This is a genomic window from Mesorhizobium sp. B2-5-4, from assembly GCF_006441095.1.
Lineage (GTDB): Bacteria > Pseudomonadota > Alphaproteobacteria > Rhizobiales > Rhizobiaceae > Mesorhizobium > Mesorhizobium salmacidum.
Map to the genome: position 1 here is coordinate 55994 of NZ_VFUR01000006.1, position 54935 is coordinate 110928.

59 protein-coding genes, 1 pseudogene and 1 riboswitch (2 of these 61 running past the window's edge) are annotated in these 54935 nt (G+C 63.3%); of the genes and pseudogenes, 30 read left to right on the top strand and 30 right to left on the bottom strand.

Going from position 1 to position 54935, the window contains the following annotated elements:
- From FJ492_RS09245 to FJ492_RS09255, 3 genes are all read right to left on the bottom strand, one after another.
- A protein-coding gene (locus FJ492_RS09245) for a PAS domain S-box protein (RefSeq protein ID WP_140769622.1) crosses the window boundary here: on the bottom strand, positions 1-800 show its start. 1180 nt of this gene lie to the left of the window's left edge; only the first 800 of its 1980 coding nucleotides appear in the window; it begins with the start codon at positions 798-800; its stop codon lies off the left edge, out of view.
- 164 nt (positions 801-964) lie between these two features.
- A complete protein-coding gene (locus FJ492_RS09250; RefSeq protein ID WP_140503252.1) occupies positions 965-1603 on the bottom strand; it encodes an NrsF family protein in 639 nt (212 codons plus the stop codon).
- A 1-nt stretch (position 1604) separates the two neighbouring features.
- Entirely contained in the window at positions 1605-2171 is a 567-nt protein-coding gene (locus FJ492_RS09255) for a sigma-70 family RNA polymerase sigma factor (RefSeq protein ID WP_140769624.1), read from the bottom strand.
- A 229-nt stretch (positions 2172-2400) separates the two neighbouring features.
- Between FJ492_RS09255 and FJ492_RS28685 the strand changes: the two genes are divergently transcribed.
- From FJ492_RS28685 to FJ492_RS09280, 6 genes are all read left to right on the top strand, one after another.
- Positions 2401-2538: a hypothetical protein gene (locus FJ492_RS28685; RefSeq protein WP_181165921.1), complete on the top strand. Its 138-nt coding sequence runs from the start codon at positions 2401-2403 to the stop codon at positions 2536-2538.
- A gap of 72 nt (positions 2539-2610) precedes the next feature.
- Positions 2611-3660: a hypothetical protein gene (locus tag FJ492_RS09260; protein WP_140769626.1), complete on the top strand. Its 1050-nt coding sequence runs from the start codon at positions 2611-2613 to the stop codon at positions 3658-3660.
- A gap of 9 nt (positions 3661-3669) precedes the next feature.
- Complete coding sequence (locus FJ492_RS09265; RefSeq protein ID WP_140769628.1) at positions 3670-5022, top strand: hypothetical protein; 1353 nt, start codon at positions 3670-3672, stop codon at positions 5020-5022.
- A gap of 120 nt (positions 5023-5142) precedes the next feature.
- Positions 5143-6150 (top strand): iron ABC transporter substrate-binding protein, encoded by a 1008-nt coding sequence (locus tag FJ492_RS09270; RefSeq protein WP_140503260.1) that lies wholly within the window; start codon positions 5143-5145, stop codon positions 6148-6150.
- A 171-nt stretch (positions 6151-6321) separates the two neighbouring features.
- Positions 6322-7902 carry an iron ABC transporter permease gene (locus FJ492_RS09275; protein WP_181165930.1) on the top strand — a complete coding sequence of 527 codons (1581 nt, stop codon included), beginning with the start codon at positions 6322-6324 and terminating at the stop codon, positions 7900-7902.
- Positions 7899-8981, top strand: a complete 1083-nt coding sequence (locus tag FJ492_RS09280; protein ID WP_140503263.1) for an ABC transporter ATP-binding protein — start codon at positions 7899-7901, stop codon at positions 8979-8981. The genes FJ492_RS09275 and FJ492_RS09280 overlap by 4 nt, the downstream gene beginning before the upstream one ends.
- Positions 8982-9017: 36 nt before the next feature.
- Here FJ492_RS09280 and FJ492_RS09285 read toward each other — a convergent pair whose 3' ends face one another.
- From FJ492_RS09285 to FJ492_RS09310, 6 genes are all read right to left on the bottom strand, one after another.
- Positions 9018-9827 (bottom strand): phosphodiesterase, encoded by an 810-nt coding sequence (locus FJ492_RS09285; protein ID WP_140769630.1) that lies wholly within the window; start codon positions 9825-9827, stop codon positions 9018-9020.
- Between the two features lie 30 nt (positions 9828-9857).
- Positions 9858-10958: a sn-glycerol-3-phosphate import ATP-binding protein UgpC gene (locus FJ492_RS09290; protein ID WP_140769632.1), complete on the bottom strand. Its 1101-nt coding sequence runs from the start codon at positions 10956-10958 to the stop codon at positions 9858-9860.
- A 13-nt stretch (positions 10959-10971) separates the two neighbouring features.
- On the bottom strand, positions 10972-11886 hold the full coding sequence (locus FJ492_RS09295) for an ABC transporter permease subunit (RefSeq protein WP_140769634.1): 915 nt from the start codon (positions 11884-11886) through the stop codon (positions 10972-10974).
- 6 nt (positions 11887-11892) lie between these two features.
- Positions 11893-12777, bottom strand: coding sequence for an ABC transporter permease subunit (locus FJ492_RS09300; RefSeq protein WP_140769636.1), 885 nt, complete (start codon positions 12775-12777; stop codon positions 11893-11895).
- A 103-nt stretch (positions 12778-12880) separates the two neighbouring features.
- Entirely contained in the window at positions 12881-14233 is a 1353-nt protein-coding gene (locus tag FJ492_RS09305; RefSeq protein ID WP_140503271.1) for an extracellular solute-binding protein, read from the bottom strand.
- Positions 14234-14590: 357 nt separating this feature from the next.
- Positions 14591-15271 carry a TlpA disulfide reductase family protein gene (locus tag FJ492_RS09310; RefSeq protein WP_140769638.1) on the bottom strand — a complete coding sequence of 227 codons (681 nt, stop codon included), beginning with the start codon at positions 15269-15271 and terminating at the stop codon, positions 14591-14593.
- A gap of 37 nt (positions 15272-15308) precedes the next feature.
- Between FJ492_RS09310 and argH the strand changes: the two genes are divergently transcribed.
- The 3 genes from argH to lysA all read left to right on the top strand — a co-directional run bounded on the left by argH (position 15309) and on the right by lysA (position 18393).
- A complete protein-coding gene (gene argH, locus FJ492_RS09315) occupies positions 15309-16709 on the top strand; it encodes an argininosuccinate lyase (RefSeq protein ID WP_140769640.1) in 1401 nt (466 codons plus the stop codon).
- A 139-nt stretch (positions 16710-16848) separates the two neighbouring features.
- Entirely contained in the window at positions 16849-17055 is a 207-nt protein-coding gene (locus FJ492_RS09320; protein ID WP_023770782.1) for a lipoprotein, read from the top strand.
- A gap of 69 nt (positions 17056-17124) precedes the next feature.
- Positions 17125-18393, top strand: a complete 1269-nt coding sequence (lysA, locus tag FJ492_RS09325) for a diaminopimelate decarboxylase (protein WP_140712258.1) — start codon at positions 17125-17127, stop codon at positions 18391-18393.
- Positions 18394-18412: 19 nt separating this feature from the next.
- On the opposite strand, the gene FJ492_RS09330 is transcribed toward lysA, so the two are convergent.
- On the bottom strand, positions 18413-18715 hold the full coding sequence (locus FJ492_RS09330; RefSeq protein WP_140503280.1) for a metalloregulator ArsR/SmtB family transcription factor: 303 nt from the start codon (positions 18713-18715) through the stop codon (positions 18413-18415).
- A gap of 50 nt (positions 18716-18765) precedes the next feature.
- On the opposite strand from FJ492_RS09330, the gene FJ492_RS09335 reads away from it, so the two are divergent.
- The 3 genes from FJ492_RS09335 (at position 18766) to FJ492_RS09345 (ending at position 22943) form a co-directional block, all read left to right on the top strand.
- Positions 18766-19707 (top strand): threonine/serine dehydratase, encoded by a 942-nt coding sequence (locus FJ492_RS09335; protein ID WP_140769642.1) that lies wholly within the window; start codon positions 18766-18768, stop codon positions 19705-19707.
- A 210-nt stretch (positions 19708-19917) separates the two neighbouring features.
- Entirely contained in the window at positions 19918-22515 is a 2598-nt protein-coding gene (locus FJ492_RS09340; RefSeq protein ID WP_140769644.1) for a TIGR02302 family protein, read from the top strand.
- Between the two features lie 56 nt (positions 22516-22571).
- Entirely contained in the window at positions 22572-22943 is a 372-nt protein-coding gene (locus tag FJ492_RS09345; RefSeq protein WP_140747895.1) for a glyoxalase superfamily protein, read from the top strand.
- Here FJ492_RS09345 and FJ492_RS09350 read toward each other — a convergent pair.
- Positions 22922-23803 (bottom strand): LysR family transcriptional regulator, encoded by an 882-nt coding sequence (locus tag FJ492_RS09350; protein ID WP_140769646.1) that lies wholly within the window; start codon positions 23801-23803, stop codon positions 22922-22924. The genes FJ492_RS09345 and FJ492_RS09350 overlap by 22 nt on opposite strands.
- Positions 23804-24025: 222 nt before the next feature.
- Here FJ492_RS09350 and FJ492_RS09355 point away from each other — a divergent pair, with 222 nt between their 5' ends.
- The gene (locus FJ492_RS09355; RefSeq protein WP_140769648.1) at positions 24026-24973 is read left to right on the top strand and encodes a DMT family transporter; all 948 of its coding nucleotides are present in this window, start codon (positions 24026-24028) and stop codon (positions 24971-24973) included.
- Here FJ492_RS09355 and FJ492_RS09360 read toward each other — a convergent pair whose 3' ends face one another.
- From FJ492_RS09360 to FJ492_RS09370, 3 genes are all read right to left on the bottom strand, one after another.
- On the bottom strand, positions 24974-25345 hold the full coding sequence (locus FJ492_RS09360; protein WP_181166619.1) for a response regulator: 372 nt from the start codon (positions 25343-25345) through the stop codon (positions 24974-24976).
- A 75-nt stretch (positions 25346-25420) separates the two neighbouring features.
- On the bottom strand, positions 25421-25963 hold the full coding sequence (gene hpt, locus FJ492_RS09365; RefSeq protein WP_027143486.1) for a hypoxanthine phosphoribosyltransferase: 543 nt from the start codon (positions 25961-25963) through the stop codon (positions 25421-25423).
- Between the two features lie 23 nt (positions 25964-25986).
- Positions 25987-26631: a hypothetical protein gene (locus FJ492_RS09370; RefSeq protein WP_140769836.1), complete on the bottom strand. Its 645-nt coding sequence runs from the start codon at positions 26629-26631 to the stop codon at positions 25987-25989.
- 188 nt (positions 26632-26819) lie between these two features.
- Between FJ492_RS09370 and ftsE the strand changes: the two genes are divergently transcribed.
- The 3 genes from ftsE to FJ492_RS09385 all read left to right on the top strand — a co-directional run bounded on the left by ftsE (position 26820) and on the right by FJ492_RS09385 (position 29323).
- The gene (ftsE, locus tag FJ492_RS09375; RefSeq protein ID WP_010911739.1) at positions 26820-27479 is read left to right on the top strand and encodes a cell division ATP-binding protein FtsE; all 660 of its coding nucleotides are present in this window, start codon (positions 26820-26822) and stop codon (positions 27477-27479) included.
- On the top strand, positions 27472-28458 hold the full coding sequence (locus FJ492_RS09380; protein WP_140769652.1) for an ABC transporter permease: 987 nt from the start codon (positions 27472-27474) through the stop codon (positions 28456-28458). The genes ftsE and FJ492_RS09380 overlap by 8 nt, the downstream gene beginning before the upstream one ends.
- A gap of 109 nt (positions 28459-28567) precedes the next feature.
- Complete coding sequence (locus FJ492_RS09385; RefSeq protein WP_140769654.1) at positions 28568-29323, top strand: YdcF family protein; 756 nt, start codon at positions 28568-28570, stop codon at positions 29321-29323.
- Here FJ492_RS09385 and FJ492_RS09390 read toward each other — a convergent pair.
- The 3 genes from FJ492_RS09390 to FJ492_RS09400 form a co-directional block, all read right to left on the bottom strand.
- Complete coding sequence (locus tag FJ492_RS09390) at positions 29300-29932, bottom strand: pyridoxamine 5'-phosphate oxidase family protein (RefSeq protein ID WP_140769656.1); 633 nt, start codon at positions 29930-29932, stop codon at positions 29300-29302. The two genes, FJ492_RS09385 and FJ492_RS09390, sit on opposite strands and share 24 nt — an antisense overlap.
- Positions 29933-29957: 25 nt before the next feature.
- The gene (locus FJ492_RS09395) at positions 29958-30428 is read right to left on the bottom strand and encodes a DUF1348 family protein (RefSeq protein ID WP_140503302.1); all 471 of its coding nucleotides are present in this window, start codon (positions 30426-30428) and stop codon (positions 29958-29960) included.
- Positions 30429-30490: 62 nt separating this feature from the next.
- Positions 30491-30925, bottom strand: a complete 435-nt coding sequence (locus tag FJ492_RS09400; protein WP_140769658.1) for a carboxymuconolactone decarboxylase family protein — start codon at positions 30923-30925, stop codon at positions 30491-30493.
- A gap of 101 nt (positions 30926-31026) precedes the next feature.
- Between FJ492_RS09400 and FJ492_RS09405 the strand changes: the two genes are divergently transcribed.
- Positions 31027-31932: a LysR family transcriptional regulator gene (locus tag FJ492_RS09405; RefSeq protein WP_140769660.1), complete on the top strand. Its 906-nt coding sequence runs from the start codon at positions 31027-31029 to the stop codon at positions 31930-31932.
- Positions 31933-32009: 77 nt separating this feature from the next.
- The gene (locus tag FJ492_RS09410; RefSeq protein WP_140503306.1) at positions 32010-32798 is read left to right on the top strand and encodes a 1-acyl-sn-glycerol-3-phosphate acyltransferase; all 789 of its coding nucleotides are present in this window, start codon (positions 32010-32012) and stop codon (positions 32796-32798) included.
- 19 nt (positions 32799-32817) lie between these two features.
- On the opposite strand, the gene FJ492_RS09415 is transcribed toward FJ492_RS09410, so the two are convergent.
- The 3 genes from FJ492_RS09415 to FJ492_RS09425 all read right to left on the bottom strand — a co-directional run bounded on the left by FJ492_RS09415 (position 32818) and on the right by FJ492_RS09425 (position 35128).
- A complete protein-coding gene (locus FJ492_RS09415; protein ID WP_140769662.1) occupies positions 32818-33444 on the bottom strand; it encodes a LysE family translocator in 627 nt (208 codons plus the stop codon).
- Positions 33445-33536: 92 nt separating this feature from the next.
- On the bottom strand, positions 33537-34484 hold the full coding sequence (locus tag FJ492_RS09420; protein ID WP_140503309.1) for an aldo/keto reductase: 948 nt from the start codon (positions 34482-34484) through the stop codon (positions 33537-33539).
- 122 nt (positions 34485-34606) lie between these two features.
- Positions 34607-35128 (bottom strand): gamma-glutamylcyclotransferase, encoded by a 522-nt coding sequence (locus FJ492_RS09425; protein WP_140503310.1) that lies wholly within the window; start codon positions 35126-35128, stop codon positions 34607-34609.
- 153 nt (positions 35129-35281) lie between these two features.
- Here FJ492_RS09425 and FJ492_RS09430 point away from each other — a divergent pair, with 153 nt between their 5' ends.
- Positions 35282-36280: a DUF2125 domain-containing protein gene (locus FJ492_RS09430; RefSeq protein ID WP_140769664.1), complete on the top strand. Its 999-nt coding sequence runs from the start codon at positions 35282-35284 to the stop codon at positions 36278-36280.
- A gap of 7 nt (positions 36281-36287) precedes the next feature.
- Positions 36288-37217 (top strand): sugar kinase, encoded by a 930-nt coding sequence (locus tag FJ492_RS09435; protein ID WP_140769666.1) that lies wholly within the window; start codon positions 36288-36290, stop codon positions 37215-37217.
- On the opposite strand, the gene FJ492_RS09440 is transcribed toward FJ492_RS09435, so the two are convergent.
- Together FJ492_RS09440 and hisC are read right to left on the bottom strand one after the other, a co-directional pair.
- A complete protein-coding gene (locus tag FJ492_RS09440) occupies positions 37214-38149 on the bottom strand; it encodes a prephenate/arogenate dehydrogenase family protein (RefSeq protein ID WP_181166620.1) in 936 nt (311 codons plus the stop codon). The two genes, FJ492_RS09435 and FJ492_RS09440, sit on opposite strands and share 4 nt — an antisense overlap.
- 5 nt (positions 38150-38154) lie before the next feature.
- Complete coding sequence (gene hisC / locus FJ492_RS09445) at positions 38155-39264, bottom strand: histidinol-phosphate transaminase (RefSeq protein WP_140503316.1); 1110 nt, start codon at positions 39262-39264, stop codon at positions 38155-38157.
- Between the two features lie 136 nt (positions 39265-39400).
- Positions 39401-39478, top strand: a riboswitch (SAM riboswitch).
- A 119-nt stretch (positions 39479-39597) separates the two neighbouring features.
- On the opposite strand from hisC, the gene FJ492_RS09450 reads away from it, so the two are divergent.
- The 5 genes from FJ492_RS09450 to FJ492_RS09470 all read left to right on the top strand — a co-directional run bounded on the left by FJ492_RS09450 (position 39598) and on the right by FJ492_RS09470 (position 44622).
- Positions 39598-40830 (top strand): homoserine O-acetyltransferase, encoded by a 1233-nt coding sequence (locus FJ492_RS09450; RefSeq protein ID WP_140769668.1) that lies wholly within the window; start codon positions 39598-39600, stop codon positions 40828-40830.
- A 58-nt stretch (positions 40831-40888) separates the two neighbouring features.
- A complete protein-coding gene (gene metW, locus FJ492_RS09455; protein WP_140769671.1) occupies positions 40889-41503 on the top strand; it encodes a methionine biosynthesis protein MetW in 615 nt (204 codons plus the stop codon).
- Entirely contained in the window at positions 41449-42297 is an 849-nt protein-coding gene (locus FJ492_RS09460) for a Stf0 family sulfotransferase (RefSeq protein ID WP_140712292.1), read from the top strand. The genes metW and FJ492_RS09460 overlap by 55 nt, the downstream gene beginning before the upstream one ends.
- A 78-nt stretch (positions 42298-42375) precedes the next feature.
- Positions 42376-43398, top strand: coding sequence for a glycosyltransferase (locus FJ492_RS09465; RefSeq protein ID WP_246672619.1), 1023 nt, complete (start codon positions 42376-42378; stop codon positions 43396-43398).
- Between the two features lie 288 nt (positions 43399-43686).
- Entirely contained in the window at positions 43687-44622 is a 936-nt protein-coding gene (locus FJ492_RS09470) for a glycosyltransferase family A protein (protein WP_140503323.1), read from the top strand.
- Between the two features lie 13 nt (positions 44623-44635).
- Here FJ492_RS09470 and FJ492_RS09475 read toward each other — a convergent pair whose 3' ends face one another.
- From FJ492_RS09475 to FJ492_RS09485, 3 genes are all read right to left on the bottom strand, one after another.
- Positions 44636-45439, bottom strand: a complete 804-nt coding sequence (locus tag FJ492_RS09475) for a DUF1194 domain-containing protein (protein ID WP_181166621.1) — start codon at positions 45437-45439, stop codon at positions 44636-44638.
- A gap of 100 nt (positions 45440-45539) precedes the next feature.
- A complete protein-coding gene (locus tag FJ492_RS09480; protein ID WP_140769678.1) occupies positions 45540-47357 on the bottom strand; it encodes an ABC transporter ATP-binding protein/permease in 1818 nt (605 codons plus the stop codon).
- A 141-nt stretch (positions 47358-47498) separates the two neighbouring features.
- Positions 47499-48287 (bottom strand): methyltransferase domain-containing protein, encoded by a 789-nt coding sequence (locus FJ492_RS09485; RefSeq protein WP_140769680.1) that lies wholly within the window; start codon positions 48285-48287, stop codon positions 47499-47501.
- 197 nt (positions 48288-48484) lie between these two features.
- On the opposite strand from FJ492_RS09485, the gene gloB reads away from it, so the two are divergent.
- Both gloB and FJ492_RS09495 read left to right on the top strand, forming a co-directional pair.
- A complete protein-coding gene (gene gloB, locus FJ492_RS09490; protein WP_140769682.1) occupies positions 48485-49252 on the top strand; it encodes a hydroxyacylglutathione hydrolase in 768 nt (255 codons plus the stop codon).
- A gap of 22 nt (positions 49253-49274) precedes the next feature.
- Positions 49275-49694, top strand: coding sequence for a cupin domain-containing protein (locus tag FJ492_RS09495; RefSeq protein ID WP_140503331.1), 420 nt, complete (start codon positions 49275-49277; stop codon positions 49692-49694).
- Here the strand turns inward: FJ492_RS09495 and FJ492_RS09500 are convergent.
- From FJ492_RS09500 to FJ492_RS09510, 3 genes are read right to left on the bottom strand one after another with little or no spacing between them, the layout of a single operon-like run.
- Complete coding sequence (locus tag FJ492_RS09500) at positions 49691-50365, bottom strand: lysoplasmalogenase family protein (protein WP_140769683.1); 675 nt, start codon at positions 50363-50365, stop codon at positions 49691-49693. The genes FJ492_RS09495 and FJ492_RS09500 overlap by 4 nt on opposite strands.
- On the bottom strand, positions 50362-51297 hold the full coding sequence (locus FJ492_RS09505) for a DMT family transporter (RefSeq protein ID WP_140769685.1): 936 nt from the start codon (positions 51295-51297) through the stop codon (positions 50362-50364). Before FJ492_RS09505 ends, FJ492_RS09500 begins: the two co-directional genes overlap by 4 nt.
- Before the next feature lie 44 nt (positions 51298-51341).
- The gene (locus FJ492_RS09510) at positions 51342-52130 is read right to left on the bottom strand and encodes a DUF3108 domain-containing protein (RefSeq protein ID WP_140769687.1); all 789 of its coding nucleotides are present in this window, start codon (positions 52128-52130) and stop codon (positions 51342-51344) included.
- Positions 52131-52388: 258 nt separating this feature from the next.
- Between FJ492_RS09510 and rpmB the strand changes: the two genes are divergently transcribed.
- The 3 genes from rpmB to FJ492_RS09525 all read left to right on the top strand — a co-directional run bounded on the left by rpmB (position 52389) and on the right by FJ492_RS09525 (position 54209).
- The gene (rpmB, locus tag FJ492_RS09515; protein WP_027143515.1) at positions 52389-52685 is read left to right on the top strand and encodes a 50S ribosomal protein L28; all 297 of its coding nucleotides are present in this window, start codon (positions 52389-52391) and stop codon (positions 52683-52685) included.
- Between the two features lie 162 nt (positions 52686-52847).
- Positions 52848-53531 carry a queuosine precursor transporter gene (locus FJ492_RS09520; RefSeq protein ID WP_140712302.1) on the top strand — a complete coding sequence of 228 codons (684 nt, stop codon included), beginning with the start codon at positions 52848-52850 and terminating at the stop codon, positions 53529-53531.
- A gap of 3 nt (positions 53532-53534) precedes the next feature.
- A complete protein-coding gene (locus FJ492_RS09525; RefSeq protein ID WP_140712304.1) occupies positions 53535-54209 on the top strand; it encodes a hypothetical protein in 675 nt (224 codons plus the stop codon).
- A gap of 28 nt (positions 54210-54237) precedes the next feature.
- Here the strand turns inward: FJ492_RS09525 and FJ492_RS09530 are convergent, their stop codons facing one another.
- Positions 54238-54624, bottom strand: coding sequence for an SRPBCC family protein (locus FJ492_RS09530; RefSeq protein WP_246675954.1), 387 nt, complete (start codon positions 54622-54624; stop codon positions 54238-54240).
- Between the two features lie 134 nt (positions 54625-54758).
- A pseudogene (locus tag FJ492_RS09535) lies at positions 54759-54935 on the bottom strand (esterase-like activity of phytase family protein) (it continues 851 nt past the right edge of the window).

A 54935-nucleotide genomic window follows, 5' to 3' on the forward strand; every position in this document is an offset into this window, starting at 1 on the left:
ACCGCGGCGCGGTCGTCGGGATGGATCATCGTCAGCCAGCGATCGGGGTCGCCATCAAGCTCGCCATCCCCATAACCCAGCATCTTGACCCAGGTGGGGGAATAGGTGGTGCCCCCCTTGCGCATGTCGAAATCCCAGACACCTTGACCGGCGCCAGCCAGCGCGAAATTCCAGCGCGTTTCCGCCTCCGTGATGCGCGCCTCGGCCTGCTTGCGCGCGTCGATGTCCTCGATCTGCGAAACGAGATAGAGCGGCCGGCCGCTTTTCTCGTCTCGGATGACGGAGCCGGCAAGATTGGCCCAAATGGGCGCGCCATCCTTTTTGAGGTAACGCTTCTCGAATTGGAAGGCGGTGACCGTGCCAGCTCTCATGCTTTCCATGGTTTCCCACCCGAGATGCAAATCGTCGGGATGCGTGATCTGGAAGAAGGTCAGCGCCTCGATTTCCTCTCGGCTATAGCCAAGCATGGCGGCGAAAGCTGGGTTGGTCTGGAGAATACGCCCATCGAGGCTGACGATGGCGATGCCGATGGCCGAATCTTCCATGGCTCGGCGGAACCGCTGCTCGCTCTCCGCAATCTGCCGCCGGTCATCAGAGATGCGCGTGATGAACAGATAGGCCAGGAAAAGCGCGCAGACCGTAACCGCGACCGATATTTGAAGGCAAAGTCTGAATGCTTCCGCGCCAAGGTCCAGCCTTGACGGCACAAGCGAGGCGGCCACCACGGCAAAGCCGGCCACAAGCAGCGCCAGAGCTGCATGCTTGTACTGTCCCGGCCCGATGATACTTCGCAATGTCACGATTTATGCCACCCCCGTGTGCAATCGCTTTTTTCCGTTAAGACCCTCAAGGATCGGTTTTAAGGAAAGGTTGCGACCGGGGCATCGGCGACATGGGAAACCGGCAAACAATTGCCGGCATGATTAAGGACCGGTATTGACGGGGTGTGGGCGCGGGTATCCTGTTACCATCGCACGAAAAACCGCCCGCCGAGCGCGCCGAGCAAAGCGAGGGCCGCGATGGCGATCGTGTACCAGGTGGCAACGAAAAGCGGCGAATCGTCGAAGCAGTGCGCTGCATAGAAGGTCGCCGCCAGCCCGCCGGCAAGCAGCCCCGCGACGGTGCCGGCAAGCACCGGCCGGGTAGGCGCACCATAGCGCAGCATCCACAGGAAGATGGCCAGCGGGCCGATGCCGATCAGCGGGATGAAGCTCATGCAGATCATCATGTTCGATCCGATCATGCGCGTGCCCCATAGCGCCTGCGGCACCATGAAGAGTTCCAGCACCACGGCCACCGCGACCAGCAGCGGCGCGGCGATCATCGCCGCCATTGCCCGGCCTGTCGCCGCACCCGGCGTCGACAGGGCACGGATCAGGGCGAAGGCGCTGATGGCGAGCACGACGGTGAAAACAAACTTGGACAGGAAGCGGATCGTATGCGCGGCAACCATGAAGTCGGGGCGCGGCCCGATTGTCATCATGAAAACAGCGGCCGCGGCGACGACGGCCGCACCGGCCGCCAGCCACCAGGCCGAACGCAATGGCATCGCCTTGCTGCGAGCATCGGCGTCGAGCGCCTTGATGAGATCGTCGGTTTTCATGTCATTCCCGTCCGAACCGCCCCTGTCCGAATCGCTCCTGGCCGAATCGCTTGGCTATGGCGGTAAGTCCCCGGTGCAGCGACACACGCACCGCCGTCTCGCTGATGCCGAACTTCGCCGCTGTCTCACCGATGGAACGGCCCTCCACGGACACGGCCGAAACCACGGACCGCTGAGCCGGCGGCAGCCCGTCGAGCGCCCGGTTGATGTCGCGCTCGCTGACCGTCTCGGTTTCCGGCTCGGCGAAAGTCTCGGCGATGTCGTCGACATCGATTTCGATGCGCCGCCCGCGTCGCCGGAATGCATCGATCAGCTTGAAACGGGCAATCGCATAGACCCACGGCAGCACCGGCGCGTCCTGGCGCCAGGTGTGTCGTTTGACATGAATGGCCAGCAAGGTTTCCTGCACGACATCCTCGGGATCGACCCCGCCCTGCACGATCTTGCGCCTGACAAAGCCGCGGATCAGCGCGGCAATCCGGTGGAGAAAGTCGGCATAGGCCTTTTCATCTCCCGCGATCGCGGCCCGCATCAGCCGGGAAAATTCGGCCTCGTCCTTGCCGCTCACAAGAGTTCACTCCCCGATCTTCGCGCCTCGGCACTGATTTGTTACGTGGCCGGCGAAATAATGTCCAAGCCAAACTACGGGCAAATCACGAAAGTTTGCGGGAGGGCGCCGCGAAATTCCCTGACGGTTTCCCTGGTTCCCGGCCCGTGCATTGGGAACGGCGCGGACCAAGCCTTGATTGACGTAAGGTAAACCCTTCTGTAGCGTCAAGGATCGGAGGGAGGCCGAAATGGATTTCATTGAACGCATTTTTGGATTTTCTCCCGACAATGGCTCGGGAACTTTCGAGGGCAGCCTTGTCATTGCGGCCATAGTCTTTGTCGCAGCCATCTACTTCTACAGAAGACGGGGATCACTGAAGAAATAGCCGGGAGAACCGGCGGGGATACGTCGCCAGGAAAACACTACCGTTGCGTCCTCTCAGCGTGGGAAACACGACATGGCAGGATCTCTGGTCAACCACGTCAGAACCGCGGCACTGCTGTTGTTCGCCGCCGAATTCTGGAAGCGTCTTGCCGTCGGGCTGAAGGTGCTGTTTGCGACGATTCGCATGCTGCTGTGCCGGTTGGCCAAGCGCCAGCGGCTGCCGAGCCCTGCGCAGAACGGTTGCTGTATCCAGCTGCCGCCCGACATCTACAAGCGCGCCGATCCTCTTCTCTATGCCCAGTACTATCTGATGGCGCAGGGTCTCGCGGTCACTTGGGACAATCCCGACATCGACATTTTCGACGGCGCCGCGCCAGTCACCGGTGCGCTGCAGCCCTCTCGCACCTATCGCGTTCGCGTGCGTGTCTGGAACGGGTCCTATGATGCGCCGGCCGTCGGCGTCGGGGTGGCGCTGTCCTACCTGTCCTTCGGCGCACAGACCGTTTCCCGTCCGATCGCCAACGTCGCCGTCAATCTCGGGGCCAAGGGCACGATCGATTGCCCTGCCTATGCCGAATTCAGTTGGACCACGCCCGCCACCGGCGGCCATTACTGCCTGCAAGCACAGCTTTCCTGGGGCGATGACGCCAACCCCGGCAACAACCTCGGCCAGAAGAACGTCAACATTGCCGAGATGCGCTCACCGGCAAAGTTCTCCTTCAGCGTCCGCAACGAGGCCTCGGTCGTCCGGCGTTTCCAGATCGAGGCGGACTGCTACGGCCTGCCGAAGCTGCAACCATGTACCCCGCCACGCGGCCAAGGTCGAGACGAACGCACGGACACCCCGCAGCCGAGGCTCGCGGAGAGCAAGGCGCGCTGGGCCAAGGCGCTGGAGGAACAGGCCTATGGCCGGTTTCCCGTTCCCGATGACTGGTCGGTCAGGATCGTTCCAAGAACGCTTTCACTGCAGCCGCGCCAGATAACCGAGATCACCGTCGAGATCGAACCGAGGGACGCCGCCTTCCGTGGCTCAAAGGCCTTCAACGTCCATGTCTTCACGATCGGCGAAAGCGGATCACGCACCTTGACCGGCGGCGTGACGCTCATCGCCACGAAAGGCTGAGGCGCTCCGATGGCCTACAAGCACTATACGAGCTGCTTTCTCTATCCGGCCGGTGGCAAGCCCTACAATGAGGCCGACCGACTGGCTTTCCTCGCCGGCCAGGCGCTGCAGATCATCGTCATCACCGGGCTGGCGGCCGCCTTCGGCTTGCTGCTGGGGCCGGTCGGCGCAGCACTTGCCGCGGCAATCGCGTTTCTGGCGTCCGCCACCGCGACGATCGACAAGGCCGCCGGGGAATGGCTCAACCATCGCCTGGTCTGTCTCGACAAGGACAATCCGAAGTGCGCCGTCGGCATCGTCTCCTACAATCCGTTCCGCAGCGATCTCGGCGCCTTCGACAACGACCAGTATTTCGACGTCATACTGATGCCGCATCCGACGACTGAAATTCTCAACGCCGAAACCAATGAGGCGGCTTTGGCCGCCGCTAATCGCTACAATGGCGACGGCACCGTCGTCGCGGAATTCGCCGCCAACATCACGGCCCATCCGGCGAACGACATTCTCAATGATGGCTTTCAGGGTCATGAACTGCTGTTGCCGCGCGATGACCTGAAGGCGGATCTGGGCTACGCACCCGCCGACGATCATGCCCGCTGGGCCCTGCACTGCGAGGCCGAGGGTGACTTCTGGATCAAGATGCGCCAGTGGGCGCCGGCCATCATCATCCTGCTGACGGCGGCTCTGGTCGTCACGGCGGCCGCGGCGGCCGCCGGCGCCAGTGTTGGGGCGGCTGTCGGCTGCGCCATAGGGTCGTTCTTCCTGGGTGCGCTGGGCTGCGCCATCGGCTCGTTCCTGGGAGGATTGCTCGGAGCGGCCATTGGCGGCGCCATCGGCGGAGCGGCGTCCTATTTCGGCGGGGTCAAGCCGGTCCTGCAGGGACTGTTCAACTGGAATCCCGGCAATGTCGAGGACGCCAATGTCGGCGACAAGGCGCTCGGCCCCATCAGGATGGGCGATCATGTCGCCGTCCTCGGCGAACATGTCTATGACGGCTATCACAAGGGCTGGCACGAATTTCATCCGCTGATGGCGGTGGTCAAATTCGATGCGGCGGCCGGTGTCGACGCAAGACACTATCTTCAGTGGAATCCGGATTTTCCCGACACGGGGGAGGTCCCGCCCAAACCGCCAGGCGAGGCCATCGACCTCACCGCGCAGGATATGCGTGACGGGCTTGGCAGCGCCGCGTTTAGGACACGCTGCGAGAATCTGCGCAGAACGTGGTGCGCCATGCTGAACGAAGCGTTCGATCCGGAGACCAAACGAGCACAGCAGGGCCTGGACCAGCGCTGGACCATTCATCCGATGGTCGATGGTTGCATTCTGCAGGAGCAGCCACCAGCACCGCATGTCGGATGATCCATCAGCGTCCGATACGCGAAACCGTGATGGCGCCGATTGCCTTTTAATCTTGACTAACCCATTCATGAATTGATACTCGGACGCACCCGCAGTGCGGGCAACCCCGAGGAGTACCTTATGAAATCCCCCCTTCTTGCCCTGGCCAGCGTAGCGGCGCTTGCAATCAGCCTGGCCGCCGGTCCGGCGACGGCCGAAGATGCCGGCATCATCGTCTATAACGCCCAGCATGAAAGCCTGGCCAAGGATTGGGCCGAAGGGTTCACCAAGGAAACCGGCATCAAGGTTACCTTGCGCAATGGCGGCGACAGCGACTTCTCCAACCAGATCGTCGCCGAAGGCGCCTCCTCGCCCGCCGACGTGTTTCTGACGGAAAATTCGCCGGCCATGGTGCTGGTCGAGAATGCCGGCCTGTTCGCGCCGGTCGACGCCGACACGCTCGCACAGGTCCCGCAGGACTATCAGGCCGCCAGCGGCAAATGGGTGGGCGTGGCCGCGCGCAGCACCGTCTTTGCCTACAATACGACCAAGCTCAAGGCCGACCAGTTGCCCAAGTCGATGCTCGACCTCGCCGACCCGAGTTGGAAGGGCCGCTGGGCGGCCTCGCCTTCTGGCGCCGATTTCCAGGCTATTGTCAGCGCATTGCTGCAGCTCAAGGGCGAGGCCGCCACGGCCGATTGGCTGAAGGCGATGAAGGCGAACTTCACCGCCTACAAGGGTAACAGCACGGTGATGAAGGCGGTCAATGCCGGCGAGATCGAAGGCGGCGTGATCTACCACTATTACTATTTCGGCGATCAGGCCAAGACCGGCGAAAACTCCAAGAACGTCGCGCTGCACTATTTCAAGAACCAGGATCCGGGCGCTTTCGTATCGGTCTCCGGCGGCGGCGTGCTGGCCTCGAGCAAGCACCCCAAGGAAGCTCAGGCCTTCCTGAAATGGGTGACCGGCAAGGGTGGCCAGGACGTGCTGAAGAACGGAACCTCCTTCGAATACGCGGTCGGCAAGGGTGCGCAGTCCAATCCGAAGCTGGTGCCACTGGTCGACCTGCAGGCGCCGAAGGTCGACGCCGCGACGCTGAACTCCAAGAAGGTCACCGACCTGATGACCGCAGCCGGCTTGCTTTAGTCGTCGTTCTTCCTAATAAGGACGTCAAACCGTGCTCCTGCGGGAATTCACCTTCCGCGGGAGCGTTTTGTTCCGAGATGCATTCGTCCATGACGACACGCTTCGTTCCTGACCGCGACCGTGGTCCCCTGATTGCCGCCGCCGCGCCGCGATGGCATGGCGCCTGAGCTGATGCAGCCCGCGGTCGATCTCGCGCGCCCTGGCCTGCCGCCGAAGATGCGCCGAAGAACGCAGCGGCGTGTGGCGCCCTGGCTTGTCATCGCCGCCATATCAGTCTCCCTGCTGGCATTGGTGCCGCTTGCCTTCATCATATGGGTCGCGGTGCAGACCGGCTGGGACACTGTCGCGGCATTGGTCTTCCGGCCACGTGTCGGCGAACTGCTGGTCAACACCGGCCTGCTGGTGCTGCTGGCCGTACCGATCGCCATCACCTTGTCGGTGACGCTGGCCTGGCTGACCGAACGCAGCGACCTGCCTGGTGCCCGGCTCTGGTCCTGGCTCTGCGTGGCGCCGCTCGCCATCCCCGCTTTCGTACACTCCTATGCCTGGATCACCATGGTGCCGGGACTGCACGGCCTCTGGGCTGGCGTGCTGGTATCCGTCATCGCCTATTTTCCTTTCCTCTATCTGCCGGTGTCGGCGGCGCTGCGCCGCCTCGATCCTGCCCTGGAGGATGCCGCGGCGGCACTTGGTCTCGGACCCTGGCGTGCGTTCTGGCGTGTCGTGTTGCCGCAGCTCAGGCTCGCCATCTGCGGCGGCTCGCTGCTGGTCGGCCTGCATCTGCTGGCCGAATATGGCCTCTACGTCTTCATCCGCTTCGACACCTTCACCACCGCGATCGTCGACCAGTTCCAGTCGACCTTCAACGGTCCTGCCGCCAACATGCTGGCCGGCGTGCTGGTGACCTGCTGCTTCGTGCTGCTCGGCCTCGAAGTGCTGGTGCGCGGCGAGGAGCGTTATGCCCGTGTCGGCTCGGGTGCCGCGCGATATCAGCAGCGGATGAGCCTCGGTCGCGCCACCCTGCCCAGCTTGCTGCTGCTCGTCGTCACCACCCTGCTGGCGCTTGGCGTGCCGTTCATCACCATCGGCCGCTGGCTCATCGCCGGCGGCGCCGATGTCTGGCGTCTCGATGAGATTGGCCTGGCACTCGGCCAGACACTGTTTCTATCGCTCGCCGGCGCGTTGCTTGCCACTGTCGCTGCCATGCCGATGGCCTGGATCTCGATCCGCGCGCCCGGTCCGTTGCAGCGCCTGCTGGAGGGATGCAATTACATTGTCGGCTCGCTGCCGGGTGTCGTCATTGCACTGGCGCTGGTCACCATCACCGTGCGCATCGCCCTGCCGCTTTACCAGACCCTGTTCACCATCCTGCTCGCCTACTCACTGATGTTCCTGCCGCGTGCCCTGGTCAGCCTGCGCGCGTCGATCGCCCAGGCCCCGGTCGAACTCGAGCGCGCCGCCTCCAGCCTCGGCCGGCGGCCGCTCAACGCGCTGTGGTCGACGACAATCCGCCTGTCGGCGCCGGGTGCCGCGGCCGGCATGGCGCTGGTGGCGCTCGGCATCATGAACGAATTGACCGCGACGCAGATGCTGGCGCCGAACGGCACCCGCACGCTGGCTATGGCGTTCTGGTCCTATAGCGGCGAGATCGACTACGCCTCGGCGGCCCCTTACGCCTTCATCATGGTGGCGATGTCGCTGCCCCTGACTTGGCTGCTCTATGTCCAGTCGAAGCGGATGGCCGGACGATGAGCTTTCTCGAACTCGGCAATCTGCACAAGCGTTACGGCCCGGTCGCGGCACTTGCCGGCGTCGACCTGAACGTAGCCAGCGGCAGTCGCACCGCGATCGTAGGACCTTCCGGCTGCGGCAAGACAACCTTGCTGCGGCTGATCGCCGGTTTCGAGGCGCCCGATCAGGGCCGCATCGTGCTCGACGGGCAGGTGCTGGCCAATGGCGGCGCCGCCGTTCCGGCGCATCGCCGCGGCATTGGCCTGGTGGCGCAGGACGGCGCCCTGTTCCCGCATCTGACCATCTCGGACAATATCGGCTTCGGCATGGCACGGGACGACGACAAGCGCGCCGAGCGCATTATCGAACTTGCCTATATCGTTGGACTGGACAAGGCGATCCTCAAACGCCGTCCGCACGAGCTCTCCGGCGGCCAGCAGCAACGCGTGGCGCTAGCCCGCGCCATGGCGATGAAGCCGCGGCTGATGCTGCTCGACGAGCCGTTCTCGGCCCTCGACACCGGCCTGCGCGCCTCGATGCGCAAAGCGGTGGCCGAGCTTCTGGAAGGGGCCGGCATCACCACCATATTGGTGACGCACGACCAAGCCGAGGCGCTGTCCTTCGCCAGCCAGGTGGCGGTCATGCGCGACGGGAAATTTTCCCAGGTCGGCACGCCGCGCGAGCTTTATCTCAAGCCGAAGGACAGGATGATCGCCGAGTTCCTCGGCGATGCCATCATCCTGCCCGCGAGCATTTCGGGCGGCTTCGCCAGTTCGCCGCTGGGCCGCATCGCGGTCGACACGCCGGACAGCCGCGACGTCGCCCGCATCATGTTGCGGCCAGAGCAGATTGGGCTCAAACGCACCTCGCGCGAGGGCATGTCGGGCACACCAGACATGCCCTTCGGCGAGGTGACGGAATCGGAATTCGCCGGCTCGACATGCACGATCGCGGTGCGGCTCCTGAACAATTCCGATCCGCCGGACGCCGCCGCGATCGGCGGCACGCCGCTGATCCTGCGCAAATCCGGCATGGACGCGCCGGCGGTCGGCGAGATCGTGCGGCTGACCGTATCGGGCAAGGCGCACGTCTTCGCTTGAGGCCTTAAGGCGCTGAACCCACGCGAAGTGGCCGGTTCACGCCGTGACGCGTTCGCCGGTTTCCGCTGAATAGATCGGCCATTGCTCGAGAAAATCGCAACCGTGCACCACCACGCACTCGTTGGCGCTGTCGATGAGCATGACGGCGTAGGACGGCGGCGCCTGTTCGACGACCTCGCTCGATCGGTCGAGGGCAAGCTCGAACCGCACATGCAGGCCGCGCTGCGCCGAGAACGGAATGCCGGCGACGGTTCCCGCGATGTCGCGGTGAACGTGGCCGAAGAAAATATGGCGAACGTTGCCATGATCCCGCAGCAGGCCGAGCAAACGCTCGGGCCGTTCGAGCGCCAGCGGATCGAGCTGCGGCAGGCCGAGCGCGACCGGCGGATGATGCAGGAAAACGTAGGCGGGCCTGCCGCCTGATTGTTCGAGCCGGGCTTCGAGCCAGGCAAGCCGGCTGTCGCACAGTTCGCCCTCGATGCGTCCTTCCGCCAGGCAGTCGAGAAACAACAGCACTTCGTCGCCGGTATCATGGACCGACTGCACGAAGCCATTTTTGTCGACCGGAACTTCGGGAAACGCAGCGATGAGATTGGCCCGCCGGTCATGGTTGCCCGGTAGCAGCCTGAAGGGCATCGATAGCGCGCTCAGGGCAACGCGCAGATCGGCATAGCTCTGCGGCGCACCGGTCTCCGTCAGGTCGCCGGTGAAGACGCAAAGTGCTGCGTCGGCGTGATGCGCATTGATGTGCGCGATGCACTGATTGAGCCGCTGATGCAGGTCCGCCCCATAGCGGCGCTCACCTCGCCGGCCAAGATGCACATCGGTGACCTGAATGATTTTCATGTGCGCCTCTTTGGCCGCGCGTTTCGGAAATCAAAGCGCCGGTTCGGGCACGGAAGCCTTGAAGACATCGAGACGGGTGCCTGTCTCCGACGAGAAGAAGTGCATGTCGTCCGGCGAGATCTTCAGGCCGACGGTGCTGCCGGGCTCCGGGTGAACGGCCTCCGGGGTCATCACCGAGAACGGCGCGCCATCGAGGTCGACATAGATGACCCGGCCCGCGCCCAGTTCCTCGACCAGGTCGACAGTGGCATCGAGCGCGCCGGCCGTGCCTGGTGCCACCAGCCGCACCGCTTCCGGGCGGATGCCCATCGCGACCTTCGTGCCGACCGGCAGGCCGGCGCGCGCCATGGGCAGGCGCCGGCTGCCGCCGGGCAGCGACAGCCCGTCGAGTTCGACCGTGCCTTCGAGGATGTTCATGGCCGGCGCGCCGACGAAGGTGGCGACGAAGCGGCTGGCCGGGCGGGTGTAGATTTCACCTGGCGTGCCTACCTGTTCGACCCGTCCGCCATTCATCACCACCAGCCGGTCGGCCAGCGTCATCGCCTCGACCTGATCGTGGGTGACGAAGACGGAGGTGGCATTCAGCCGGCGATGCAGCTTGCGGATCTCCGAGCGCATCTGGACGCGCAGCTTGGCGTCAAGATTGGACAGCGGCTCGTCGAACAGGAAGACTTTCGGCTCGCGGATCATGGCGCGGCCCATGGCGACGCGCTGCCTCTGGCCACCCGAAAGCGCCATCGGCTTGCGATCGAGCAGCTGCTCGAGCTCCAGCGTGCGCGCAACCGCCTGGATGCGCTGGTTGCGCTCGGCCGAGGGAACACCGGCGACCTTGAGCGAATAGCCGATGTTCTGGGCCACGCTCATATGTGGATAGAGCGCGTAGTTCTGGAACACCATGGCGCAGCCGCGTTCACGCGGCTCGAGCTTGTTGACCACCATGCCGTCGATGGCGATCGTACCGTCGGAAATCTCTTCCAGCCCGGCGATCATCCTAAGCAGCGTGGACTTGCCGCAGCCGGACGGCCCGAGAATGACGATGAATTCGCCAGAGGCGAAGTCGAGATCGACGCCATGCACGACCTGCGTCTTGGCATAGTTCTTCTTGACGCCGCGTATTGCGATGGAGGCCATTTTTGTCTCCTTGTTACTTCTCGGTGGCGATCAGGCCGCGCACGAACCAGCGTTGCATGAGCACCACGACGATCAGCGGCGGCAGCATGACGACAAGCGTTCCGGCCATGGCGATGTTCCATTCCGGAATGCCGCCGACATTGGGGATGAGCTGCTTGAGCTCGGTGACCGCCGTCGCGTGCGACTGGTCGGTGGTGATGAGCAGCGGCCATAGATACTGGTTCCAGGCCCACAGGAACATGATGGTGCCGAGTGCCGCCATGTTGTTGCGCGACAAGGGCAGCAGGATATCGATGAAGAAACGCAGCGCGCCGGCACCGTCCATACGCGCCGCTTCGGTCAGCTCGTCCGGCACGGTCAGGAAGAACTGCCGGTAGAGGAAGGTGCCGGTGGCGGTGGCGATCAACGGCAGGATCAGTCCGGTATAGGAATTGAGCAGCCCTAGGCTGAGCGAAACCTGCACGCCCGAGACCTTCTCGATCAGCCAGCTCAACCCGGTGATGTCGAGGATGGTCTGGTAGGGCGACAGCACATTGGCGACGACCGCGTAGGTCGGCACGATGCGCACTTCCAGCGGCAGCATCAGCGTGACGAAGATCAGCCAGAAGATGAAGGTGCGGCCGGGATAGCGGAAATAGACGATCGAGAAGGCGGTCAGCGCCGAGATGATCACTTTGCCGGCCGCGACGCCGGCAGCCATGATGAAACTGTTGAGCAGCTTGGGGCCAAGGTCGGCCGTCGTCCAGGCCGTCTTGATGTTTGTCCAAAAGTCGCTTCCCGGCAGCAGCGACATCGGCACGTCGTTGACATCCCTAAGATTATGCGACGCGGCCACGGCCACGACCACGAACGGCGCGATGCAAAGTACAAAGCCGACAAACAGGATCAGATGCGTGAAGAAGTTGAGGAACGGAGTGCGCTCGACCATTCAGTTTCACCTGTAGTGCACGCGCCGCTCGATGAAGCGGAACTGGAAAATGGTCAGCACCACGATGAGCAGCATCAAAATGATGCTCTGCGCGGCGGCGCCCGAATAGTCGAGGCCTTTGAAGCCATCGGAATAGATCTTGTAGACCATCAGATTGGTGGCGTTCGCCGGGCCGCCCGACGTCATGATGTCGACGATGCCGAACGAATCCTGGAAGCTCTCCGTGATGTTGATGACCAGCAGGAAGAAGATTGTCGGCGTGATCAGCGGGAACTGTATGTCCCAGAAACGCCTCATGACGCCGGAGCCGTCCATCGCGGCGGCTTCGATGAGGGAGCGCGGGATAGCCTGGAACGCGGCAAGGAAGAAGATGAAGTTGTAGCCGACATATTTCCACGAGAAGGCGATGATGATCGAGGCCATAGCATCAGCGCCGTCGAGCCCGGGGTCCCAGAAGCCGGGCCAGACTTGGTTGACCACGGCCATGAAGCCGGCTTCCGGCGCCAGGATGAAACGGAACGCCATCGCCAGAGCCGGTGCGGCGATACCGTAAGGCCAGATCAGCACCACGCGATAGAGACGCGAGCCGGCAAGCTGGCGGTCGGTGAGCGCGGCGAGCACAAGCGCGACGAACATTGCAAGTCCGGTGCTGATGCCGGCAAAGACAAGGCTGGCGGTGATCGAGTTCCAGTAATCGGCGTTGGCCAGGATCGAGCGGAAATTGTCGAGCCCGACCCAGATGTTGCCGCCGCCCCAGGGCTGCTGCAGCGTCAGCGACCAGTATACGGCCTGGCCGGCAGGCCAGTAGAAGAACGTGAAGATCAGGAGGAGCTGCGGCACCGCGAAAAGGATGCCGATTGTCCCACTGCTGAAGGTAACGCGTTTTTCCATCGGTCCGCCGTGGCCGCGGAACGGCCAGCCCAAAGCAAGATAAGATTATATACGAAACGGCCGCCCGTCGAATCTCGGCGGGCGGCCTCGGCAATCTTCGAAATCAGGGCAGGGTCTTGCCCGGATAGGTCTGCTGGAAGCGGTCGAGGATGGCGTCGCCATTCTTGACCAGCGTGTCGAGGCCCTGCTGCACGCTGACCTTGTTGGCGAAGATCGCCTGCATCTGCGCGCCGAACTCGGCGCGGATCTGGGTGAAGTTGCCCAGGCGTATACCACGGGTGATTTCGGTCGGCTCCGACGCGGTCAGGCTGGCGATGGCGACTTCACGGCCCTTGTAGGGCGCCTTGTCGTAGAAGCCGGTGGACTTCATGTAGTCGAAGCCCGACTTGGTCACTGGGATGTAGCCGGTGTTGGTCGACCAGAACAAAGCGGTCTTGGGGTCGTGGATGAAGTTAAGGAACGCGGCCGCGCCCTTGTACTCAGCGTCCGACTTGCCGGAGAGCACCCACAGCGAAGCGCCGCCGACCAGCGAATTCTTGCGCTCGGTACCGGCATAGGCCGGCAGTTCGGCGACATCCCACTTCATGCCTTCCTTCTGCGTCTTGCCGACCGTGCCGTGATCGCCGACCGAGGTCATGATCACCTGGCAGGTGCCTGAGGCGAAGGCCTGGACCATATCCTGGCCGAGATCCTTGGACTTGATCTTGATCAGGCCGGCGTCATACCACTTCTTGAGATCGGTGACGTACTGGACGAACTTGGTCTTGTTGACTTCCAGACGCGCGTCGAGACCGTCATAGCCGTTGTTCTTGGTGGCGATCGGCTGGTTGTGGATGGCCGAGAACTGCTCCATCAGCTGCCAGCTTTCATTGGCCGAGATGTTGATCGCCATCGGGCATTCATAGCCGGCGTCCTTCATCGCCTGCAGGTCGGCGCCGACGTCTTCCCAGGTCTTGGGCGCCTCGGTCTTGCCGATCTTGGCGAAGGCGTCCTTGTTCCAGTACATCAGCGCGGTCGAGGAATTGAACGGGAAGGACAGCATCTCGCCCTTCGAGGTCGCGTAGTAGCGGGCGATGCCTGGGAAATAGTCGGCGTAGTCGATCTTGTAGCCGTTTTCTTCCATCAGCTTGTCGGCGGGCTTGTAGGCGCCCGACAGCATCATCGTGGCGGTGCCGACGTCGTAGACCTGCACGACGGCGGGCTGTTTGCCGGCGCGGAAGGCGGCGATGGTGTTCTGCAGCGTGGCGTCGTAATTGCCCTGACTGGTGCAGACGACTTCATAATCCTTCTGCGAGGCGTTGAAGTTCTTGCACAGCGTGTCGACGACGCGGGCGAGGTCGCCCGACAGGCCGAACCAGAAGTCGAATTTTACCGGCTCCGCAAAGGCAGGAACCGCCAGCGCGGTGCTGAGCGCGCCTGCGGCAAGGGCAGCGAGGCCCCGCTTGATGATCGTCATGGTTTCTTCCCTCTTGAATGACTGTTGACAAGGGTCTTGCGCAAGTCCTTGCCCGCTCTCTTAGAGAAGGTATGTGACAGTTCTGTTGTGGCCTCCCGGGCCTGTGGACAGCTGGTCTTTCCTCCTCCTCGGCGGTGGCGCCGGCATGAAAACGTCACACCGGCGCTCTAGGTAGCTAGGGCGGCTCTCGAGGACGTAAAGGCCGTTATGGTTACCCGGCTAAAGGGATGATGAAATGCGGGTGGAGCAGCTGACGAGACCTGACCGCCGGTCACGGCAAGCGCACTGCGATGCGCACCGACCGCCAGGATGTCAGGCTCATATTGCTCAAGCCGAGCGTTCACTCGGCCTGATTGCTCACGACCCGAGCGCCGTCTCGACCAACCGCTTGGCGTCGGGCCCCGACCATTCGGCCGGACCGTTCATACGGGCGATCAGGCAGCCTTCGCCATCGATCAGCATGGTTACGGGCAAGCCGAGCGCCAGACCGCGCGCCTTGAGGTCGTTGAACAGCGTCATCGTCGAATCCCGGTAGTAGCCGAGCGTGTGCACACCGGTATCGGCGAGAAACTTCTTCGGCTTCACATCGTCGCCGGCATCGACGTTGACGGCGACGACCTGAAAGGCGTCGCTGCCTTTCTCCTTTTGCAGCGCGTCGAGCGCCGGCATTTCGGCACGGCATGGCGCGCACCATGTGGCCCACAGGTTGAGCAGCACCGTCTTGCCGGCATGGTCGGCGATCGTCATCGGCTTGCCGTCCGGGCCGTTGAAGGCGAGGCTCCTCATCGACTGCGGCGGATCGGCCGGCAAAAGTGCCGCGACCTCGCCGGTGGCCGCGGCCGCGATCTTCCTGGCGCGGTCGCCCTTGGCGGCGCAGGCGACGTCGTCTTTGCTGTCGCCCGCCGCCATTTGGGGCGCGGCGTTGTTGCCAGACCGGCTCTCGCTGACATATACCCCGACCGCGCCGGCCAGCGCTCCCGCCACCAGGGCGGCGAGGATCAGGCGCGGGGCCGGGAAAAATCTGTTTCCGTCTGCCATTTTCTCAAAACTGCTCCGAAGCACAGGTTTTATAGCCATGAGCGACAAGAAGACCAGCAACCAGATGTGGGGCGGACGATTTGCCTCGGGTCCGGCCGCGATCATGGAAGCGATCAACGCGTCGATCTCGTTCGACCGCAAACTCTATGCGCAGGACATAAGAGGCTCGATCGCCCATAGCGAGATGCTGGCGCAAACGGGCATTATTTCGGCGGCCGATCAAGAAAAAATCGCTCACGGACTGAACACGATCCTGAAAGAGATCGAAGCCGGCAGCTTTGAGTTTTCGACGCGGCTGGAAGACATCCACATGAACGTCGAGGCCCGCCTCGCCGACCTTATCGGGTCGGCGGCCGGCCGGCTGCACACTGCCCGCTCGCGCAACGACCAGGTGGCTGTCGATCTGCGGCTCTGGGTCAAGGACGAATGCTTTCGTGTCGCCGAGGCGTTGAGAGGCTTGATCATGGCCCTCCTGGCGCGAGCCGAGGAACATGCGGCGACCGTCATGCCGGGCTTCACCCATATGCAGGCGGCGCAGCCGGTAACCTTCGGCCATCACTGCATGGCCTATGTCGAGATGTTCGCGCGCGACCTGTCGCGCGTGCGCGACGCCATCGAACGCATGGACGAGAGCCCACTCGGTGCCGCGGCCCTTGCCGGCACCAGCTTCCCGATCGACCGCCATCAGACCGCCAGGGCGCTCGGTTTCCGCGAGCCGATGCGCAATTCGCTGGACAGCGTCTCCGACCGCGATTTCGCGCTGGAGTTCCTCGCCATGGCCGCGATCTGCGCCACGCACCTGTCGCGGCTCGCGGAGGAGATCATCATCTGGTCGACGCCGCAATTCGGCTTCATCAGGCTGTCGGACAGCTTTTCCACCGGCTCCTCGATCATGCCGCAGAAAAAGAACCCCGACGCCGCCGAACTCGTGCGCGGCAAGACCGGCCGCGTCAACGGCCATCTGGTCGGCCTGCTGACGGTGATGAAGGGCATGCCTTTGACCTATGGCAAGGACATGCAGGAAGATAAGGAATCGGTGTTCGATGCCGCCGAGACGCTCGACCTGATGCTTGCCGCGATGACCGGCATGGTCTCGGACATGACGGTCAATGCCGCCGCGATGAAGAAGGCTGCCGGCTCCGGTTACGCCACCGCCACCGACCTCGCCGACTGGCTGGTGCGCACTTTGGGCTTGCCGTTCCGCGAGGCGCATCATGTCACCGGCCGCGCGGTGGCGCTGGCCGAAGACAAAAAGGTTAGCCTGGAGAAGCTTTCGCTGGAGGATCTGCAATCGATCAACCCAGGCATCACGGCGGACATATTCTCGGTGCTGGCGGTGCAGAACTCGGTCAAGAGCCGCACCAGCTTCGGCGGCACCGCGCCATCGGAAGTGCGGAAGCAGATACGCGCCTGGAAAAAGCGCATCGCCAAGGCGTGATGCCGGATATTGCGACCAGCAATATCCCGATATTGCGATCAGCAATATCCCGATATTGCGATCAGCAATATCCGGGGTGCAATGCGCTGAGAACTCGGCTAAAAGCGGCGGCTGGCAAACGTTTCGGACGGATGGATCGATGACCGGAAGCAGGATTTTGGTAACGCTGACGCTGCTTGCGGCGCTTGCCTTCGTGACCGCCTGCGGCCGCAAGGCCGGTCTCGACACGCCCTACGAGGCGGCCGTCCAGGCACGCAAGGATGCCGAGAAGGCCCACCAGCCCGTGCCGCCGGAACCGGAAAAACCGGTCGTGGACAAGAAGTTCATCCTCGACCCGCTGATCTAGCTCCGATGAAGGCGGGATTGGTCTTTCCAAACCCGATCGCATCGTGCCCCAACTTCCGGAACCACTCTCGTGAACCATTTCGACTACCGCGACGGCGTGCTGCATGCCGAGGACGTGGCAATCCCTGATATCGCCGCGCAGGTCGGCACGCCGTTCTACTGCTATTCGACGGCGACCTTGAGCAGGCACTACCGTGTCTTCGTCAAGGCCTTTGCCGGGCTCGACACGCTGGTCTGCTACGCCATGAAGGCCAATTCCAACCAGGCGGTGCTGCGGACCCTGGCCAAGCTCGGCGCCGGCGCCGACGTGGTCTCGGAAGGCGAATTGCGCCGGGCACTGGCCGCCGGCGTCCCGCCCAGCAAAATCCTGTTCTCCGGTGTCGGCAAGACGGCGCGTGAAATGGACTTTGCGCTCGAAGCCGGCATTCTCTGCTTCAACGTCGAATCCGAGCCGGAACTCGAACTCCTGTCGGCCCGCGCCTCGGCTCTCGGCAAGATGGCGCCGGTCTCGCTGCGCATCAATCCCGATGTCGACGCCAGGACCCACAAGAAGATCTCAACCGGCAAGGCCGAGAACAAGTTCGGCATTCCGTGGCAGCGGGCGCGCCAGGTCTATGCCCGCGCGGCAACGCTTCCCGGCATCAAGATCACCGGCATCGATACCCATATCGGCAGCCAGATCACAGAACTGCAGCCTTTCGATGACGCCTTCGCCCTGCTGGTCGACCTGGTCGGCGCGCTGCGAGGCGACGGCCACGCCATCGAGCATATCGACCTCGGCGGCGGCCTCGGGATTCCCTACCGCGTCGACAACAACCCGCCCCCCTTGCCCGACGCCTATGCCCAGATCGTCCGCAAGCATGTCACCAAGTTGGGTCTGAAGGTGATGTTCGAGCCAGGCCGATTGATCGTCGGCAATGCCGGCATCCTGGTCTCGGAAGTGATTTTCGTGAAGGAAGGCGACGCCAAGAACTTCCTCGTCGTCGACGCCGCCATGAACGACCTGATCCGGCCGACGCTCTACGACGCCTTCCACGAGATCAAGCCGGTCGTGCAGCCGCCCGCCGACACGCCGCGCATGACGGTCGACGTGGTCGGCCAGGTCTGCGAGACCGGTGACTATCTCGGGCTCGATCGCGACCTGCCCCGGCTGAAGGCGGGCGATCTGGTCGCCGTTTCCACCGCCGGCGCCTATGGCGCGGTCCAGGCCGGCACCTACAACACCCGCCTGCTGGTGCCGGAGGTGCTGGTCGACGGCGACCGTTTCCACGTCGTGCGTCCGCGGCTGACCTATGAGGAGCTGATCGGGCTGGATTCGGTGCCAGACTGGCTTGCATAAAAGCCGCCTGGCCGCGACGCTATAGCCGGTTCTGGATGAGCGCCCTTGCGTTGGCGATCCTGTCCTCGTCGCGGCGGTAGAAGGTCCATTGTTTGATGCGCTTGGTTCTGAGCAGGCCGGCCTGGGTAAGCACACGCATATGCTCGGAAAGCGTTGCCTGCGTGATGCCGAGCTTCTCGGCAATCAGCAACGCGCAGACGCCGTCCTCGACCAGATCGCCATCCGCCTGTGCCCGGAAATGCGCACGCGGATCCTTGAGCCAGTCGAGAATCTGCAGCCTGCGTCCGTTGGCGATCGCCTTGAAGACATCAACCTCTTGCATTTAGGCATTTTGCCAAGTTACTAATTATTGTCAATCCCGAGGAGATCTTGATGTCGCAGGACAACACCATCACACGCGAACGCATCGCCGCGATGGAACCGCGCATCCGCCCCTATATCAGGCACACGCCGGTGCTGCGCGTCGACATGGCCGACTTCGACCGGCCGCCATTGGCGGTCGACCTCAAGCTCGAATGCCTGCAGCATTCCGGCTCGTTCAAGGCGCGCGGCGCCTTCACCAACCTTTTGGAGCGGCCGGTTCCCGAGGCCGGCGTCGTCGCCGCATCGGGCGGCAATCATGGCGCCGCTGTCGCCTACGCCGCCATGCGGCTTGGCCACAAGGCGACCATCTTCGTTCCCGAAGTGAGCCCGCAGGCCAAGCTCGACCGCATTCGCGGCTATGGCGCCGACCTCGTCGTCGGCGGCGCCCGTTATGCCGAGGCGCTGGCCGCCAGCGAACGTTTCGCCGAGGAAACCGGCGCCCTGCAGATCCATGCCTTCAACCAGGAAGAAACGCTGATCGGCCAGGGCACTCTCGGGATCGAGATCGAAAACGATCTGCCTGAGATCGACACGCTGCTGGTCGCCGTCGGTGGTGGTGGCCTGATCGGCGGCGTTGCCGCCTGGTACGCCGGCCGTATCCGCATCGTCGCCGTCGAGCCCGAGGGCGCGCCGACGCTTCATCGCGCTTTCGAGGCCGGCCATCCGGTCGACGCGCCGGCCGAAGGTATCGCCGCCGATTCGCTGGCGCCGAAGCGCGTCGGCGAAATGATGTTCCCGATCGCCGAAGCCTTCGTCGAACGCTCCATCCTGGTCAGCGACGACGACATCATCGCCGCCCAGAAGGCGCTCTGGAACAGCGTGCGCATCATCTCGGAACCAGGTGGTGCGGCCGCCTTCGCCGCGATCCTGTCCGGCCGCTACGCGCCGGCGCCGGGCGAACGGGTCGCCGTGCTGGTCTGTGGCGCCAACGCGAACCCCGCGAATTTCTGATTGCAACCATTTCGGCCGGCTTCACGTTTTCTCAAACTGCCTCGCCTTTGCCGTGTTTGCTGGTATTCTTCGAGTCGTGAGGCTGGGCTATCCCGCCCCGCCTCGCTGCATGATCCCCGAGAGTGGGTCCGGTTTTCGGAACAGATCATGCTCAAAGAGATAGAGCCCCATTCCGGTCCTTTCAGGCGGAACAGGCTCTGGGAAGGGCCGATGACGCAACAACCCGTCTTCAGCAACGATCGCGGCCTGGCCGGACGCCTTGCCTTGAGCCGGATGGCGACGCGCGTCGCCATGACCGTCGAGCGCGGCTGGCCGCTGCTGCTCCCGCTCATTGTTGTTGCCAGCCTGTTCCTCAGTGTCTCCTGGTTCGGTATTTTCCCCCGGCTGCCGGATGCGGCACGCATCGGCCTTATCGCCGTTTTCGGCCTGGCGGGGCTGGCCGCGCTTTATCCGCTGCGCTTTTTACGCATGCCTGGTGCTGCCGAGGTCGATCGTCGCATCGAGGCCGCCAACAGATTGCTGCACAGCCCGGTACAGGTGCAGAGCGACCGGCCCAGCGGCCAGGAAAGCAGTTTCTCGCAGGCTCTCTGGCGCGAGCACCAGAAGCGCATGGCGGGAAAGCTCGACAGTCTCGGCGCCGACCTGCCGCGCACGCGCGTGCCGGAGCGCGACCCCTGGGGACTTCGCGCCGTGGCGGCGCTCCTGCTGGTCACCGCCTTCGCCTTCTCCTTCGGGCCGACCGGTGGCAGGATAGCAGACGGTTTCAGCGCACACGGCACACTCGACACCGTGCCGCCGCGCATCGACGCCTGGGTGACGCCGCCGGCCTATACCGGCAAGCCGCCGATCTTCTTGACCGCTGATGCCAACCAGGCGACGCCGACCTTCACCATTCCGGAAGGCAGCGATGTCTCGCTGCGTGTGACCGGTGGATCGGGCGAGGAAACGCTTGCCTATGCCGACAAGGATGGCAACGCGCGCGCTATCGACCCGCAAGCCGTCGCCAAGCCGGCGGCAAGCCCGGCGGTGCCGGCCCCCGCCTCATCCTCGACGATACGCCAGTTCATCGGCAAGCTGACTGGCGACGGCACGCTGACGCTGAAGTCGGGCGACGACCAGCTTGCCCGCTGGGCCTTTGCCGTGCTGCCGGACAAGCCGCCGCAGATCCGCTTCGTCGGCGAGCCCAAGCGCGCCGCCAACGGCGCCTTCGAGCTCAACTACCAGATCGACGACGACTACGGCGCCGCCACCGCCAAGGCGGTGTTCGCGCTGGCCGATCCGCAGGCGCCAGATGCGCATCCGCTCTATGGTCCGCCTGACATGCCGCTGACGCTGCCGCGCCGCGGCGGCAAGGCGAATGCCGCCCGCACCACGAAGGATCTGACCGAGCATGTCTGGGCCGGCGGCAGCATCAAGCTGACGCTGGTCGCCACCGACGATGCCGGACACACCGCGTCCAGCGAAACCAAGACGCTGGAGATGCCCGAGCGGCCGTTCGCCAACCCGCTGGCGCGCGCCGTGATCGAACAGCGCCGCCTGCTCGCACTCGACGCCAATGCCAAGCCGCACGTGCTCGACCTGATGGACGCCATCACGCTGCGGCCCGAAGACACGTTCGACAACATGTCCCACTACCTCGCCATCATGAGCGCGATGAGCCGGCTGAAACTGGCCGGCAACGACGATCAGCTGCGCAGCGAGGTCGCTTATCTCTGGGAGATCGCGCTCGGCATCGAGGAGGGCAACCTCTCGGCCGCCGAAAAGCGGCTGCGCCAAGCGCAGCAGGCGCTGCAGGACGCCATCAAGAACGGCGCCAGCGACGCCGAGATCGAGAAGGCGATGAAGGAACTACGCGAGGCTATGAACCAGTTCCTGCAGGAATTCGCCGAACGCGCCAAGCAGAACCCGAACGCGCCGCAAATGCAGCAGAACGGCCAGGAACTGCGCCAGAGCGATATCGACCGTATGATGGACCAGATCGAGAACTTGGCCAAGTCGGGCGATCGCGACAAGGCGCAGCAATTGCTGTCGCAGCTGCAGGACATGATGAACAACCTCCAGGCCGGCCGTCAGCAGCAGGGCGGTGAGCAGGACAGCCAGATGCGCCAGCAGATGGACAAGCTCGGCGAGATCCTGCGGCGCCAGCAGGAGATGATGAACGACACGTTCCGCATGGACCAGATGCAGCGCGGCGAGCGCCAGCGTGGCGAGAACCGCGACGAGCAGCTTGGCCAGGGCGGTGGCGAGGACCAGGACAAGCCAGGCGTTGGGCAGGACCGCGATCCGCTTGCCAGGCCGAAGCCGATGACGCCGCAGGAATTCGCCGATGCGCTGAAGCAGTTGCAGGAAGGCCAGGGCCAGCTGAAGAGCGATCTCGAGCAGCTGAAGAAGGCCCTCGAAGGCATGGGCATGGAGCCCAATGAAGGATTTGGCGAGGCCGGCAAGTCCATGGGCAGCGCCGAGCAGGCGCTTGGCGAGGGCCAGGGCGACGAGGCGGTCGGCCACCAGGGCCGGGCACTCGAGGCGCTGCGCAAGGGCGCCAAGGACATGATGAAGCAGATGCAGGCCATGCAGGGCGACCAGGGCGGCAGCCAGCAAGGCGGTCGTCAGCAGGACGCCGACCGCGACCCGCTCGGCCGGCCGCGCGCCAGCCAGGGTCCTGATTTCGGCGATTCGGTGAAAGTGCCCGACGAGATCGACGTGCAGCGCGCCCGCCAGATCCTGGAAGCGATCCGCAAGCGGCTCGGCAACGCGCTCAGCCCGGACATCGAGCGCAGCTATCTGGAACGGCTGCTGGAGCTGAAATAGGGATTGGTGTCCGACCTCCACCCCACCCGAAAGCCCTATCGAACGGCTGCAACACCATGCCAAAACTCGGTGCGACTACCCCCATCCTGCGCATCTTCGACATCGCCAAGGCGCATGAATTCTATCTCGGCTTTCTCGGTTTCGAAGTGCAGTTCGAACACCGCTTCGACGACAACGCGCCGCTCTACACAGGCGTTTCCCGCGACGGCTGCATCTTGCATCTGAGCGAACATCATGGCGACGGCGCGCCGGGCTCTCACATCCGGATCGAGACGGCGGATATCGCGGGGCTGCACCATGAGTTGACCGCCAGGAAGTACCGCTTTGCCAGGCCGGGGCTGGAGCAGACGCCTTGGAAGACGAAGGAGATCACGGTCGCCGACCCGTTCGGCAACCGCCTGACCTTCTATGAGGATGTGAGAGACTGACCTTGCCCGTTGGAGAACGCCTCGCGGATAGCCTCTTGCATGCCGTCGATCGCCTCGCCGGAGGCATTCGGGTTGCGGTGCATCACCACATTCGAGGAATCGATATCGCCAAAGCCGTCCGCGGATGTCAGTTCGCGACAGCCGGCCGGAATGTTGCTGCGTGAGATCGGCGCAATCGCCAGCCCCGAGGTGACGGCGAGCTTGAGGCCGCCGGTGGTGTCGCTGGTATAGGCGACACGATAGGCAAGACCGCGCTGCTCAAGTGATTTGACGGCAAAATCCTTGCACCAGCCGGCCCGGTTGTAGAGCGCGATCGGCACCGGCCGTTCCTCATGCATGTGATGCAGGGCCGATGTCACCCACACCGTCGGATCGTGCATCAGCACCTCGCCGCCTGACGGGTCCTGCCATTCGAACACCACGCAGAGATCGAGTTCGCCGGCGGCGAGCGCTGCCATCTGGGTGCCTGAATGCGCATAACGCACGGTGACCTCGACCTGTGTGTTGCGTTTCGAAAAAGCGCCGAGCGCGCGCGACAGGATGGCGTGGCCATATTCCTCCGGAATACCGATGCGCACCGGCCCGCCCAGCGGCGCCGCCGCCATTGACGCCGCCGTCTCGTCGAGCAGCGCGACGATGCGGCGGGCATTGACGATAAGTTCGCCGCCACGCCGCGTCAGGGCGACGCCACGTGAACCGCGCTCGAACAGGCTGTCGCCGACCAGCTCTTCGAGCTTCTTCATCTGCATCGATACGGCCGACTGCGTGCGGCCGGCCTGCTCGGCGGCCCTCGTGAAATTGCCGGCCTCGGCGATGGCGACAAAGGTGCGCAGGAGATCGCTGTCGAGGGTTGGCCGCATGGCATCCGTCATAAGAAAAGTTGATTGCTGGTATCATTCCAATTCGTTTGCAACATGTCAAACACCGGGCGATAGTCGCCTCACCCATTGGATATGCGGCCGCGAAATCGGCAGCGGACCAATCAAAGAGTCCTCACTCGTGCCCGCTGCCCGAAAACGGTGGCGGGTTCTTTTTGATCTGGAGAGGGTCGCCGGATCGGATGCGCGGGAGCCTGAACGCGGATGCAGAATAGGATGGTGCGCGGCATCCTGAGCCTGTGCCTGGGCGTGCTGGTCTTCTCGCTGCAGGACCCGCTCGTCAAAGCCGTGTCGAGCGGCTACCCGGTGAGCGAGGTGATGGCGATCCGCTCGATCATCGCCCTGCCGATCCTGATCCTTCTCGTCCATGCCGATGTCGGGCTCCGTGCCATCCTGTCGCGGCGCTTCGGCATGCTGACCATGCGCGCCTTCATCCAGTTCACGTCCTACACCGTCTATTACCTGGCCATCGCCGCCCTGCCGCTGGCCGACGCCGTGGCGCTCTATTTCATGGCGCCGCTCTGCATCATGGCGATGGCCGGCCCCTATCTTGGCGAGCGCGTTTCCTGGCAGACGCTGACAACCGTGCTGATCGGCATGCTTGGCGTCCTGGTGATGCTGCGCCCCGGCGCCGGACTGTTCGACTGGGCGGCCTTGCTGTCGCTGGGCTCGGCCGTGCTCTACGGATTTTCGCAATTGATGGCCCGCAAGATCGGCGACACCGAATCCTCCACCGTGATGGCCTTCTACCAGAACGGCGCCTATCTGACCGGCGCGGCCGTGGTCGCCGGCACGTTCCACCTCGCCGGCATAAACCACGCCGTCCACCCGAGCCTCGAATTCCTGGTGCGGCCGTGGATCTGGCCGACACTGCCGGATTTCCTCAAGATGGCGGCGTGCGGTTTCGTCGCCTCGGCCGGCATGATCCTGCTCTCGCAGGGGTATCGGCTGGCGCCGGCCAACCGCGTCGCCACCTTCGAATATACCGGCATCCTGTGGTCGCCGCTGTGGGGTTTCCTGTTCTTCGCCGAGGTACCACGCTCGACGACCATGATCGGCGCGGCGCTCATCATCGGCGCCGGCCTGCTGGCGCTCAACACCGAGCGGCGGACCAGCCCAGCGCCGGCGCTTGTCGCCAGGGATCCGGCCTGATCAGGCGAAGCAGATCAGCGCCCGTTCGATGCGCGAACGGATCTCGGCCAGCGTGAAGGGCTTTTGCACGACATCGAGGATAATGCCGTTCAATTCGTCGGCGCGCTCGCGCTGGTCGGCATAGCCGGTCATCAGCATGATCTTCATCGCCGGGAAAAGCGCTGCGGCCGCAACCGCCATCTCGATGCCATCCATCTCCGGCATACGGATGTCGGAGACGACGAGATCATAACCGCCATGCGCGGCCTTGATCAACGCCAGACCTTGCGCGCCGTCGGCGGCGATATCGATTGCGTGGCCGGCGCGTTCGAGCGCGCGGGCTGCGAGGGTGCGGACGGACTCATCGTCCTCGACGATCAGAAGCTTTGCCATGGCCGGCATATTTGCGGGGCAAAAGTTGACTTTTCCTGAAAGCGGAACCGGTCGGCAAGTCTTTTTGGAAGCCGCTCAAACGTCGCCCTTGACGACGCCTACGAACGGCAGTTCGCGGAAAGCATGCGAGACATCCATGCCGTAGCCGACGACGAAATAATCGGGGCAGTCGAAGCCGACATAGTCGGCATTGAGCGCGGTCTGGCGGCGCATGCGCTTGTCGAGCAGCACGGCGATGGAACAGCTCTTCGCGCCACGCGACAGCATCAGGTCGCGGGTGAAGCTCAGCGTCTTGCCCGATTCCAGAATGTCGTCGATCAACAGCACGTCGCGGCCGGCAACCTCGTTGTCGATGTCGCGCAGCACCCTCACCTCGCCGCTGGTGGTGCCGGCGCCATAGCTGGAGATGAAGATAAACTCGACTTCCGGCGACAGGCCGACATCGTGCATGGCCCGGATCAGGTCGGCGGCGAAGATGAACGAGCCCTTCAGCACCGAAATCACCAGCAGATCGTGATAGTCGTGCCCGGCGATCTCCTTGGCGAGTTCGAGATTGCGCCGCGCGATCGCCGATGCCGAAAACAGGACTTCGATGTCCTTGCCGCGTACGATGGGCATAGATGGTCTTCCCCGGTGATCGCCTACTCGGCGAAAGTAACCAAAACGGTTCTTACGCCGTTCTTAGGCACGTCGAGCTGGCTGGCAAAGCCGAATCTTTCGCCGGATGCCAGCAAGCGGCCGGATGTCCCCAACGTATAACGGATTGTGCGCCCGTCTTTGCCCGTCACCCGGATCTCGAGCGGCGGCAGGGTCGCGGGGCCCGTCCCGTCGTTCGCGGCCTCCCCATCGACGAACAGCACCGGGTTCGTGCCGGAGGCGTCGACACGTGACGAGACGCCTGAAATGGTCAGCGCCGACGCTTGCGCGCCGGCGAGGAACGGCGCCTGGCGCACCAGCGCATGGCCGCCGGACACCCAGAAGGCGGCAAGAGCGGCACCGACGCCGGCGATCCAGAAGATCGGCCCTCCACGTGATGCCGGCGGCCGTTTCGCTGGCGCTTCCGACTTGCGCAGCATGTCCATGCCCTCGATGGGCGGGGGGACGATCGCACGCGGCGGTGGTGAATCGCTTTCCACCGCAGGAGCAAGGCGCGGCATCACTTCATAGTCGGCATCGATGATATCGGCCGCCGGACCGCGCACGATCCGGTCCGCCACGGCAATTGCCGGTGGATCGGTCATGATTTCGCCGGAAACCGGGCGCGCGGTTCGCTGGTCAGCCATCATGGCCCAGTATTGCACCTGTTCGCTCTTCGTTTCTTTTGCGTAAACACAAATGGTTAACGCTTCCCCACCGGAGCTGTCGTGACAAGCCGAAACAACCCAGGAATTAACCGCCGGTTAACCATGCCGGCCGATGGTCTTTTCGCAGAACAGGCCGGCTCGCCGCCGCCAGGAATTTCAGGTCGCCGAAATTGATTCGCTTCGAAAATGTCGGCCTCCGCTATGGCATGGGTCCGGAAATCCTCCGCGACATCTCCCTGCACATACCGGAGCGCTCCTTCCAGTTCCTGAGCGGGCCTTCGGGTGCCGGCAAGACGACATTGCTGCGCCTTTTGTTCATGTCGCTGAAGCCGACACGTGGACTGATCACCATCTTCGGCAAGGACCGCTCGCGCATCTCACGGACCGAACTGCCGCACCTGCGGCGGCGCATCGGCGTGGTGTTCCAGGATTTTCGCCTGCTCGACCACATGACCACCTATGAGAATGTTGCTTTGCCATTGCGCGTGCGCGGGCGCGAGGAAGCAAGCTACCGCACCGATGTCACCGAACTGTTGAAATGGGTGGGGCTCGGCGAACGCATGCATGTGCTGCCGCCGGTTCTGTCAGGCGGCGAGAAGCAGCGCGCCGCGATCGCGCGCGCCCTGATCGAGCAGCCGGAGATCTTGCTGGCCGACGAGCCGACCGGCAATGTCGATCCGCCGCTGGCGCGGCGGCTGCTGCGGCTGTTCATCGAACTCAATCGCCTCGGCACCGCCGTGGTGATCGCGACCCACGATCTTGGCCTTATGGAACAGGTCGACGCGCGCCGCATGATCCTGGCCGGCGGAAGGCTTGATATCTATGACTGAGCTACCGGCTGACCATTTCGAGGAGCAGGATGCCGAGGCGGTCGAGGCACGACCGCGCGCCCAGCGCAAGATGGCGCCGATCGTGCCCGCGCAGAACATTGCCGGCCGCGCCCTGGTGCTGGTCATCGCTATCATGACCTTCCTGTCCTGCCTGACCTTCGGCGCTGTGACGCTGGTGCGCGACACGGCCTCGGTTTGGGAAAACCAGATCTCGCGCGAGGCGACCATCCAGATCAAGCCGGCGGACGGCCTCGACATGGAGGCAGCGCTTAGCCAGGCCTCACAGATCGCCGGCGAATTCCCCGGCGTGAAGTCGACCCGGATCATCGACCGCGAAGCGACCGCCAGGCTCTTGGAGCCCTGGCTGGGATCGGGCCTCAACATCGACGAACTGCCGGTGCCGCGGCTGATCATCGTCACCATCGACGAGAACAGTCCGCCGGACTTCGCCGCCATGCGCGCCGAGATCACGCCGAAGCTGCCGAGTGCATCGCTTGACGACCACCGCACCTGGGTCGACCGGCTGGTGGCCATGGCCCGCACCACGGTGACTATCGGCGTCGCCGTTCTGGCCCTGATGCTGTCGGCAACGGTGCTGACCGTGGTGTTCGCGACCCGTGGCGCCATGGACGGCAACGGCCACATCATCGAGGTGCTGCATTTCGTCGGCGCCGAAGCGCGCTTCATCGCGCGCGAATTCCGCCGGCATTTTCTGGTCACCGGCATGAAGGGCGCGGCCGCCGGCGGAGCGGCGGCGGTGCTCGTCTTCATCGCGTTTTCCTGGTGGTCGTCGCGCAATATGGCAACGCCGCAGGCCGACCAGGCGACCGCTTTGTTCGGCAACTTCGCCATCGGCTCCGCGGGCTACCTAGGTGTCGTCCTGATGGTTCTGGTGATTGGCGCGCTGACGGCGGCAACTTCGCACGCCACCGTCGTCGCCTACCTCAGCGACATCGACGTTCGCCAACCCGACGCATGAAAGGAATTCGTCTTGGCGTGGATGGAAAGGGCGCGATCACGGATGGAGAATTCGCGTAACGCAAAGTGCGTCTTTTACCTATCAAAGGCCGCATTTCGGGATTAACTATATGGCTATGGACGTGCGGGACTCGACCGGGACGGCTGGACAGTTGCCAGTGGTGGTTGCCCGTTGGCGCGGCCATCGCAGACTTAGCCATTTAAGGACCGCCCTGCGTCTTTCCGCTGTCTCCCTGTTTGTGCTCGCAACAGTGTTCGCTGGCGGCTTCGGCTGGTTTGCCAGCAAGGTCAGCCATTTGACCACGCCCGCCAACCCGGCCAAGGCCGACGCCATCATTGTGCTGACCGGCGGCCAGTCGCGCCTCGACGCGGCGATGGAGCTGCTGGCTTCCGGCAAAGGGGAGCGGCTTTTGATCAGCGGCGTGCATCCCTCCGCCAGCCGTCGCCAACTCCAGGCGGCGACCGGCGGCGACAAGAAGCTGTTTTCCTGCTGCGTCGACATCGACCGCGCCGCGCTCGACACGATCGGTAATGCCGAGGAAAGCGCCAAATGGGTGGAAAATCATGCCTATGGCACGGTAATCCTGGTCACCAACAATTATCACATGCCGCGCAGCCTGCTGGAGATGGGCCGGCTGCTGCATGGCGCCAAGCTCGAACCCTACCCGGTGGTCAATTCCAACCTGGATAATGGCAATTGGCTGACCAAGCCGCGGGCGGTACGCGTGCTTTTCACCGAATACACCAAATACCTGCTGGCGCTGGCTCGCGGCATTATCCCGATGAAGCCGACGCCCGACGGCATCGCGCTGGCCGAGACCGCCGCCGGCGCTGAGCCCGTGTCATTGCTTGGCGCCAGCCCTTGAAACGCCCTTGAGGCGCGCGATCTCTTGCTCAAGGTCCTGGATGCGCCGGTCGCGCTCGCCAAGCGCCGCCGCCACATCAGCCGCCTCGAAGCGCTGCGGTATATGTTGCGGGCAATTGGCATCCCACGCCGAGACGGTGAACAGGATGACCTGTTCGGGACGCGCCTTGTAGTCCGGCGGCATCAGCCGCGCCGTCAACCCGGCGTCGTTTTCGACAACGCGTGCCGTGCCCCAGATCTTGATGCGCTGGCGCATCATGTAATCGATCAGGAACAGGAAGGCCCTCGGATTGTCGGCCAGATTGCCCTGCGTGATGAACTGCTTATTGCCGGAAAAATCCGCGAAGCCGATCGTCTTGTCGTCGAGCACCTTGAGAAAGCCGGCAGGGCCGCCGCGGTGCTGGATGTAGGGCTGACCGTCGCCATTGGCCGTCGACAGGAAGACGCTGGTCTGCATTTCGATGAAGGCGGCGAGGTCCGGTGTGATCGCCGACTGCCAGCCGCCGCGCTCCTCGACGCGGGCGTAGGACTGACGCGAGCCCTTACGCGCCTGGATCGCCTTGACCGTCGGCGTGAAGGCGACATCGCTCGTAAAAGCGTGTGCGTTCATCGAAACCTCCTTGCATGAAACGTTTCTAAAGGCCGAGCTCCGACAACGTCGGATGGTCGTCCGGCCGCCGGCCGAGAGGCCAGCGATATTTGCGCTCGGCCTCGGCGATCGGCAGGTCGTTGATGCTGGCGATGCGCAGCCGCATCAGCCCGTGCTCGTCGAATTCCCAGTTCTCATTGCCGTAGCTGCGGAACCATGAGCCGCTGTCGTCGTGCCATTCATAGGCGAAGCGCACGGCGATGCGGTTGCTGTGGAAGGCCCAGACCTCCTTGATCAGCCGGTAGTCGAGTTCGCGTACCCATTTGCGCGTCAGGAACGCCTGGATCGCATCGCGGCCTTGTAGGAACTCGGCCCGGTTGCGCCAACGGCTGTCCGCCGTATAGGCGAGTGCCACCCGCGCAGGATCGCGCGAGTTCCAGGCATCCTCGGCCATGCGCGCTTTCTGTGCTGACGTCTCGGCGGTGAAGGGCGGAAGCGGCGGGCGGCTCTCAGACATGGGATTTCCTCTGCGGCATGACGGATTGGGGCCGGCGGGCACCGCTCGCCCCTTTTCCGGATTCAGGCAGCATCGCGGGCGGAAACAACCGGAAAATCGATCTCCGTCTGGGCAACCTCGTTGATATAGTTGGTCCAGACGTTCAGGGCGACATGCTGGACGCTCTCGATGATCTCCCCGTTTTCATAGCCCGCGAGCCTGACAGCGGCGAGATCCTCCTGGCCGACATCCCCGCGGCTTTGCGCTACTCTGGCGGCAAAACGCACCGCCGCGGCTGCCTTGGGATCCGTAGAGCAGCCATGGCGGTTGGCGATCATCTCGGCGGCGTCGAGCCTTGCGAGTGTCTTGCCGAGATAGCCTTCCAGCGCGGCCGGCCTGTTGGCGACCATCCGAAACAGGTTCCGGACGACACCAAGCTGTTTTTCTACCGCCTGCAGCATGGGCAGCGCGGCGGCGGGAGCGTTTGCGATGGACGAAGGCTTGGCAATGCGGGGCATGGAAATTGCCTTGTTGAGGTACCCCGCCTATATGCAGTCTTCCATCTTGCGGATGTAGATGCCATATTTGCAATCAACCCTTCCATTTTCTGGAAGAAATGATGGATCGTCTCGAAGCCATGTCCCTTTTTGTCGCGGCAGCGGAAGGCGGCAGCCTTTCCGCCGCCGCTCGCAGTTCGGACGTTCCGCTGGCAACGGTCAGCCGCAAGGTCTCCGATCTGGAGCGCCTCCTGAAGACACGCCTGTTGAACCGCTCGACGCGGCGGCTGACACTGACCGATGCGGGCCATGCCTATCTCGCTGCCTGCCGCCGCATTCTCGACGAGGTCGGAGACGCCGAACGCGCCGCCGGCGGCGAATACAGCGCCCCGACAGGGGAACTGATCATCACCGCGCCGATCGTCTTCGGCCGCCTTCACGTGTTGCCGGTTGTCACCGAGTTCCTCGCCGCCTATCCGCTGGTGGATATCCGCCTCACGCTCGGCGACAGGATAAGCCAGTTGGCCGAAGACCATATCGACCTCGCCGTCCGCATCGGCAGGCTGCCGGATTCGCGGATGGTCGCCATCAGGGTCGGCTTGATCGGTCATGTTGTCTGCGCAAGCCCGGCCTATCTGGCCGGACACGGCATTCCTGGAAGGCCGGGAGATCTCGATACGCACAGCTGCATCACCTTCGAGGGCCTTGGCTCGCTTGCCACCTGGACCTTCACCGTGGACAAGGCTGATTTTGTCGTACCGGTCCGCTCAAGGCTTCGGGTCAACACCGCTGAGGCGGCGACCGATGCGGCGATCGCCGGGGTCGGGTTGACCCGGGTGCTTTCCTACCAGATCGTCGCCGCCGTACGATCAGGAACACTGCGCCCCGTGCTCAGGGATTTCGAACCCGAGCCTTGGCCGGTAAACCTGGTGCATGCCGGCCAGGGTCGGCTGCCGGTAAAATTGCGCGCCTTCCTCGACTTCGCCGCCCCACGCCTGAGGGAACGGCTGGCGCAGGCGACCTGGTAGCACGGGCAGTATCGCACCGTTTCCTTTTTCCCCGCGCTTGGTGTAACCAACGCACACTTCCTCACCGGACCTCCCCCATGCTTTATGTCAGATCGCTGGCGTTCAATTTCGTCTTCTACGTCAATCTGATCGTTCAGATGATCCTCTGGACCCCGTACTATTTCCTGTCGCCCCGCCACCGCGCCTGGTTCGTGCCGAAATTCTGGTCGCGCACCTCGATGTGGCTCTATGACAAGATCGCCGGAACGACAAACGACATCACCGGGCAGGAAAACCTGCCCGAGGGCTCCTTCATCCTGGCGCCCAAGCACCAATCGTTCTGGGACGCTATCGCCTTCTTTCCTTACCTCCAGGACCCGCTTTACATCCTGAAGCGCGAGCTGACCTGGATCCCGTTCTTCGGCTGGTATATCTTGAAGATGCGCATGATCCCGGTTGATCGCGGCAGCCGCTCCAAGGCGCTGAAGGCCGTGGTCGCAGCGACCAAGGAAGAGATGGCGCGCAACCCGCGCCAGTTGATCATCTATCCCGAGGGCACGCGCCGGGCGCCGGGCGACGAGCCGGCCTACAAATACGGCATCGTTGAAATCTACACCCAGCTTGGCGTTCCGGTGGTGCCGGTCGCCCATGTCGCCGGCCTCTATTGGCCGCGCCGCAAGTTCCTGCGCTATCCCGGGACCGTCAAGGCGCGTTTCCTGCCGCCCATACCGCCTGGTCTGGGCAAGGACGAGTTCATGGCGCGGCTGATCGGCGAGACCGAGGCTGCCTGTGACCAGCTTCTCGTCGAGGCATCGCGCGCCCCCAATCCGCCGGCCCTGCCGCCAACGGCGGTGAAGCGGCTTCGGGAGCTGGGCACGAAGGCCTGAAGGCTCTCCGGCCAGGCCGTCAACCGTGCGCCGCCAGCGCCGTGGTCAGCAGCAGCGTCGCGGCAAAAGCCAGATTGATGATCCGCGAGGCGACAGGCCGGCGCAGGAAGCGCGAGAACGCCGCACCGGCAAGAAGCCACACGGCGTGGATGACAACGATCATCACCGCGAGAACAGTCAGTTTCGTCCACAGCCGGAGCTCGGCATCGCCCGCGCTCGACGAAGCACCCTCGAACACGGCGGCGATCGCCACATACGCTTTCGGGTTGGCCACCGCGAGGAGAAAACCGGCCAGCCATGTCGGGCGCGACGCGTCGGCGGCGCGTACCGCCAATGGCGGGGCGGTGGCGATCTTGAAGGCGAGATAGAGGATGTAGGCCGCGGACGCGCCAACCAGCAACGGCGCCAGCTTCGGCATCGACCCAAGCACCGCCATGACACTGGTCGCCACGACCAGCAGCACGGCGATCGTGCCCAGGACGATGCCGCCGGTGTAGCGCAGCGAATCGCGCAGGCCGAAGGCGGCGCCAACGGCGGTGACGCTTATCGTCGCCGGCCCCGGGCTACCCATGACCACGGTGGCGGCCAGCAACAGCGCAAGCAATTGGCGCCAAAGCTCCGGCTGCGAAACAAGCGATCCGGCCATCTGATCCTCCGCCCTGCACCCCGTGCGAAGGACGGTATGGCAAGGCATGAGGATCGTCTTGGACGTTCGTGCGCCCCGCGCTGCCGGCCGCCTCAGGCGCTGGCTTTGTCGAGTTCGGCCATGTCGTCCGCGCTCAATTTCAACGACACCGCCTTGATCAGGCTGTCCATCTGGCTCGGCTTGGTGGCGCTGGCGATCGGCGCGGTGACGCCTGGCCGTGCGATAACCCAGGCAAGCGCCACTTCCGCCTGCTTGGCCGAATGCCTGGCGGATACGGCGTCGAGCGCCGCCAGAATGCGCATGCCGCGTGGATTGAGATAGCTGCCGACATCCTCCCCGCGCTCGCTCTGGCCGAGATCGGCTTCCGTGCGGTACTTGCCGCTGAGAAAACCCTTGGCCAGACTGAAATAGGTGATGACACCGATATCCTCGGCCACGCAGAGGTCGCGTAGCGGGCCATCGAAGGAGGAACGGTCGTAGAGATTGTATTCCGGCTGCAGCACCTCATAGCGTGGCAAGCCGCGCAGGCTTGCCACGTCAAGTGCCGCGCGCAACTGACCGGCATCGAGGTTAGAACAGCCGGCATAGCGGATCTTGCCCTTGGCGAGCAGTCTCTCATAGGCGCCGAGGGTTTCCTCATAGGGCGTGGTCGGATCCGGCCAGTGCGATAGATAAAGGTCGATGAATTCTGTCCGCAGCCGCTTCAGCGATGCGTCGACGGCCTTTTCGATATAGGCGGCCGACAGGTCCTTGTGGCCCTGCCCCATGTCCGAGCCGACCTTGGTGACCACCACGACCTTGTCGCGATTGCCACGATCCTTCATCCATTTGCCGATGATGGTTTCCGATTCGCCGCCCTTGTTGCCGGGAACCCAACGCGAATACGCGTCGGCCGTATCGATGGCATTGAGGCCCGCGCCGACGAAGCGGTCGAGCAGGTCGAAGGAGGTTTTCTCGTCAGCGGTCCAGCCGAAGACATTGCCGCCCAGAACCAGCGGCGCGATGGAAAGGTCGGTGCGACCGAGACGGCGTTTCTGCAAGACGGATCTCCGTGATGATTGGGACCGGGCGATGCCGCCCGCTGGCTGGGTTCGGAGCCTAACCTAGGTCCTGCCGCATCGAGGTCAAAGGCCTGGCCGCCTTTTTCCGCAGAGCCAGCGCTTCACGAAGTCGCTATCCGGCGCGCCACATCCTCCAGCCAGTGGTCGCGGATATCGAGCGCTTCCAGATGCTTCAGCGTGCTCAGCACATAATCCTCATTGTTGCCGGATCGGCCGACTGCGCCGCGCACCAGGGCCGCCGCATCCGCCGCATCCAGCGCCCCGGCATATTGCTCATGCCTGCGGTCGACGATGTAGGCCATGGCTTCAACCGCGGCGCCGCCGTCGAGGCGCACCTTGAGCGTGCGTTCGAGATAGACGCTTGTGACGAGCTCGCGCTCGCGTAGATACGCAATGACCTCGTCGCGCAATTCGCCAGGCACGCGGAAAGCAAGGCCGACGCAGGAACCACCATGGTCGAGGCCAAGCACCAGTCCGGGCCGCTGACGCGTGCCGCGGTGCACGAAGGAATAGACGCAGAGCGAGCGGCGATAGCCATGCAGGTGGGCGCGTCGTGTCTCGACATGCGCGAAACCCGGCCGCCAGATCAGCGAACCGTAGCCGAACACCCAAAAATCGCCCATATCAACGCGCCTGATTGCAAAAAGAATGGCAACACCGCACCGGAAACCGGTGTTTTTTCCGCCCGTGTCCGTTTACCTATTCGTCTCTGTCCCCTGGTGTTGTCGGAATCGAGAATCCGTCCACACCATCCATGCGTTAACGAGAGCCAAAGCATGACGTCAAGTGACGAACGCCAACCGCGTAGCCGTCGCCGCCTGTGGTGGCTTGCCGCGTTCATCCTGGTGCTGTTCGCCATTTACAGCGCCGGCTGGTTCTATATGGCCGACAGGGTGAGGTCCGAGGCCGACAAGGCTGTTGCCACGCTCAACAAAAGCGGCATTCAGGCCGGCTGCGCCAATCTCCAGGTCGGTGGCTATCCCCTGAGCTTTGCCGTCTCTTGCGACAACCTCGCTTACGAGGACGATGCCAAGAACATCGCCGCCTCGGCCGGTAGTTTCAATGCCACCGCCCAGATCGTCCAACCCTTGTCGCCGGTTGCCAGTCTGCGCGGTCCGCTCCGGACCTCCGTCCCGGGCATGATGCCGCTCTGGATCGACTGGGACAATCTGCAGGCCAAAGTCAAACTGTGGTACCCGCTGCCGCGGCGTATATCGCTGCAGGCCGAGGGCCTGTCGGGCCAAACCGACCCGGCGGACGACACAGATCCGGTCGAACTATTCAGTGCCGGCAAGGCATCAGGCCAGTTGCAGCCGAATGGCGGGAATCTCGACTATGTCGGCAGCTTTGGCGATCTCGAGATCGATCCCGACGCGATCGGCGGGCGCGTGCTGCCGGCGCTCGATGCCAGCGGCGACGTGACACTGAAGAACGGCGTCGCGGTGATCGGCACGCAGGTGAAAAGCCTGCGCGGCCAGAGCATCGAAATCCGCACCCTCGATCTGTCGTCGGGAACGGCGCGTGTCACCGTTTCCGGGCCGCTTTCGGTCGATGCCCAGGGCCTGGTCGACGCCGATCTGATGATCAGGATCAAGGATCCCAAGGCCGTGGCATCCATTCTTGCCGGGGCCATACCCGAGCAGAAGAATGCGATCGAGCAGGGTTTTGGCGCCCTGGCGCTGCTTGATAGCGAACCGTCGATGCCGCTGAAAGTGGTCAAGGGCAAGGCCTCGCTCGGCTTCATCCCGCTGGGCAAGATCAAGCCGGTGCAATAGTCCCGCCATGGCAAGACCCGTGAAGCTCCTGAGTGTCGGGGCGCTGACGCTGGATACGATCCTGCGTGTCGATGCATTGCCCCATCATCAGGGAAAGTTCATCGCCTCCGACGGCATCCAGATCGCCTCGGGCATGGCCACGAGCGCGGCCTGGGCCGCGCATCGTCTCGGCGCTGAGGTATCGCTATGGGCGAGCGCCGGCGACGATCCGGTCGGCGATCAGCTGATTGCGGGAATAGAGGCCGAGGGCGTCGATTGCAGCCATGTGCGCCGCGTCAGTGGTGCGCGCTCGGCGCTGGCCTCGATCCTGGTCGATGCGCATGGCGAGCGGATCATCGTGCCTTTCTACGACACACGCGCTCAGGCTGATCCCGACGCCTTGCCGTTCACCGACGTCACGGCATTCGATGCCGTTCTGGCCGACGTGCGCTGGCCGGGTGCCGCTGCCCTGGCCCTGAAGGCGGCGCGCGCCGCTGGCCGGCCGGCAATCCTCGATGCCGATACCGCGCCGCTTGCGGTGCTGGAACAATTATTGCCGCTGGCCTCGCACATCGTCGCCTCCGAACCGGCAGTCCGCATCATATGTGGCCACGCGCTGGATCTGGAGACCGCCTGCACCGACCTTGCCTCCCGCACCGATGCCTTCGTCGCGGTCACCGGCGGTGCGGCGGGAACCTGGTGGCTTGATCGAAGCGCTGGATCAGCCCGCCATGTCGAGGCACCGAGGATCCAGGCGGTCGACACGCTGGCCGCCGGCGATGTCTTTCATGGCGCCTTTGCCGTCGGACTGGCGGAAGCCATGCCGGTCGAACAGGCCTTGCGTCTCGCAAGCGCGGCCGCCGCGCTCAAATGTCTGCGCTTCGGCGGCAGGCTGGGCGCGCCGGATCGGGCGGAGACGCTCGCCATGATGGAAGCGACCTGGCCTGAAACAGCTTAGCTCTTTGCCGGGTGCTCGACCGCCTGGCGGCCGAAATCGGGCGCGTCAATATCCTGGCCGGCTTCGATGATCGAGCGGCGCACGGCGCGGGTACGGGTGAACAGGTCGAACAGCTTGTCGCCGTCCCCCCAGCGGATCGCGCGCTGCAGGAAGGCCAAATCCTCCGAGAACCGCGCCAGCATTTCCAAGATGGCATCCTTGTTGTGCAGGCACACGTCCCGCCACATGGTCGGATCGGAGGCGGCCAGACGCGTGAAATCGCGAAAACCGGAGGCGGAATATTTGATCACTTCCGTCTTGGTCACCGATTCCAGATCGTCGGCGGTGCCGACGATGTTGTAGGCGATGATGTGCGGCAGATGCGAGACGATGGCCAGCGTCATGTCGTGATGCTGCGGGTCCATCGTGTCGATGTTGGCGCCGCAGCGGCGCCAGAATTCCGAGAGCCTTTCCAACGCTTCCGGATCGGTGCCCGGTACCGGCGTGAAGATGCACCAGCGATTGTCGAACAGGTCGGCGAACCCGGCATCCGGGCCGGATTTTTCGGTGCCCGCCAGCGGGTGGCCGGGAATGAAATGGACGCCATCAGGCACATGCGGTTGCATCTGCGCGATGACCGACGCCTTGGTCGAGCCGACATCGGTGAGGACCGCCCCCTTTTTCAGCGCCGGCGCGATTTCCTGCGCCACCGCGCCGGACGAACCGACCGGCACCGAGACGATGATCAGATCGGCATCGTGGACCGCTTCCCTGGCAGCCGTGGTGTAGGAATCGCCGAGGCCCAGTTCTTCGGCTCGCTTGAGCGTTGCCGCGCTGCGGGTCGAGATGGCGACTTGGCGAGCCAAACCCTCACGGCGAATGACGCGGGCGAGCGACGAACCGATCAGGCCAATGCCGACCAGTGCGATTTTTTCAAACATCGGAGATGCCATGGTTTCTAGCTTTTCAGGAATGTCGTGAGCGCGGCGACAACGCCGCGATTGGCCTCTTCAGTGCCGACCGTCATGCGCAGCGCGTTGGGAAAGCCGTAGCCTGAAACGCGCCGCAATATATAGCCGCGCGCGCTCAGATACTCATCAGCAGCCGCCGCCGAATGCTTCTGGTCGTCGGGAAAATGAATGAGCAGGAAATTGCCGACGCTCGGCGTCACCCGCAGTCCGAGCCCGGTCATCTCTTCGCTCAGCCAGGCGAGCCAGGTCTCGTTATGCGCCACGCTGCGCTCGACATGGGCGCGGTCGCGGATCGCGGCGATGCCGGCTTCGATCGCCGTCGCATTGACGTTGAAGGGCCCGCGCACGCGGTTGATGGCGTCGACAATGTGCATTGGACCATACATCCAGCCGATGCGCGCGCCGCCGAGGCCGATCTTGGAGAAGGTGCGCGTCATCACCACGTTCTCAGCGCTGCCGACAAGTTCTATGCCGGCTTCATAGTCGTTGCGGCGGACATATTCGGCATAGGCCGCGTCGAGCACCAGAAGCACGTTTTTCGGCAGTCCGGCATGCAGCCGGCGCACCTCCTGGAACGGCACATAGGTGCCGGTCGGGTTGTTGGGATTGGCCAGGAACACGATTTTCGTGCGCGGTGTGACAGCCGCCAGCATCCCATCGATGTCGGCGCGCTCGTCGGTCTCCTTGACCACCACCGGGGTGGCGCCCGCCGACTGGATATAGATCTTGTAGACCATGAAGGCGTGTTCGGTGAACATGGCCTCGTCGCCGGGCGCGAGATAGGTCTGCGCCAGCAGGCCGAGGATCTCGTCGGAACCATTCGAGCAGATGATGTTCTGCGCGTTGAGGCCATGCACCTCGGCGATCGCCTCGCGCAACCGCCTGGCGGTGCCATCGGGATAGATGTCGAGTTTGCCGGCGACCTCACGCGCGGCCTCGATCGCCTTCGGCGAGGGCCCAAGCGGATTCTCGTTCGACGACAGCTTGTGGACCTTGGCGACACCGGCCGGCGCCGTGCTCTTGCCGGGCACGTAGGCGTCTATGTCCATGATGCCCGCGCGCGGGGTCGGACGTGCCTGATCAGATGTCTGGTTCATTTTTGCAAAATCCGTCGAAAACGCCTCCATCCGGAAGCCGCTGCGGAAATACAAGCCACGGCAGGCAATGTCGAGGGGCGGCAGTGGTGCCGGCCGCCGGCATTGACGGCGAGGCGGGCGGGTTCTAGAAGGACAGGGACAGTTCCGTGGTGATTTGGCCGGTCGGCTTGCAGCCACGTTAAACAATTCGCTAAAGGGCCGTTTGCGTGACGTAACCGGCTTTGCGAAGGCAATGCCGGTTTTTTATTGTCCGCGACCGGCCGGACGAACGCATCGGCGGCGCGGAGATCGGCAGCGATTTCCGCAAAAGCACGGTGCAGCAAGAGAGACGTGATGGCTGTTCTGCGTGCAGGAAAGACCAACAACGAGGCCGACCAACCGTCGAGCCCGGTGTTGCGTTTTGGGCCCGACAAGCCGCTCAAGCTCGACGCCGGCACGCTGCTGTCGCCATTCCAGATCGCCTACCAGACCTATGGCACGCTGAACGACGCCCGTTCCAATGCCATCCTCGTCTGCCATGCGCTGACCGGCGACCAGCATGTCGCCAGCACCAATCCGGTGACCGGCAAGCCAGGCTGGTGGGAAGTGCTGATAGGCCCCGGCAAGATCATCGACACCAGCCGCTTCTTCGTCATCTGCTCCAACGTCATCGGCGGCTGTCTTGGTTCCACCGGGCCGGCCTCGACCAACCCCGCCACGGGAAAGCCATATGGGCTCGACCTTCCGGTCATCACCATCCGTGACATGGTGCGTGCGCAGCAGATGCTGGTCGACCATTTCGGCATCGAGAAGCTGTTCTGCGTGCTGGGCGGTTCGATGGGCGGCATGCAGGTGCTGCAATGGGCGTCGAGCTATCCCGAACGGGTTTTTTCGGCACTGCCGATCGCCACAGGCGCGCGCCATTCGTCACAGAACATCGCTTTCCACGAGGTCGGGCGGCAGGCCGTGATGGCCGATCCGGACTGGCATGGAGGCAAATATTTCGAGCACGGCAAGCGCCCGGAAAAGGGGCTGGCGGTGGCGCGCATGGCCGCCCACATCACCTATCTGTCGGAAGCCGCCCTGCACCGCAAATTCGGCCGTAACCTGCAGGACCGCGAAGCGCTGACCTTCGGCTTCGATGCCGATTTCCAGATCGAGAGCTACCTGCGCCACCAGGGCATGACCTTCGTCGACCGTTTCGACGCCAACTCCTACCTCTACATGACACGGTCGATGGATTATTTCGACCTCGCCGCCGACCATGGCGGCCGGCTGGCGGACGCCTTTGCCGGCACCAAAACCCGCTTCTGCCTGGTGTCCTTCACGTCGGATTGGCTGTTTCCGACCGAAGAGAGCCGCTCCATCGTTCATGCGCTCAACGCCGCCGGCGCCTCGGTATCCTTCGTCGAGATCGAGACCGATCGCGGCCACGACGCCTTCCTGCTCGACGAACCGGAACTGTTTGCCGCCATCAACGGCTTCATCGGCTCGGCCGCGCGCGCCAGGGGGCTCAGCGCATGCCCCCGAAAAGTTGCGGACTTTTCGGATCAAGGTCATGCGCCAAACAGAAAGGTGAAGCCATGACCCCGAAGAGTTGCGGACTTTCCGGACCATGGTCGTGCGCCGCTCAGGAGGCGAAACCATGAGCGTCAACGGCAGCCAGCGTGTCGACCTCGAGGTCGTCGCCAACCTCATCCCGCCGCAATCGCGCGTGCTCGACGTCGGCTCGGGCGATGGTTCGCTGCTCGAATTGCTGCAGGAAAGCAAGCAGGTCGACGGCCGCGGGCTCGAGTTGTCGCAGCGCGGCGTCAACGAATGCGTGGCGCGCGGCCTCTCGGTCATCCAGGGCGATGCTGACAAGGATCTCGAATTCTATCCCGACAAGGGTTTTGACTTCGTCGTCCTGTCGCAGACCCTGCAGGCCACCCGCAATCCAAAACTGGTGCTCGACGAACTGCTCAGGATCGGCAATCGGGCGATCGTCTCCTTCCCCAATTTCGGCCATTGGCGGGTGCGCCTGTCGCTGTTCGTCAAGGGCCGAATGCCGGTGACCAAGGATCTGCCCTATTCCTGGTACGACACGCCCAACATCCACTTCTGCACCATCCGTGACTTCGTCAATCTGTGCGAAGAGCTTGGTGCGACGGTGGAAAAGGCGACCGCGCTCGACGCAAACGGCCAGAAGATCGGCCTGTCGATGCCATGGTGGTTCTGGAATTTCTGTGGCCAACAGGCTGTGTTCCTGCTGAAGCGGTAGTGGTTGCCATGCATCTCTTTCGCAGACGGCCTCTTCCGGTTGAAATACCACCTGACATCCTGTCTGGCATAAAAGCTGGAATTCTGGTCTGCACGTCACCGCGCAGCGGCAGCAACCATCTCGCTGGATTGATGGCAGCCGCCGGGCTTGGCAACCCTTTGGAGTGGTTCGGCGGCCGCCGTCTTCTTGAATTGCCGAACTATCCTCGCGATCCCCGCGCTCAAGTCTTGCGGGCATTGAGGGATGGGCGATCCTCTTCCGGAATTTACGCAGTCAAACTGTTTGCCAGCCAATTTTCTCAAGTGGCTAGAACCATCGACCTGCCAGCCACCCTCCCAGAATTGCGCTATGTCCGTTTGACGCGCCGCGATCTCCTTGGCCAGGCAATCTCCTGGGCGCGCGCCCGTCAGACCGGCCGATTCCGTTCTACCGAGACCGCCAACAATGCGCCACGTTACGACGGCGCGGCGATAGCACAGTCGCTTGATAAACTTGTGCTGGAAAATCTGGTTTGGGACCTCTGGTTTGCAAAAAACGGGGTGCCTTTCCTGTCGTTGACATATGAGGATCTTTTGCAGGACCCGCAGACCAGTCTTAAGAAAATCGCTGGTCTCGTTGACGCCAAGCTTGCCCGTGACGTCGGATTTGGCTTTGCGTCCGGCCTCGCAATTCAACGAGACACCGTCAATGTAGAATGGCGGCAGCGTTTCTTGGCGCAATATTCAGACACTTCAAGATTCCCGGTTGACCGCACTCGCGGTTCCCTTTGGTCCCGATTTGGTGGCGGTGGCTGATCGTCAGTATTGTTGGGAAACACCCCCGCGTGATCTTGAAAGGGTTGCCTTTAGGCCGACTTGCAGGGACTATCGCCAGTGCGACGCAGCGATATGGTCCATGCGGAAATGGTTGAACCACACCCAACATATTCCCTCGTGGTGGAGATGGAGAACGCCAAGTCCATCGATTGGGACGAAGTCGGCATTGGCCTGAAGGCCTTGGCACGTGAAATCACCACGGTTCCTTCAGCCGACTTGCACAGACCTAAGGTTGTTATCTCTCACGGCGGCACGGACGCCGACGCTGGATCGCTTCGTATCGACGTCAGGGCGGTAGCGCCACAGCTGGAACAAGTTGCCGATCTGATCTTTACCGCTTTTCCCGGGGGCCGATACTACGATCTAAAAAACAACGGCATATTGGCAACGGACGGGGATATCATCATTTTCACCGATTCCGATGTAGTGGCCGAACCAGGCTGGCTATCAGGTTTGCTTGAGCCCTTTAACGATCCAGAAGTCATGTGTGTGAATGGATATACTTATCTTTCATACGATGATTTCTTTTCGAGGACGTTTGCACTGATCTGGTTTTTCCCAATGGCTCACGGGGACAAGCGGTTTGCCTCGAAACGAGCGATGAACGCCAACAATGTAGGGTTTCGGCGCGACTGGATCGTCGATCATCCTTTTCCAAGACACAATGGCTTCAAGGTCTCGTGCACATTGCTGATGCGCGAACTGCAACGCGAAGGCCGCACAATTCGTAATGTCAACGCACGCGTCTACCATTACTCACCGCGGGGCTGGCGATTTTTTTTCTGGCGCGCCCTGGTCACGGGCAGAGACGCCGACCGAAAGTTCGTGGAGCTCAAATCGCCTGGCCGCACGCAACGGGTCGTCAAGTCCTTCAGCCGTTGGTTCACCATGTCATGGCGCACCACAAGACGGATTATCGGCCATGCAGGGGGCACCGGGATGCCGCTTTGGCAGATTCCGTTTTCCCTTCTTGTCGGCCTTGCATTCTACAGTTTGGCGTTTTGGGGCCAGTTCAGTCTCGCTACAGGCCTGGTCAGCGACGACATCGAGATCGTGCCCGACTATGTCGGGCACAGCTAGCAGATTTTAGCGGTGGATTCGATCGCCCTTGCGAAAATTGATCGTCAACGCCACTTCGCAAGCATGGAAGGCAGCGATGGTGTTGCGGTTAAAGCTTCAGGAGCCGGAATTCATCACGCCTTGTCGGTCGAACGACAGCAGAATAGGATGACATAACAGGTTGTTCTTTGTAGCGTCGCGCCGAATCCGATGAGGGCCATCCAGGGGAAGTCCGATCCGTTCAACCATCCTGAAGATCAAAGGACCTGGCGCGAAGTGTGTTTTTGCGCTCAAGACGGCTGACGCGATATGACCGGGAAGACGGAGCAGGCGCCCCTCATCACGGTCATCACACCGACCCACAACCGGCGCGAAACGGTGCTCCGCGCCGTCGAAAGCGTGCTTTCCCAGAGCATGCCGCGGTTCGAGCATATCGTCGTCGACGATGGCTCGACCGACGGAACCGAGGCGGCGCTCGCCCGCGTCAGCGATCCGCGGCTGATCTATGTCGGCGCGAAATGGCGCGGCGCCAACGCCGCCAGGAACGCCGGCATCGAACGTGCGCGGACCCCCGTGGTGACATTTCTCGATTCCGACGACGTCTACCTGCCGCACCGGCTTGAGCGCACGCTGGCCCGGTTCGATGACGATCCGTCGCTCGAAGTATTGCTGAGCTCATACGTCTCGCTGAAGAGCGGCCGCGCCACCAACTGCATCAATCCCGAGGCATTCGTGAGTTCCATGGTACTGGAGCGCACGCTTGTGGCGCAGACGATCTTCATCGCCGGCTCAGCGATATCGGCCCGCCGCGAGGCCCTGCTGGCGGTTGGCGGCTATGACAGCGACATCACCCGGATGCAGGACCGGGAGTTGCTGCTGCGCCTCGCGCAGCGGTTCGGCGCGCAATTGTCGGGAGATATCGACTGGACGAAATACAATTCGGAGAATTCGATTTCGGGCCGCAGGACAGGCTATGTCGAAGCCTATGCCAATCTGATGGGCAAGCACCCGCATATCGCCCGCTCCTACCCGCACATTCCGCCCTACATGATCTCACGGCAGATCATCGCCGATATTCTCAGGGGCCGGATACCGGAGGCGTTCGAGGGCTATATGGCCAATCGGTCGTCGAAGGCGCTTGGCTACTCCTTGCCGGAACTGGTCAACGGTTATGTCCAGGGCCGGCGCTGGCGCCGCGATCTCTTCAACACGTTCCGCAACGAGTTTGGCGCCCGGCCTGCCTGACCCACGGCCAGGCCTATCGGTCCAGTTCCGGGAAATAGGGATCCGACAGGAACCGCCTGTCCCGTTCCCCCAGAAGGCAGTCGATCGGGGCGTCCATCTCGACAGGCGTGATTTTGGGCTTGTCCTGAATGCCGCTGACTTCCAGAATCAGCTTGCGCCGGATCGCCGTCGAGAATTCGGCGGCCGCATGGATCGGCAGCACGAAGGAACCAGGTCCGCCGGTCACGCACTGCGCATAATACTGATCGAGATGGCTGAAGGTCGGCGATGGCTTGATCAGGATCGGTAGGCCGTTGACGACTATGCCCTTGGCAATGGCCGCATCACGCGTCACGGTGACCGGCGGCCCGATATTGTTGGGGCCGTCGCCAGATATGTCGATGACGCTGCGTTCGCCCGCGAAATTGGTGCCGTCGAAAAGCTCGGTGCCGAAAGCAAGCGCGCTTGAAATCGAGGTGCCGCGGAAACTCCGGAAGGGGCGGGCCGCAAGCTTGTCGGCAAAGCTGTTGGCGCTCTCGGCGCCGTCGATGATCTGCCAGCCGATGACCGCGTCGTCGCGTACCGTGCCGGCCCACTCGAAATAGGCGAGCGCAATGCGGCCCGTATGGCCGGAACGGACCGCCTCGATGAAATCGGCATGCCGCAGCGCCTCGACGTAGCCGGCGCGTTGAAGGGCGAACTCGGTCTCGTCCATCGACAGGGAGATATCGACCGCCAGCACCAGTTCGACGTCGACGGTCAGCGTATCCGGCGCCGAAGGAACCGGAGCGGCCTCGGCGCAAGCCAGGCAGGCAAGCAGGCTCATCGTATTAAGCATGGCCAGCACAAGCGATGTTTCGATCGCAACATCGCTCGCGATCACGGCGAAATAAAGCTTGTGGCAGGCGCGCGCCCGGCCGGTCCGAATGCCGGCTGTTCTATGCCTTGCGCCGTACGGCGACTGGCGGCGGTTCCATCGCACCTGCCCGGACGGGGGCGGGTTTCAGGGCGGGCGCGCCGGTATCCTTCACGATCGTCAGGGACCGCGGGAAGAACTGATTGTTGTGCAGGCCGCGTCCGATATTGATGATCGCGGCGTCCTTCAGATGCTTATCCAGCAGCGACAGCACGCGCCTTAGCGACGGGCCGTCGAATGCATCCATCGCTTCATCGATAACCACCCATTTCGGCTTCCGCAAGGCGAGCCTGGCGAAGGCGAGCGATCGCTGTTCGTCATCGCCCAACTCCCGCTCCCAGCGGGCCGACCGGTCGAGCGAGGATGACAGCCGCCCGAGGCCGACTTCGCCAAGCACCGCCGAGATCTCTGCATCGCTTGCAGGAGCAACACCATAGGGATGGTCAAGAACCTCGCGCAGCGTGCCAGCCGGGAAATACGGGACACGAGGCACGAAGATGGGGGCTTCTCCCGCCGGCATGCCGATCTTTCCGCTCCCCCACGGCCACAGGCCGGCAATGGCGCGGAAGAACAGCGTCTTGCCGGCGCCGGGCTCGCCGGTGATCATCACACGCTCGCCGGCATGGATTTCGACATGCTGGTCGGAGAGCTTCGTACAGCCCTCCGGCGAGGCCACCTGGAGTTTCTCCAACGTCAGGCTGCCATTGGCGTTCTGATCGAAGGAGATACGCTTCTCCTTGTCGTGCAGCACATCGGTTTCATCGAGCGCGATGCGGAAGTCGGCGACACGCATCAGCGTGGCACGCCAGTCGGCGATACTGCCGATGTTGTTGATGAACCAGCGCAACGACGAATGCACCTGGTTGAAGGCGCCGACCGCCATCATCAGGCCGCCAAAGCTGATATCGCCCGAGAAATAGACCGGCGAGGCGACCAGGATCGGCGCCACGACGGTGATCCAGCCATAGGTGTCGGTTACCCAGGACAGGTTGATCTGGGCGGTGTAGATGCGGCGCATGGCACCCAGCACCGTGCCGAGGTCGAGTTCGAGCCGTCTCTTGGCATCATTCTCGCCACGGTACAGCGCGATGGCATCGACATTCTCGTTGACGCGCACCATCGAGGAGCGCAGCTCCGCTTCGCGCGTGTAGCGGTCGCTGTTGAGGCGGATGAGCGGCCGCCCGACCAGCCAACTCAGCCAGGAGGCGGTGCCGGCATAGAGGAACGCCGCCCAGACCATGTAGCCCGGTATCGCCAGCGACCAGCCGCCAATGTGGAACACGAAACCCGAAGACAGCTCCCACAACACGCCGACGAAAGACACCAGCAGGATGAAGGACTGCAGCAGGCCGACACCAAGATCGGTCGACAGGTCCGACAGATGCGCGGCATCCTGCTGCATGCGCTGATCGGGATTGACGCCGATGGCGCCGGCATTGGCCAGCCGGAAAGCACGCGCCGGCCGCATCCACTGGTCGATCAAATCCAGCGTCAGCGCCTCGCGCAACTTCAGCCGGATCATCTGGTTGAGCCAGGTCTGGCCGATGTTGAGCACCAGCAGCCCACTAGCGATCATGGCAAAGACGAGAAGCTGATGCAGGAAGGCGGCCATGTCGCGGCGCGCGAGCGCGTCGTAAAAGGGTTGGTTCCAGCGATTGAGCAGAACCTGGCCAATCGACGTCGCGACGATGACGGCCATGATGCCGGCCGACGTCCACAGCAACCATTTGCGAACCGGCGATTCTATCAGCGCCCGCTTGATCGCCGCCACCTGATCGCGCAGGCTGCTGACCACGGCGACCGGCTGAACGGTGGCCTGATTGTCCAGTTGATCAGCCATAGCCAAAGTCCTTGCGTTAAGTAGCGAAGCTGAAACCGGATGAGATGAAGAGCGCCGACGGCGGCAGCCCCTCAACCACTTTGCGAGCCCAGCACGACAGATAGGTCGGAAAGATGCCGCGCGAGCAAGTTTCCATCGCGATCACGACGATGTCGCTTGCCGAGCCGACGATGCCGTACCGCTACCCTCGGCCCGCCGGCCAAGCCGTGTCGCGCCATGTGGCGACAGCACCGGCACGAAGACGCGACGAGACGCGCGCTGGGCCACCGGCACGCCTTGATAAAGTCGCTTCTGCGCTTCCACGACAATGACGCCGGAGAAGATCGGCCACAGCCGCCGGCCGGCGCGCTCCAGCACATTGTGGAAGCGCATCATGAAGCGCCGTCGCGATGGCGGGAAAAACAGCGCATCGGACCAGGCGGCGGGCGTGAAATTCGCCTCGCGCAGCAGCTCGGTGAGCTGCCCGCGTGAGAAAGGCCGCCCGTTGCCGAACGGCGTATGTTCGAAGCGTGCCCAAACGCCGCGCCGGTTGGGCACGACGATGACGACGCGCCCCGCCGGCGACAGCACCCGCCAGATCTCGTTCAGTGTCTCGCGCGGGTTCTCGACATGTTCGAGCGAATGGACGAGCAGCATGCGGTCGATGCAGGAATCGACCAGCGGCAGCTCCTCGTCGAAGACCAGTGCCGTTGCCGTCGGCCCCGTCGCCGGCCAAACCACGGCGCCCTGGGTCGCCGGCATGAAGGCGAAGACCCGCTCGGCGTCGGAGCCGAAGCGCTCCAGCCAGGGCAAAGTATAGCCGAGACCTACCAGCCGCTCATTGGGCACCGCGGCCCATATAGACGATAGCGCCATGGTGATCGAACGCTCGGCGAACCGGCCGAGCGTTGTCGAATAGAAGGAGCGAAGGTCGACGATGTCGGAATGCATGTCAGGGATGTAGCCGTGATATCGGGCGGATTCAACAAAAGGTCCACAGCGGGCGGCACGGCGGATCTCAATTTGACATTCCAGGATGACATTCGGACGCCATTCGCTTTGACATTCCGGATGTCATTCGCTTTCACATCCGGGATGACATTCACGCAGCGGCACCCTATGTCTGCAGCGGTAAATGGAGAGATGCGATGCCGGTCGAAATCGAACAGTTCATGTGCCGCACCGACAATTTCGGTGTGCTGGTGCATGATCCCGAAAGCGGCCAGACCGCAATCGTCGACGCGCCCGAGGAGGCGCCGATCCTCGCCGCGATCAAGCGCACCGGCTGGACGCCGACGATGATCCTGACCACGCATCACCATGTCGACCATGTCGAGGCCAATCTGGCGCTCAAGGAGCGCTTCAAGCTGCGCATTGTCGGCCCGGAGGCGGAAAAGGCCAAGATTCCCGGCATCGACGAAACCGTCGAAGAAGGCTCCATCCTTCATCTCGGCGATGAGCGCATCGAGGTGATCGCCACGCCCGGACATACCGCCGGCCATGTCTCCTACCATCTGCCGGCATCGAAAGTGGCGTTCACCGCGGATACGCTGTTCGCGCTGGGTTGCGGCCGGCTGTTCGAATGCAAGCCGCCGGTGATGTACGAATCGCTGAAGAAGCTCGCGGCCCTTCCGGCCGAGACGACAGTCTATTGCGGCCACGAATATACGCTCGCCAATGCCCGTTTCGCGCTGAGCATCGACCCCACCAATTCGGCATTGAAGGAGCGTGCCGCGCGGATCGAGGCGCTGCGGGTCGACAACAAGCCGACGCTGCCGACGACGATCGGCGAGGAACTGTCGACCAACCCCTTCCTGCGCTGGCACGATCCGGCAATCCGCAAGCATCTGGGCATGGAGAAGGCTGGAGATGCCGAGGTCTTCGCCGAGATCCGCAAGCGCAAGGACAATTTCTGAGCGCCGTGTTGGCTTTCTGCCGATGACCAGTTCCGCGGAAATCATAGCAACGCTCGCACTGAAGCCGCATCCGGAAGGAGGCTGGTACGCGGAAACTTTTCGTGACGAAGCCGGCGGCGTGCGGGGTCATTCGACCGCCATCTATTTCCTGCTGGAACGGCACCAGCTTTCGGCCTGGCATCGGGTCAGGGACGCCGCCGAGGTCTGGCATTTTTATGCCGGTGCCCCGCTGGCGCTGTCGATGTGGGAAGAAGGCGGCGCCATTATCGAGCAGGTTCTCGGCATCGACCTCGCGGCGGGCGAACGGCCGCAAATCGTCGTGCCGGCAGGCTGGTGGCAATCCGCGCGCAGCCTGGGCGAGTGGACGCTGGTCGGCTGCACCGTCGCGCCGGGTTTCGATTTCGCCGCCTTCGAACTCGCCGAGCCGGGCTGGCAGCCCTAACCCAGCAGGAAACCCAGGGTAATCGCGAACTGGGCGGCGTAGTACAGCACCCAGACGGCGAGGCGCATCAAGGCACGCTGCGGTGATATGGCGGCGACCAGGAATTTCTCCGTGGCGAGCAGCCCGTCCGATGCCATGAACAGCATCACGCCGCCGATCACCCAGCTACTGTTTGTCGTCAGCGCCGACATGCCCATGGCCAGGATCGCAAGGATATAGGCCGCGATCGGACTACGCAGGCCGGGACCGACACGGCGCCAGAGCGCCGCCAGCATGACAATCGCGAACACCGCCATGGCCAGTGCAATCGCGCCTAGCCAGGATTCGGTGGCAAGCAACTCCAATCCGCCACCGCTACGCAGGAACAGCGCGGCATAGATGATGTGGGCGACGAGAAAGCTCGCCAGCCCGCCGAGAAATGCCTTTTCCCCGTCGCGCGACAGGAAGGCGTCACCAACCGCGCTCAGCGCAAGGGCGGCGACCAGCAGCAGCGGGCCGCCCTGGATTGCGGCGAGTACGGCGAGCATGGCCACGGCGAGCGTCTTTGCCGCCGAGCGGGCCAGCGTCGGCCGCATGCCAAGCGTGAAGGCATAGATCACCGCCGCCACCAGCGAAAAGATCAGCGTTGCATTGGCATTGGCGTCGATGCCGCCGGCAAACGGCATCGTCATGCCCTGGCTCCGCCTTCGGATGCCCCGGCCCCGCTTTCGGATGCCCCGGCTTCGCTTTCGGATGCCGCTGGCTTGCGCAAGAAGAGCGACTTTGCCGCCAGCGCCGCGCCGCCCGTGATGAGCACGCAGGCGGCCAGAATGCGCAACGAAGGCTCGGCGGCACCGGCCGCGATCAGCACCAGCGTCGACAAAAGCGGTGCCACGTAGCTTGCGGCACCCAGCACCTGGATGTTGCCGCGCTTGACGCCGATGTCCCAGGCATAGAAGGCAGCGCCCACCGGCATCAGGCCGAGCCCGAGCACGGCCAACCACTGGCTGGCGCCGTCAGGCAGCACTGTTTCCTCGAGCGCCAGGTGGCAGGCGAGCGACAGCACGGCGGTTGCCGCGCAGAACCAGGTGACGATGCTGGTCGGCACCGACGGGAAACGTCGCGACAGCAGTGAATAGGACGACCATAGCAGGGCGCAGACGGCGGCCATGGTATAGCCGAAGGCATAGCGCGCGTCGAAGGCCAAGCTGCCGCCCTTGGTGACGATCAGCACGGTGCCGGCAAGGCCGAGCAGCGCGCCGACGACATGATTCCAAGCCAGTTTTTCGCCCGGCATCAGCGCCGAGCCCAGCACGATCAGCAGTGGCCAGAGATAAGCAATCAGGCTCGCCTCCACCGCCGGCGCGTTGCGCAGTGCGGTAAAATAGAAGAAGTGGTAACCGAACAGGCCAGCAATACCGACCACCCAGACCTGGGGAGGGATTTTCTGGCTCCTATCTGTGGCCGGCATGAACAGTCGCGCGACAAGCCCTACGCCTGTGCCGATCGAGAAAGTGATCGCCGACAACAGGAATGGCGGCACCTTGCCGGACGCATCCGTCAGCAACGCGAGCAACGCCCACATGGCGACCGCCGAAAAGCCGATCAGTGTTGCGCGCCCCATTTTGTCTCCAGTGGCGCGCCCCATCCTGTCCCCGGTGGCGTGCCTTATTGTACTGCTTCGAACCGCCTGGCGCTGATGGTCAAGGTACCGATCTGCGTTCCGACCGTGGCGTGGATCGGCGCATATACGCCGGTTTGGCCAAGCGGTGCAAACGTCACCATCATGCGGCTTTTGTTCTTGAGGTAGTTGAGCGCCTTGCGGCCCTTGCGATAGCCCGCCACCGGCTCGAAACCCATCTGGCAGGTAACGGTGTCGCCCTTGTAGCCCGGCACCGAAATCGTTCCTTTCGAGGCGTAGGTCAGTGTCAGGTCCGCGCGCATCTCGCCATCATAGAACTTGACCTTGCGGCCGCAGACCTGGTCCAGGCTGTCGGCATGGATGACGGTGGCGGCCATCGGATCGAGCACCGATGCCAGGTCGCCGGCGCCGATCGGCACCCAGGCCTCGGGGTCGCGCTTGCCGGGGGCGGGGATGACCTGCGTCGAGGTCACGTTACCGTTGGTAAAGCGAATGTCGATCGAGGATGCCTTCTTGCCGGAAGTGTAGTCGGCACGGAATGCCTCCGGCACCATCTTCTGCCCGGAGATCGTACCCTTGGACGAGATCGTGCCCCGCGTGTCGTCGAACAGCTTGGCGAGACCCGCCGCGGAGACACTGCCTTCGATCGCGTAGGCGCCATTCTCATAGTGGCTGGAGAAAGTCGACTTCGCGATCGAGAGACCCAGAAACGACACCGTGTACTCGCCCTTGAACGACTGCGGCGAGGCAGCGGACGCGGCGGACGGCAAGGCGACGGCAAGCGCGGCAACAAGCGCGTGAGACGAACGAGGCATGGCGGGATCGGATCCTTGATTTTCGGCCGGAGGCGGGCGACTCCGGTCTGGCATGTCCCTGTGAGACCGCTTATAGGGTGAAATCCGGCCTTAATATGAAATGCCGGGCGCTTCCGTGGGGAAGCCGGAGCTTGACGCCTCGGTGAAATGCAACTAAGGAACGCCAACTTTTCCATAAGGCCGCCTGACCAGAACCGCGCGCCACCCGGCGTGGGCACAAAAGTTTGGCAGGCCACGAGAGAACTGAAGGTTAGAACCATGTCCCGCACCTGCGAACTCACTGCCAAGGCAGTCCAGACCGGCAACAATGTGAGCCACGCGAACAACAAAACCAAGCGTCGTTTCCTGCCGAACCTCGTCAATGTGACGCTGATTTCGGAAGCGCTGAACCAGAATGTGCGCCTGCGCATTTCTGCCAACGCGCTGCGTTCGGTCGAACATCGCGGCGGCCTCGATGCCTTCCTGGCCAAGGCCGACGTCAAGGAGCTGTCGCAGCGCGCGCGTCTCTTGAAGAAGCAGATCGCCAAGAAAACCGCCGAACAGGCTGCCGCTTAATTCGTCTCTCAGGCGGGGGAAAACCGCCCTGGCCAACCTCTTGTTGGCCACTGAGCATCGGATAGATCCGCAAGGTTCGACAACCCGATGCTCGACTACGAAGCGAGCGTGATCCGGTTTTCGGCAAAACGCTCCGCTGGTTCCATTACCCAGGATAAAAAAATGTCTTCCTTTTCGCGATACCTGCCCTTTGTGGCCGCCATGGCGCTTGTCGTCGTGGCTTCGAACATCCTCGTCCAGTTCCCCATGCGGGGCCAGATCGGCGGCCTGTCGCTCGCCGACGTTTTGACCTGGGGCGCCTTCACCTATCCCTTTTCCTTCCTGGTCACCGACCTTGCCAACCGCCGCTACGGACCTGCCGTGGCGCGCCGGATCGTCTTTGTCGGCTTCATGACGGCGGTGGTGTGCTCGATCCTCGTCCCGCCCTTCCTGTTCCGTCATGGCCTGATCGAGTTCGAGACATCAGCCGACCGGCTGGTGCGCATCGCGGCCGCTTCGGGCGCTGCCTTCCTGACCGCGCAGTTGCTCGATGTCACCGTGTTCAACCGGCTGCGTCGGCAGAGCTGGTGGCGGGCACCGATCATCGGCACGCTGGCCGGATCGGTGTTCGACACCGTCGTGTTCTTCGGTGTGGCTTTTTCGGCCGCCTTTGCCTTTGTCGGTCCAAGCGATAGTTTCGCGCTCGAAAGCGCCCCATTGATGGGCGTGTTTCATGTCGATGCCATGCGCTGGGTGTCCTGGGCGCTCGGCGACCTCAGCGTGAAGCTGATCATCGCCGTCGTGGCACTGATTCCCTACCGGCTGCTCGCCGCCCGCTGGAGCCAGCCGGCCATTGCCGCGGCCTAAGCGGTGATTCCCTGGATCCAGCTGGACTCCGCGAAAACGCCCGACGGCCAGCAGGAATTGCGGCTGAAACGGCGCGGTTCCGAATTCTCGATCATGCTCGGCACCAACGAGCTGATGAACAGCCGGCTGAACGGCTCCGAGGAAGCGCTGGCGAAACTGTCCTGCCAAAGGATTGCGGGCCATCGGCAGCCGAAGATCCTGATCGGCGGGCTTGGCATGGGTTTTACGCTGCGCGCTGCTCTCGCCGAACTGGGCGACAATGTCGAGATCGTTGTCGCGGAACTGGTGCCGGCCGTCGTCGCCTGGGCGCGCGGCCCAATGGCCGAGATTTTCGCCGGTTCGCTCGATGATTCCCGCGTCACCATCCGCGAAACCGATGTCGGCCAGTTGATACGGTCCGGGGCCGGAGCCTGGGACGCCATCCTGCTCGACGTCGACAATGGCCCCGAGGGCATCGTCCACAAAAGCAATGACGCCCTCTACAGCGTGGCTGGCCTCTCCGCCGCGCGTACCGCCCTCAAGCCGGGCGGCGTGCTGGCGGTGTGGTCGCAGGGACCTGATGCCGGCTTCACGCGGCGGCTGAAACAGACAGCTTTCGCCGTCGAGGAAGTCAACACGCGCGCCAACGGCAAGCGCGGCGCGCGTCATGTCATTTGGATAGCCACCAAAGCCTCATGATCTTGACCAAGATCGTCGGCAGCCGGGGCTAGTCTGACCGCTGAAGTTCGGCGGCAGGGGCCTCCAGCAGCCCGCGAGTCCCCTCCTCCCGTCCCTTGGCGGAATCGATGCCGTCGAAGAAAGCGCCCTGCTCGGTGTAGGTCAGCCTTGTGCCATCGCCTGAAGGCGTCAGCTCCACGGTGGTCAGCGATGCCGACATGGGCTGCGGCCCGACCGCCATCCTGTAGGAAAACACGATGCGCCGGTCGGCGACGATGTCCTGGAATTGCGCGTCGAGCCTGATCTCCGGGCCGCCGCCATAGCTGAAGCGAGACACCTCGCCGCCGCCGACGCGAAAGTCGAAGCTGAACTCGGCAACGGCAAAACCATCGCCTTCGATGCGCCAACGCCGCGCCGTCGCTATCTCAATTGTCAAGTCCAGACTAAAGTTTTTTCGCAAACACGGTCATGGTCGATAAACTCATTCAGATTTAGTGGTCTGTCAGGGAGAACGCTGGGATGGCCGACGCATGGACCAAATCGCCAATAGGCGTGCGGCGGAGCTGCCACTCAATCCTGGTGCAGAATGAATTCCAGATAGAGATTGCGCTGCAGGATCGACTGGTTGTCGTCGGAGATCAGCGAAACCATCAGCGCGCCGTCATCGCGGGTCCAGACGTCTAGCCCTTCCATATTGTCGATCTGGTAGCCCATGTCGGCTTGCAGCAGCACCGGCCCGTCGGCAAC

Bases quoted from the DNA above. Each gene is read 5' to 3' on its own strand.
- FJ492_RS09345 (WP_140747895.1), top strand. From the start codon at position 22,572: ATGCCAAAACTCGGTGCGACTACCCCCATCCTGCGCATCTTCGACATC.
- FJ492_RS09280 (WP_140503263.1), top strand. From the start codon at position 7,899: ATGAGCTTTCTCGAACTCGGCAATCTGCACAAGCGTTACGGCCCGGTC.
- hpt (WP_027143486.1), bottom strand. From the start codon at position 25,963: ATGCCCATCGTACGCGGCAAGGACATCGAAGTCCTGTTTTCGGCATCG.
- FJ492_RS09360 (WP_181166619.1), bottom strand. From the start codon at position 25,345: ATGGCAAAGCTTCTGATCGTCGAGGACGATGAGTCCGTCCGCACCCTC.
- FJ492_RS09505 (WP_140769685.1), bottom strand. From the start codon at position 51,297: ATGGGGCGCGCAACACTGATCGGCTTTTCGGCGGTCGCCATGTGGGCG.
- FJ492_RS09310 (WP_140769638.1), bottom strand. From the start codon at position 15,271: ATGGCAGACGGAAACAGATTTTTCCCGGCCCCGCGCCTGATCCTCGCC.
- FJ492_RS09510 (WP_140769687.1), bottom strand. From the start codon at position 52,130: ATGCCTCGTTCGTCTCACGCGCTTGTTGCCGCGCTTGCCGTCGCCTTG.
- FJ492_RS09300 (WP_140769636.1), bottom strand. From the start codon at position 12,777: ATGGAAAAACGCGTTACCTTCAGCAGTGGGACAATCGGCATCCTTTTC.
- FJ492_RS09370 (WP_140769836.1), bottom strand. From the start codon at position 26,631: ATGATGGCTGACCAGCGAACCGCGCGCCCGGTTTCCGGCGAAATCATG.
- metW (WP_140769671.1), top strand. From the start codon at position 40,889: ATGAGCGTCAACGGCAGCCAGCGTGTCGACCTCGAGGTCGTCGCCAAC.
- FJ492_RS09380 (WP_140769652.1), top strand. From the start codon at position 27,472: ATGACTGAGCTACCGGCTGACCATTTCGAGGAGCAGGATGCCGAGGCG.
- FJ492_RS09275 (WP_181165930.1), top strand. From the start codon at position 6,322: ATGCAGCCCGCGGTCGATCTCGCGCGCCCTGGCCTGCCGCCGAAGATG.
- FJ492_RS09415 (WP_140769662.1), bottom strand. From the start codon at position 33,444: ATGGCCGGATCGCTTGTTTCGCAGCCGGAGCTTTGGCGCCAATTGCTT.
- FJ492_RS09480 (WP_140769678.1), bottom strand. From the start codon at position 47,357: ATGGCTGATCAACTGGACAATCAGGCCACCGTTCAGCCGGTCGCCGTG.
- FJ492_RS09470 (WP_140503323.1), top strand. From the start codon at position 43,687: ATGACCGGGAAGACGGAGCAGGCGCCCCTCATCACGGTCATCACACCG.
- FJ492_RS09290 (WP_140769632.1), bottom strand. From the start codon at position 10,958: ATGGCCTCCATCGCAATACGCGGCGTCAAGAAGAACTATGCCAAGACG.
- FJ492_RS09335 (WP_140769642.1), top strand. From the start codon at position 18,766: ATGTCGCAGGACAACACCATCACACGCGAACGCATCGCCGCGATGGAA.
- FJ492_RS09500 (WP_140769683.1), bottom strand. From the start codon at position 50,365: ATGACGATGCCGTTTGCCGGCGGCATCGACGCCAATGCCAATGCAACG.
- hisC (WP_140503316.1), bottom strand. From the start codon at position 39,264: ATGAACCAGACATCTGATCAGGCACGTCCGACCCCGCGCGCGGGCATC.
- FJ492_RS09285 (WP_140769630.1), bottom strand. From the start codon at position 9,827: ATGAAAATCATTCAGGTCACCGATGTGCATCTTGGCCGGCGAGGTGAG.
- FJ492_RS09460 (WP_140712292.1), top strand. From the start codon at position 41,449: ATGGTGGTTCTGGAATTTCTGTGGCCAACAGGCTGTGTTCCTGCTGAA.
- FJ492_RS09250 (WP_140503252.1), bottom strand. From the start codon at position 1,603: ATGAAAACCGACGATCTCATCAAGGCGCTCGACGCCGATGCTCGCAGC.
- FJ492_RS09270 (WP_140503260.1), top strand. From the start codon at position 5,143: ATGAAATCCCCCCTTCTTGCCCTGGCCAGCGTAGCGGCGCTTGCAATC.
- FJ492_RS09450 (WP_140769668.1), top strand. From the start codon at position 39,598: ATGGCTGTTCTGCGTGCAGGAAAGACCAACAACGAGGCCGACCAACCG.
- FJ492_RS09340 (WP_140769644.1), top strand. From the start codon at position 19,918: ATGACGCAACAACCCGTCTTCAGCAACGATCGCGGCCTGGCCGGACGC.
- FJ492_RS09295 (WP_140769634.1), bottom strand. From the start codon at position 11,886: ATGGTCGAGCGCACTCCGTTCCTCAACTTCTTCACGCATCTGATCCTG.
- FJ492_RS09520 (WP_140712302.1), top strand. From the start codon at position 52,848: ATGTCTTCCTTTTCGCGATACCTGCCCTTTGTGGCCGCCATGGCGCTT.
- argH (WP_140769640.1), top strand. From the start codon at position 15,309: ATGAGCGACAAGAAGACCAGCAACCAGATGTGGGGCGGACGATTTGCC.
- FJ492_RS09355 (WP_140769648.1), top strand. From the start codon at position 24,026: ATGCAGAATAGGATGGTGCGCGGCATCCTGAGCCTGTGCCTGGGCGTG.
- FJ492_RS09395 (WP_140503302.1), bottom strand. From the start codon at position 30,428: ATGTCTGAGAGCCGCCCGCCGCTTCCGCCCTTCACCGCCGAGACGTCA.
- rpmB (WP_027143515.1), top strand. From the start codon at position 52,389: ATGTCCCGCACCTGCGAACTCACTGCCAAGGCAGTCCAGACCGGCAAC.
- FJ492_RS09400 (WP_140769658.1), bottom strand. From the start codon at position 30,925: ATGCCCCGCATTGCCAAGCCTTCGTCCATCGCAAACGCTCCCGCCGCC.
- FJ492_RS09495 (WP_140503331.1), top strand. From the start codon at position 49,275: ATGACCAGTTCCGCGGAAATCATAGCAACGCTCGCACTGAAGCCGCAT.
- FJ492_RS09440 (WP_181166620.1), bottom strand. From the start codon at position 38,149: ATGGCATCTCCGATGTTTGAAAAAATCGCACTGGTCGGCATTGGCCTG.
- FJ492_RS09320 (WP_023770782.1), top strand. From the start codon at position 16,849: ATGACCGGAAGCAGGATTTTGGTAACGCTGACGCTGCTTGCGGCGCTT.
- FJ492_RS09390 (WP_140769656.1), bottom strand. From the start codon at position 29,932: ATGAACGCACACGCTTTTACGAGCGATGTCGCCTTCACGCCGACGGTC.
- FJ492_RS09330 (WP_140503280.1), bottom strand. From the start codon at position 18,715: ATGCAAGAGGTTGATGTCTTCAAGGCGATCGCCAACGGACGCAGGCTG.
- FJ492_RS09265 (WP_140769628.1), top strand. From the start codon at position 3,670: ATGGCCTACAAGCACTATACGAGCTGCTTTCTCTATCCGGCCGGTGGC.
- FJ492_RS09305 (WP_140503271.1), bottom strand. From the start codon at position 14,233: ATGACGATCATCAAGCGGGGCCTCGCTGCCCTTGCCGCAGGCGCGCTC.
- FJ492_RS09385 (WP_140769654.1), top strand. From the start codon at position 28,568: ATGGCTATGGACGTGCGGGACTCGACCGGGACGGCTGGACAGTTGCCA.
- gloB (WP_140769682.1), top strand. From the start codon at position 48,485: ATGCCGGTCGAAATCGAACAGTTCATGTGCCGCACCGACAATTTCGGT.
- FJ492_RS09425 (WP_140503310.1), bottom strand. From the start codon at position 35,128: ATGGGCGATTTTTGGGTGTTCGGCTACGGTTCGCTGATCTGGCGGCCG.
- FJ492_RS28685 (WP_181165921.1), top strand. From the start codon at position 2,401: ATGGATTTCATTGAACGCATTTTTGGATTTTCTCCCGACAATGGCTCG.
- FJ492_RS09405 (WP_140769660.1), top strand. From the start codon at position 31,027: ATGGATCGTCTCGAAGCCATGTCCCTTTTTGTCGCGGCAGCGGAAGGC.
- FJ492_RS09410 (WP_140503306.1), top strand. From the start codon at position 32,010: ATGCTTTATGTCAGATCGCTGGCGTTCAATTTCGTCTTCTACGTCAAT.
- FJ492_RS09350 (WP_140769646.1), bottom strand. From the start codon at position 23,803: ATGCGGCCAACCCTCGACAGCGATCTCCTGCGCACCTTTGTCGCCATC.
- FJ492_RS09485 (WP_140769680.1), bottom strand. From the start codon at position 48,287: ATGCATTCCGACATCGTCGACCTTCGCTCCTTCTATTCGACAACGCTC.
- FJ492_RS09430 (WP_140769664.1), top strand. From the start codon at position 35,282: ATGACGTCAAGTGACGAACGCCAACCGCGTAGCCGTCGCCGCCTGTGG.
- FJ492_RS09260 (WP_140769626.1), top strand. From the start codon at position 2,611: ATGGCAGGATCTCTGGTCAACCACGTCAGAACCGCGGCACTGCTGTTG.
- FJ492_RS09435 (WP_140769666.1), top strand. From the start codon at position 36,288: ATGGCAAGACCCGTGAAGCTCCTGAGTGTCGGGGCGCTGACGCTGGAT.
- FJ492_RS09475 (WP_181166621.1), bottom strand. From the start codon at position 45,439: ATGCTTAATACGATGAGCCTGCTTGCCTGCCTGGCTTGCGCCGAGGCC.